Genomic DNA, 54,547 nt, shown 5'->3' on the forward strand with positions numbered 1-54,547 from the left:
TGAATTTCCTTTCTAATTTTGGTTTAGACGCTTAAATTTTAGCATAGGAAATATTCATATGTCTTTTTGTATTTTTATACAAAATAGGTTTGAATGATTTCTCATCCACACCAAAAGTCGGAGACCCACAATTGTCGATGACTTTTTTTGTGAACAAGATAATAAAATTGTTGCGTAGATGGTGTTAACATTGCAAATCGAACATACGTTTGATAAAATAAGAGGTGAAAATGAACGATTTAATGTGACTTTTTAGAAAATATGTCATAATAAATAGATGAAGTAACAAAGTTCCAATTACTAAGAAAATAGTGTAAGGAGTGGCATGAGTGAGAGATTTGATTAAAGTTAGAGGCGCACGTTCCCACAATTTAAAAAATATCGATATTGATATTCCCCGAGATCAAATGGTCGTTGTGACAGGTTTGTCTGGATCAGGAAAATCTACCTTGGCATTTGATACCTTATATGCTGAAGGCCAACGTCGTTATGTAGAAAGTCTTTCTGCGTTCGCACGTCAATTTTTAGGAAATACAGAAAAACCAGATGTAGATAGTATTGAGGGATTGAGTCCGGCTATTTCTATCGACCAAAAAACAACTAGTCGAAATCCACGTTCAACAGTAGGAACGATTACAGAAGTCAATGATTATTTGCGTCTACTGTATGCGCGCGTTGGACAACCCATTTGTCCAAATGATGGAACTGAAATTACGAGCGAATCTTTAGATCAGATGATTGATCGTATCTTGGCGCTACCAGAACGTACAAAGATTCAAATCTTATCACCAATTGTTTATGGAAAAAAAGGGCAACATAAAAAAATTATTGAGGGTGTTCAAAAACAAGGGTATGTCCGCGTGCGTATCGATGGTGAAATTTATGACATCGATGATACGCCTGAATTAGATAAAAATAAGAAACATCAAATTGATATCGTCATTGACCGTTTGGTGATTAAAGAGGGCATCCGTTCTCGTTTAGCCGATTCACTTGAAGCCGCTTTGCGTTTAGCTGATGGTTACGCGGTATGTGATTTAATCGATGGGGATGAAATTTTATTCTCAGAACATTATTCTTGTCCACATTGTGGCTTTACCGTAGGTGAATTAGAACCTCGACTATTTTCATTCAATGCACCTTATGGCGCGTGTGAAGAGTGTAGCGGATTAGGTGCAAAAATAGAAGCTGATCCTAACCTAATTGTCCCTGATAAAAGTAAGAGTCTTGAAGAAGGGGCTATCCAGCCTTGGAATTCAAAAGGTTCTGCTTACTACCCAACAATTTTAAAACAAGCTGCTGAGGCTTTTGATATCCCTATGGATGTACCCTTTAAAGAATTGACGCAAGCACAACAAGATCTTATTTTATATGGGTCTGGAGACAAAGAGTTCCATTTCCATTTTGAAAATGAATTTGGTTCAGTTCAAGATAAAATGCGCGTGTTTGAAGGCGTTATTCCAAACGTGCGTCGTCGTTTCCAATCTAGTCAATCGAAAGCCATGCGAGAAGCTATGGGGCAATATATGACAGAATTAGAATGTCAGGTATGTCATGGTAAACGACTAAATCGTCAAGCCCTATCTGTAAAAGTTGGCGGGCAAGATATTGCAGAAATCACACATAAAGCGATTGTAGATACCGTTGATTTCTTTAACGGTTTAGATATGACAGATCAAAATAATACAATTGCCAAACCAATTATGCGTGAAATCGGCTCACGATTGAATTTTCTACAAGAGGTTGGATTGGATTATCTAACTTTAGACCGTTCTGCTGGTACCCTATCCGGTGGTGAAGCACAACGTATACGGTTGGCAACCCAAATTGGGTCAAACCTATCAGGCATTATGTATGTCCTAGATGAACCATCAATCGGCTTACATCAACGTGATAATGATCGTTTAATTAAATCGTTGAAACGTATGCGTGATTTAGGCAACACCCTAATCGTAGTAGAACATGATGAAGAAACAATGCGAGAAGCAGATTATTTAATTGATATGGGCCCTGGTGCAGGTGAATTTGGTGGACAAGTTGTTGCAGCTGGTACACCAGAAGAAGTAGCAAATAACGAAGATTCTATCACAGGACAATATTTAAAAGGTATTCGAAAAATTCCTCTACCAGAAAAACGTCGAACTGAAGATAAGGGTGCTATCCATATCAAGGGCGCAAGTGAAAACAACTTGAAAAATGTAGATGTGGATATTCCAATTGGTCGTCTGAATGTGGTGAGTGGCGTTTCGGGTTCGGGTAAATCTTCATTAATTAATGAGGTCATGAAGAAATATCTGATTCATCAACTAAACCGTGCAAAAACACCACATGGCGCAGTTGAAGAGATTACAGGTTATGAATCATTGGATAAAGTCATCGATATTGATCAAAGTCCAATTGGGCGTACGCCTCGTTCAAATCCAGCCACCTATACCTCTGTGTTTGATGATATCCGTGATTTATTTGCGCAAACAAACGAAGCAAAGGTACGTGGATATAGTAAAGGACGCTTCTCATTTAACGTTAAAGGTGGCCGTTGTGAAGCTTGTAAGGGTGATGGTATTCTGAAAGTGGAAATGCATTTCCTTCCGGATGTATATGTGCCATGTGAAGTATGTCATGGTACTCGTTATAACGCAGAAACATTACAAGTGAAATACAAAGGCAAAAATATTGCCGAAGTATTAGATATGCGTGTAGAGGAAGCGGTTGAATTCTTCGCAGCTGTACCAAAAATCCGTCGTAAACTACAGGCAATTGTTGATGTAGGATTAGGCTACGTTACCTTAGGTCAACCAGCGCCATCTCTATCTGGTGGGGAAGCCCAACGTATGAAATTAGCTTCAGAATTGCAAAGAGTTGCAACAGGCAATACCTTGTATGTATTAGATGAACCAACAACAGGGTTACATTCTGAAGATATCAAACGTTTGATTTGTGTGATTCAACGACTTGTTGATGCAGGAAACACCGTAGTTGTTATTGAGCATAATCTAGATGTGATCAAAACAGCGGATTATGTCATTGATATTGGACCAGAAGGTGGCGCCAACGGTGGTACTGTTGTTGCTACTGGTACCCCTGAAGAAATTGCTAAAGTGAAAGCATCTTATACAGGTAAATATTTAAAACCATTACTAAAGAAATAAAATTGTCGGACAGATGAAAGCAGAGCACTATGAGATGTGAACATAACATTACACTCATAGTGTTTTTAGCTAGCAGTAAAAATAGAAAGTAGGGTGATTACGTGAAAATAATACATACAGCAGATTGGCATATTGGCAAAATCGTAAATGAACATCCCTTAATTGAAGATCAAGCAGCTATTTTAGATGACTGGTTGAATCAAACAGTCGCATTAGCGCCTGATTTGGTAATTATGGCTGGTGATTTATATGACAGAACTTTGCCAAGTCGTGATGCCGTTCAATTAGCCAACCGTATATTGACACGTATGACCCGTGAATTAGATTGTCCCATTTGCATCATCTCTGGTAATCATGATGCAGGCGAACGTGTTGCCTATGCGAATGATATTTTAGCTAGCCAGGGCTTATATATGGTTGGGTTACCGACGCATGAAATCGCTAAAGTTTCGACTACGGAAGCAGATATTTATCTCTTGCCTTTTAGTGATCATTTGAGCCTTAAACGTATTTATCCCGATGAAACTATCCATAGTATTGAAGATGCAACACGAGTGCAAGTGCAGGCTATCAAAAATCAATGGGATGAAAGCCGCTTAAACATCGTGCTCTATCATGGTTATGTCACTGCCAGTAGTATGGATACTCCTGGCGAAGATTTAGAAAAATCAAAATCTGAACGTCCGTTAAGTATTGGAACGAGTGAATATGTACCTACCAAGGTATTTGAAGGGTTTGATTATGTTGCCTTGGGGCATTTACATGGCAGTCAAAAAGTGGGATCTGAACGCATTCGCTATTCAGGTTCACCATTGAAGTTTTCTAAATCTGAAGTGAATCATCATAAAGGTTTCTTAGAAATCGATTTGGATAAGGCGACTGACAGCATAGAAGTGACGAAGCATGATTTGTTACCCAAAATTGATATGCGTGTCGTTCGTGGGCAATTTGATGATATCCTAGTTGGTCATTCTGATGATTATATTTTCTTTGAATTAACCGATGATTATACACAACATGAGGCCATGAATCGGTTGAAACAACGGTATCCAAATGCCATGAGCTTAGAATATACAGCATTGAAGAATGAGCAAACAATCAATCATACGACAAAACGGAAAGTGTTTCAGGAAAAACCGGTATGGGACCAGTTTGGTGATTTCTATGCGGCAAATACCTCACTTGATTTGTCAGAATACCAAACGACTATCGTCCAAGATGCTTTTAAAGCGATTTTAGAGGAGGATTAATATGAGACCCTTAGAACTTGAAATCCAGGCATTCGGCCCATACAAAGAAAAGGTAACACTGAATTTTACTAATTTAAACAATCGACATTTATTCTTAATTACAGGGCCAACAGGTGCAGGGAAAACAACGATTTTTGATGCAATTGTATATGCTTTGTACGGTAAAACCTCTGGCTCTTCGCGAAATGTGAATGAATTAAAATCTCAATTAGCCGATGATGAAACAGTTGCCTATGTATCTTTAGTTTTTGAAATTCACGGGAAAGTTTATACGATTAAACGCATTCCTAAACAACGTCGACCACAAAAGAGAGGCAAGAAAATTTCAGAACAAGGGGCAGAAGTTTCTCTTGAAGGTGAGGATTTTGTCTATACGAAAACAACAGAGGTAGATGGTAAAATCCAGGAAATTTTAGGCTTAACCGTTGATCAATTCCGACAAATCGTCATGCTTCCACAGGGTGAGTTTAAAAAATTACTTGAATCAAATTCAGGAGACAAGGAAACCATTTTACGTAGTATCTTCCATACGGGGTATATTGAGAAGTTCCAAACGACTATTGCAGAAAAATATAAAGAAGCGGTTCAAGAAGTGGGCGTCTTGAAAAAACAAGTAGATGCAGGTAGTCAAAGTTTCTTACAATTTACAGATCAAGATGTATCAATTGAAGTAGCAGATACATTATCAGCAGATATGGATGAAAATAAGGATGAAAATCAGGACGTAACCCAGCTTGTAAGTGAAAAGGAATGGGTTGAACAAGCCATTACGCTAGGAAACCATACCGCATTAGCTGACTGGGCACAAAATAAATTAGCCTTTTTCAATCAAAAAATTGACCAGCTAGATGATAAAATGACGCACACAGACAATAAATTGCGGGCCACGAATGAAAAAATCGCACTACTAGATGCTGCTGAGAACTTAGCCGTTCGTAAGCAAGCGTTGACGGCGCGTGAACCTGAGATTCAAGCCTTACGAAGCACCTATGAAAAATATCGGGAGAGCACCGACAGCTATCAAGTGCATAAACAAGTGGTCAACTTAAGTGCGAGCAAAAATATGATCGAGCAACAGCTAAAAGAGAATGAAAAAGAATATAGCAAGGTATCAGTTCAGAAAGCGGAAATTGAACAGGAATATAGGTCCTTAAAACCATTCATTGACCAGGTTCCTCAATTGCGTAAAGATCTTCAAAATTTGGCGGTTGCTAAGACGAAATGGCAAAGATATCTCGATGATGTAAATAGCTTGCAAACCAAACAAACAGCTAACCAAGTTTTACTTGCACAAGAGGTAACTTTAACAAATCAAATTGAAAGCTACCAAAAGAATGACCTAGCCAATATACAAACTGACCTAGCAGAGAAACAAACAAAATTGGCGCAAGTTACTGATTTAAGCGATCTTGAAAAAGACTTAGCAGTCACGCAGCGATATGTAGATACGATGACAAACGATAGCAAGCAATTAGAAAAACTACATGCTATGATTGTGGCGGATTGGCAAAAGCGTCAAGAAGAATATGGGCAATATGTACAGGCTACTGAAGAAAGTAGGGTGCTATCAAATCAATATAACCATAATATTGCCGGTGAGTTGGCACAAAAACTAACAGAAGGTCAAGCTTGTATGGTATGTGGTAGTCTAAATCATCCATCCCCTGCAGTTGTAAAGTATGCTGAAGTTACTAAGGATATGGTTAATGCCAAATTAACTGAAGCGCAAGCGTATTACCAAAAAAGTACGGTTACTGAGGAACATATGAAATTGCAACAAGTCCAATTTGACGAATTGTTTTTTAAGTATATACAAGAAGCCAAACATTTAGACAATATGAAGCAATTCAACAAACAATACACTGACAATGCAACAAAATTAAATGTTTTCGCAAAAATGCAAGCGGTGTATGAGCAGATGTTAGCAAGTGAACAAAGTCATTATGCTGCGAAGAAAGCAGAAAAAACCAAGTTGGAAGAAGCATTAAGTGCCTGTCAAAAAGCGTTAACGGATGCCACGACCTACCTTCAAAATATGCAAATATCACTTTCAGGTGTGAAAGGCCAAATTGCTAGCAACCAAGAAAGTATTCAAACGACAGAGGTAGAAATTCAGCAAACTAGGGGTCAATTAATTGGGGCATCATTAGACGAAGTTACGGCCCAATATGACGAGAAAAGTGTTGTTTTAGAGCGTACAACGAAATCAGAGAAAAATCTGACGGATAATCTGAACGCTGTAAAGAATGAATTAACCAAATTAGAAACGCAAAAAGTGAATTTCCAGGCGCAAATGAAACAAACGTTGCAACAAATCACGCAAGAGGAAACAACATTAAATGAGTTGCTTAGCCAAGCCAAATTTACCCTTGAAGAAGTAATTGAAATTCATGAATCGAACAGAGATTGGCCAGCAATAGAAGGTCAAATTAAGAAATTTGATCAAGATGCCTATCTTTATCAAAATGATTTTGCCAATAATCAAACAGCCATGTCTGCCGCCTCTATTGATGATACAAAAGCCAATTATCAAGCACAGGTGGTCGAAATCGAAGCATACTTAACTCAAGTGAAGGCAGAAAAAGATGCGGTAATAGGTATTCGGGCACAGCTGAGCCAAAGTCTTACGCAATTCAAGCAAAATTTACAGGCATATCAGGAAAAAGGGCAACACTTTGGTGAATTAGAACGCCTAAATCAAGTCGCTAACGGTAAGGTGAATGAGTACGGCAATATCTCTTTTGAGCGGTATATCCTTGGCTTGTACTTCGATGAAATTTTGTCTTTTGCTAATGAACGCCTATTAGAAATGACACAAAAACGTTATGTCTTCAAACGAAATGTTGAAGGTAAAGGTGGTAACGGTGCTAAGGGCCTTGATTTAAATGTATTCGATTTTCAAGCAGGAGCAGAACGAAGCGTTCAATCATTGTCCGGCGGCGAAAGTTTTAAAGCAGCCTTAGCTTTAGCAGTAGGCCTTTCAGATGTGATTCAAAATGAGGCGGGTGGTATTGAGATTGGGACCTTATTCGTTGATGAAGGATTTGGTACGCTTGATCAAGAATCCTTGCAACAAGCAATTGAAACCTTAACCGACTTGCAACAAGCGAGTGGTCGTATTATTGGCATTATTTCCCATGTGGAAGAATTGAAACAACAAATTCCAGTCCATCTTCAGGTAGATAAAGGTGACCAAGGCGCTATGGCTAGATTCACTGGTCTAATATAAATGTCTAAAAACAAGTAAATGCGAAATTAGGGCTATAGACCTATGACAAGTACTCTGCAAAATAGCACAATATAGCTATCAAGGGAAGTACAAAACAACTAGGAGGTTGTCATTATGTCAAACGATAAAGAACGCATTTTAAAACTTGTAAAAGACGGCATGTTAACCAATGAAGAAGCGATTATCTTATTAGAAAATAGAGCAAAACAAAGTACCGAAAAAACGGTGGCAGATCAAGAAGCTGAGAAAGATGTCTTAGATGATTTCTACGCTGAATGGTCAGCTGAAAAAGAAGCGAGTCAACCTGACTATAGCGGTCGTGACCAAAAAGTAGCCATTCAAAAAGACTTGGAAGCGAGTCTTGCAGCTAAATTAACTAAACGTAATCAGCTTGAAAATAGTGTTGAAAAAACACAGGCGAGCAATATCCAAATTGACCGTTTAACTGAAGAAATTAATCAATTATCTGAACAAATTGAACAAGTAAAATCGGAGATAGCTACAATCGATTTAGAAAATCCTACAGTCGAAAACAACACAGCTGATGGGGATACTACTAATCAAAGCGAAGAAACTGACTCATCTCGTCAAACGAATGATTATGATTACAAAGATATCATGAGTGACTTATTCAATAAAACCCGTACAGTTATTGACCAAGTGCAAGAAAAATTCAATAAAACAGTGAAATTTGAAAAAGGTAGCGGTCCTATTCCAGTACCCAAATTAATCACACATCAGTTTGAAGCTAGCTATGATTTTGAAACGCCACTATCAATGGTGGATATTCAAATTGCAAATGGTAAAGTAACCTTGATTGGTTGGGATCAACCAACAAGTAAAATGACGGTTACCGGTAAATTATATGGTGATTTTGAAGAGGAAGATGCCAAAGCGGCTTTTGAAAAACGTGTGGATTTGAATTTTGTTGAAGGAGCTTTAACCTTAAACATGATTTCCCGTTTCATCCAATCAGACATTGTGTTGCAAGTGCCAAATGAACGTCTAGACTATCTAAAACTGAGAACCATTTCGGGTCCGGTTAATGTCACAAAGGTGGATACCAACGACGTCTATATTCAAACTGTGGACGGTGAAATTCGATTGACCGATTTTACTGCTTCGATGATTGAAGTAGACACGAAAAACGGCCAAGTGGTATTAGATAATGTCACCGCCTTAGATTTAGTGGCAAAATCATTGAATGGACACCAACGCCTTAAGGGGCATGTTGAAAATATCTTAATGAACACACTAAAGGGGGATATTGTTGTAACCATGTTTGAAACACCGCTAGTCCGCGCTCAAGTGGATACGAAAAACGGTAATATTAAATTGAATATGCCGACTGCCACAGCTGTTGATGGGGTTGCGCAAACAATGCAGGGCGAGATTATGTTCCGCAGTGAGCATTTGAAGAGCCAAACACAAGCAAATGACCAATGGAATAAAGAAAAAGTCTTCTATCATGAAGTTGTTGGTGAAAAACCATATCGAGTGAATTTAAAGACAATGCATGGTAATATTCAGGTGAAAGATGATGCAAACCGTCGCAAAGGAGATGCATAATCGTGACAGGTAAATTAAAAAAATCAGTAAATGATAAATGGCTATTCGGTGTTTGTGGTGGTATTGGTGAATATTTTAATGTGTCAGGCAACTTAGTCCGTATCATAGCGGTACTGATTAGTTTAACCCAGTTTCCAGTGTTCATTCTGTATATAATTTTGGCATTCCTGATGCCGTCAAAATAGGAGGACGTAAACATGGCAAAAACATTGACTAAATCTAACAGTAACATCATGGTTGACGGTGTATGTGCAGGGATTGCAGAATATTTTGACATTGATCCGACCATTATCCGAGTACTTTTTGTGGTCATCAGTATTTCCGGTGGTGCAGGTATTTTGGCTTATGTTATTTTAGCCTTGATTATGCCACGGGCTAGTGCCAATCATCATGTGACTGGTGAGGGTGATCCACAGGTGCGTCAAACGAAACCGGTTGATGATTCAGAAGATATCCACTATAATAAAAAAACTAAAACAAATGATACTCCAGACGAGGAAGAAAGTTGGCGTGATTTCTAATTATGAGACGATTTATATTAGCAACACTTATTGATGCTTTAGGGTTGATGGCGATTTCTTGGTTATTGGCACCGAATGTGTACGTAGCTGATTTTTGGTCAGCAATCTTGGTGGCAATCGTATTGAGTATTGTTAATTCAATCATTCGTCCTATTGTGAACCTACTAGCATTACCATTGAATATTTTAACGTTCGGATTATTCCGTTTAGTCGTGAATGGGTTGATGTTTGCAATTGTAGGTTTATTCTTCCCATCATCCTTTGTATTCAGCAGTTTCATTTATGCCATCATCGCGGCATTTCTGTTTGGGATGTACCACTGGTTCTTTGAACAATTCATCAATGAATCACGTTAAGCGAGTCAATTTTTAAAAGAGGCTGGGACAAAAGGCCTCTAAAAAGGCGTACACAATTCTTTATAAGAGTTGTGTACGCCTTTTACTTTGAAAAAATTCTTATAAATTAAATATATCATGGGCACAGGTTAAAGGATTGAAAGTGTAGTTCTTTAGCCGTGAAAGATGATGAAATCGAGACCTTGGCTCGATTTCAAATTGAAAGACCTTGGTTTTCAATAGTCCCATGGCTCACAAGGAATGTACACTGTAAGGACGAAAAATCTATGATTTTAATTTTGTCTCAGCCTCTTTTTTGTTTTTCAGCGCTATATTGGGGGGTGGATTGTTTTTCGCAATATTTTAGACAATCCAACTGTCCATATGTATTGAATATGGTAAAATGATTACAAAGTGACGTCAAGAAAGGAACTCGAGTATGACAAAGGTAACCGTAAAAGACCTTGTAGACCAATTTGATTTTAAAATCGTATCTGGTGGTGAGTATTTAGATAGAGAAATTGTTACCAGTGACATTTCCAGACCTGGTTTGGAGATTACTGGGTATTTTAACTACTACCCATCCGAACGTGTCCAATTATTTGGCCGAGCGGAATTCACTTATCTTAGTAAGATGACAAGTGATGAACGTTTATTAATTACGCGTCGTTTAGCACGCGATGATACACCATTATTTATTTTTTCAAGAGGGCAAGAGCCTGAATATGAGGTCTTACAAGCGGCAGCTGAAAACCATATTCCTGTCCTAAGTTCAACAACTACTACGACACGTCTATCTAGTAATTTAACAGAATATCTACACTCATTGTTAGCGGAACGTATTTCTAAACATGGTGTTTTCATTGATGTCTACGGTTTAGGGATCTTAATTACAGGACATTCTGGCGTAGGTAAATCTGAAACAGCCTTGGAATTAGTAAAGGGCGGTCACCGTTTGGTAGCAGATGACCGAGTTGATTTCTATCAACGAGATGATACAACAATCATGGGTGAAGCGCCGGAAATTTTACGGAATGTGATGGAAGTCCGCGGTTTAGGTATCATTGATGTAATGACTTTATACGGGGCGGGTGCAGTACGTAAAGAACAACAGCTTAACCTAATTATCGATTTACGTGAATTGAAGAAAGATTCTACTTTTGACCGTTTAGGTACGGCTGAAGAGCGAGAGCGAATTTTGGATGTAGATATTCCAAAAATTGCGATTCCAGTTCAAACTGGGCGAAATATTTCCAGCATTATTGAAGTAGCAGCAATCAATTTTAGAGCCAAATCTATGGCTTTGATGCCGCTAAGATGTTTAATGAGCGCTTAACAAGATTGATTAATAACAACACAAATTAGAGGAGAAATAAATTGATGATGAATATTGCTGCAATTGATCCAGTGGCCTTTAGCATATTTGGATGGCCCATTCGCTGGTATGGTATTTTTATTGGCGCTGCTATTCTAATTGCTTTAACACTAGCATCTAGAGATTTCCGGCGTAAGGGTTGGGATGAAGAATTTATCTTAGATGCGGGCATGTGGTCCATCTTGATTGGTTTTATTGGTGCACGTATTTATTACGTACTCTTTGAACTAGATTATTATCTACAAAACCCAGGTGAAATTTTACAAATTTGGAACGGTGGTATTGCCATTTATGGTGGGGTTATCGCTGGTGGTTTGACACTTTACCTTTACTCTAAATCCAAGAAAATGGATCCACTTTTTGTAACCGATACCGTAGCCCCGTATCTATTACTTGCTCAAGGCATCGGCCGTTGGGGAAATTTTGTCAACCAAGAGGCCCACGGTGGTGAAGTCGCGGAATCATTTTTACGTGATACCTTACATCTGCCTAACTTTATTGTTGAGGGGATGAATATTGATGGCGTGTATTACCAACCGACTTTCCTATATGAATCTGTATGGAATTTCATTGGTGTAGCCGTTATCCTCTTCCTACGTTCGCGTAAAGAAACCTTGCGTATTGGAGAAACGACCCTGCTATATCTTATCTGGTATTCATTCGGTCGTTTCTTTATCGAAGGATTGCGTACCGACTCATTAATGTTTGGACCTTTCCGTGTCAGCCAAGTATTAGCCGGCTTATTATTCATTGCAGGTATTTTCATTTTTATGTCACGTCGTTTAAATGACAAACATTACGATTACTATAGTGAACACAATGGACCAGCTTATCAAGCAAGTGCTGGTCAATCAGACAAAGCATAAAGGAGCGGTTGCATGACAGCCAGAAAAATTGCCGTACTCGGTGCAGGTTCATGGGGTACAGCTTTGGCAATGGTCTTAGCGGAAAATGGTCACGATGTAAGTTTGTGGACCCACCATTTAGACCAAGCAAATGAAATGATAGCAACAGGTAAGAACGCACGCTATCTACCAGAATTACAACTACCCAAAAATATTCGCATTACCAGTGATTTAAACCTTGCGCTTGAGGGTGCTGAATTAATCAATTTTGTAGTGCCTACTAAGGCAATCAGACAAGTCGCATCTCAGGTTGCTACGATTTTACAAAGTAAACAAGGATTACCGATTTTGATGCATGCTTCAAAAGGACTTGAACAGGGTAGTCACCTACGCATTTCTCAAATTTTAGAGGAGGTATTTACACCTCTAGGACAAGCAAAAGTGGTAGTGTTATCCGGTCCAAGTCACGCAGAAGAGGTAGCACAACATGATATTACAGCCATCACAGCTGCGAGTACCGACCAAGGGGCGCGTGATTTTGTGCAAGAAGTATTTATGAATGACTACTTCCGAGTGTATACAAATCCTGATATTATTGGCGTAGAACTTGGCGGTTCCCTGAAAAATATTATTGCCCTAGGAGCGGGTGCACTGGTTGGTGCAGGTTTTGGTGACAATGCTAAGGCCGCGTTACTAACAAGAGGTTTAGCAGAAATCACACGCTTAGGTGTAACGATGGGGGCAAACCCTTTGACCTTTATGGGCTTATCTGGTTTGGGTGACCTAGTTGTCACAGCAACAAGTGTCCATTCTAGAAATTGGCGGGCAGGTCAACAAATTGGCCAAGGTCAGTCAGTAGCTGAAGTCGAAGCACACATGGGGATGGTTGTAGAGGGATTAGCCACAGCTATTTCTGCTTATGAACTAGCGCAAGAAAAGGGCGTTGATATGCCGATTACCCAAGGCGTTTACATGGTCATCAAAGAAGGTTTAAGTATTCAAGAGGTCGTGACCGCATTGATGACACGTGAACGTAAGGGTGAATTACAATTCGAAGATAATTTAGCAGATTTATTTTAAAACACGATATACATAAAACTGGAGGATGTAAACATGACAAAAGTACGTAAAGCAATTATCCCTGCAGCGGGTCTTGGTACACGATTCTTACCTGCAACAAAAGCGATGGCCAAAGAAATGCTACCAATTGTGGACAAACCAACTATTCAATTTATCGTGGAAGAAGCGATTGCATCTGGGATTGAAGATATTTTAATCATTACTGGTAAGAGCAAACGACCAATTGAAGACCACTTTGACTCAAATGTGGAATTAGAATCTAACTTAGCAGACAAGGGACGCGACGATTTACTTGAAATTATTGGCGAAACGGTTGGTTTGAACTTATTCTTCAAACGCCAATCTTATCCAAAAGGACTAGGAGACGCGGTATTACAAGCGAAAGCCTTTGTTGGTGATGAACCATTTGTTGTAATGCTTGGTGATGACTTGATGGTGGATGAAGTGCCGCTAACGAAACAATTAATTGATGCATACGAATTAACACATGCATCTAATATTGCGGTAATGCCTGTGCCACACGAAGATACAGATAAATATGGTGTGATCGATCCAGAAGCACAATTCAATGAAAGTATTTATAATGTGCGTCAATTTGTGGAAAAACCAAAACCAGAAGATGCACCATCAAACTTAGCGATTATCGGTCGTTACTTATTAACACCTGAAATCTTCGAATTGTTGGAAACACAAGAAGAAGGTGCGGGTAATGAAATTCAATTAACGGATGCTATTGACCGTTTGAACAAAACGCAACGTGTATTTGCTTATGAATTTAAAGGTCGCCGTTACGATGTTGGAAACAAATTAGGTTACATGCAAACAAGTATTGAATACGGCTTACAACACCCTGGTGTGAAAAATGGCTTGAAAGAATATTTGTTATCAATTGAGGATCAACTGTAAGCTTTTTTGAAAAAATAAATTAGCCATCAAAGATTGTAACTTGCTTGAGCGAGTTACAATCTTTTTCACTTGAAACATGGTAAAATGATAGTTGATGATAATAAAATTGAACGATATATAAAAGGAAAGGATGTGTACATTTTGGCAGAAGAAGCAAAACAATTTGATGTCGTAGTCCTAGGTGCTGGACCAGCGGGGATGACCGCTGCCTTATACGCATCACGGGCCAATTTGTCCGTAGCATTAATTGAACGAGGTGTTCCTGGTGGGGAACTAATGAATACCGCAGAGGTAGAAAACTACCCTGGATTTAAGAGTATTTTAGGACCAGATTTAGCAACTGATATGTTTGAAAGTGCCATGCAATTTGGTGTTTCACATGAATTTGGTACTGTAAAAACAATTACGCCTGGTGAAGGTATCCATACCATTCAAACAGATATGGGGAAAACATACGAAGCAAAAGCTGTAGTTGTTGCAACAGGATCAGTTCACCGTAAATTAGGGGTACCTGGTGAAGAACAATATGCTGGCCGTGGTGTATCTTACTGTGCCGTTTGTGATGGGGCATTCTTCCGCGATAAAGACGTAAAAGTTATCGGTGGTGGAGACTCTGCAGTTGAAGAAGGTACTTATTTAACACAATTTGGGAAGAACGTAAATATCGTTCACCGTCGTGATGAATTACGTGCTCAAAAAATCTTGCAAGACCGTGCAATGTCTAACGACAAAGTGGACTTTACTTGGGATACAGTCGTGAAATCAATCAAAGGTGACGAACAAAAAGTAACCACCCTTGAAATGGAAAATGTGAAGACTGGTGTCGTTACAGAAGTGCCAGCTGATGGCGTCTTTATTTATGTAGGTTTACTACCAAATACTGAAGCCTTCAGAGACTTGAACATTACTGACGAAGAAGGTTGGATTATTACGGATGAAGATATGCATACAAGTATTCCTGGTATCTTTGCCGTAGGTGATGTACGTCAAAAGAAATTACGTCAAATTTCAACTGCTGTTGGTGATGGTGCCATTGGTGGACAAGAAGCATATAATTATATCGAAAGTTTAAATGACTAAGTGTCATTAGCTAGAGTGAAAAGAGGGTGAACCAATGTGGGTTTACCCTCTTTTTGTCTAAAGACAATGCCATAAATTTTCAGATACGCCTATGCTTTGGTCTATCTTTTTTCATAATATTTGATACAATAAGAGCAAAGATGTTATCGCTTTATTTTAAGGGAGGCCACATGATGGATTGGAAAGAAACTTATTTACAATGGAGAAACTTTGATGCGCTAGATGCTGATTTAAAAGCAGATTTAGCAGCTATTGAAGGCGACGAAAAATTGGTGGAAGATGCATTTTATCAACCATTAAGTTTCGGTACTGCTGGTATGCGTGGCGTGTTAGGTGCAGGTATCAACCGTATGAATATTTATACCATTCGTCAAGCCACTGAAGGGCTAGCTAAATTGGTAGAAGACTACGGTCAAGAAGCCAAAGACCGCGGTGTAGCGATTGCTTATGACTCTCGCCACATGTCTCCTGAATTCGCTATGGAAGCAGCTAAAACTTTGGGTGCACACCAAATTAAGTCGTACGTATTTGAATCACTACGTCCAACACCAGAATTATCATACGCTGTTCGTGAATTAAATGCCTTTGCCGGTATCATGATTACGGCAAGTCATAATCCAGCTGACTACAATGGATACAAAGTCTATGGCGAAGATGGTGGACAAATGCCACCAGTTGATGCAGATGCAGTAACAGCCAACGTTCGTGCTGTAGAAAATCCGTTAACTGTTGCAGTTGGAGATGAAGCAAGTCTAAAAGCTGAAGGCCTAATCAATATGATTGGTGCAGATATCGATAAAAAATACTTAGACTTATTGCAAACAGTCATCGTTGACCAAGATTTAATCGATGAAATGGCAGACCAAGTATCTATCGTTTATACACCGCTACATGGTACAGGCCAAATGCTTGTTGAAAACGCCTTAGCAAATGCAGGTTTCACTAACGTGACTTACGTTGCAGAACAAAAAGAAGCAGATGCGAATTTCTCTACGGTTAAATCACCAAACCCAGAAGAAGCAGGGGCTTTTGAATATGCAGAACGTTACGGTAAAGAAAATGATGCGGATATTTTAATTGCAACTGACCCGGATGCAGACCGTATGGGGGCAGCTGTAAAATTACCAAATGGTGACTACCAAGTAATTACAGGGAACCAAATCGCAGCCTTGATGACACATTACTTATTAACAGCGAAACAAAGTGCTGGTGATTTACCTGAAAATGGCGTAATTTTGAAATCAATCGTTTCAAGTGAAATGCCAACAACCATTGCTAAATCATTTGGCGTTGAAACGGTGAATGTGTTGACTGGATTTAAATTTATCGCAGAACAAATCAAAAATTATGAAGAAGACAATTCAAAATCATTCTTATTTGGTTTTGAAGAGAGCTACGGTTATTTGGTGAAAGCTTTCGTTCGTGATAAAGATGCTGTGCAAGCAACATTACTATTAGCTGAAGTAGCTGCTTTCTATAAGAAACAAGGTAAAACAGCTTATGACGGTTTACAAGACTTATTCAAAGAATTTGGTACTTTCCAAGAGAAAACGATTTCTGTGACCCTACCAGGACAAGAGGGTACAACGAAGATTGAAGCGATTTTGGCCAAACTTCGTGGTGAAGGTTTAAGCGAAATTGCTGGTCAAAAAGTTGAGGTAACAGAAGATTACCTTGAAGATAGCCGTGTATTCGCTGATGGCCGTTCTGAAGCAATGGGTATGGAAAAATCAAACGTATTGAAATATTATTTAGCAGATGAAACATGGATTGCCGTTAGACCATCAGGTACTGAACCAAAAATCAAATTCTATATTGGTGCAGTTGCAGATTCAAGTGAAGCAACACAAGCCAAAGTTGAGGCTTATCAAACAGCGTTAAATGAATTAACTGCCTAAACGTTCTAGGTAAGACAGTTTCCCCTATGAGGAGGAAAAAACAAATTGAATGATCAACTAAAATTAGTCATTATTACAGGGATGAGTGGAGCTGGTAAAACAGTAGCGCTACAAAGTTTTGAAGACATGGGTTATTTCTGTGTGGATAATATGCCCCCTTCATTACTACCGAAATTTTGGGAATTAATCAAAGAAACAGGGAAGATTAGTAAGATCTGTTTAGTGATTGACTTACGTTCACGTTCATTCTTTGATGAATTGATGGATGAAATTGCAGGTATGGATAATACCAATACTGTTGAAATGTCGATTATTTTCTTGGAAGCAGATGAACAAGCCTTGGTTTCACGTTATAAAGAAACACGTCGTTCTCATCCGTTACAAACAGATGGTGTTTCTGTACTTGAAGCCATTCATCGCGAAAAAGAATTGCTAAGCGACATTCGTACAAAATCTTTAGTGATCGATACCACCAATTTAACACCACGTCAGTTCCGCGATAAATTAAATGCGGAATTCAGAACGTCTGACACAGATACCTTTACGGTGAATGTGATGTCGTTTGGTTTTAAATACGGGTTACCAATCGATTCTGATATTGTTATGGATGTACGTTTCTTGCCAAATCCCCACTATATCGATGAGTTACGTCCTTTAACAGGACTTGATGCACCAGTGTATGACTATGTGATGTCGCAACCAGAATCTGAAGTATTCTATCGTAAATTTACTGATTTATTAGATTTTGAATTGCCATTATATGAAAAAGAGGGTAAATCAAGTTTGACGATTACGATTGGTTGTACGGGTGGACAACACCGTTCAGTTGCGTTAACAGAACGTGTGGCACACCATATTCAAGACCAAGGCTTCAAGGTCAATATTATCCATCGTGATCGCACGAAAAGAAAAGAGTCGATGAATAGGTCGTGATAAATCAAAAACCACCAATTACAAAAAGACGACCAAAAGTAACGGTCATCGGTGGTGGGACAGGCTTGCCCATTCTGTTGGAAGGGTTAAAAGCTGCAAATTGTGAAGTGACTGCTATTGTTACTGTCGCAGATGATGGTGGTTCGAGTGGATCGTTAAGAAACGCTGTGAATACCATCCCACCAGGAGATATTCGTAACTGTTTGATTGCCTTATCTGACATGAAGGATATCTATAAAGATATCTTCCAATACCGTTTTGGGGATGAAGACAAAGAATTTTCAGGGCATGCAATCGGCAATCTTATTATTGCGGCTATAGCTGAAATGAGAGGCGATGTTTTCTCAGCGCTTCGTTTATTGTCCTATATGATGGAAGTCGATGGAAAAGTATTGCCTGCATGTGAAGAGCCCTTGATTTTACAAGGGCACTTTGCGGATGGCACTATGATTGAGGCGAAACAGCTGTTGTAAGCCATCCAGATCAAATTCAACATGTAACAGTACGTTTAGCAAATGAAGACCCTACAAAACCAGCTCGTCAACCTCAGGCTGGTCGTGAAGTGGTATCGGCTATTATGCAAGCAGATACTGTCGTTCTAGGACCTGGATCCCTCTTCTCTTCTATTTTGCCTAACGTGGCAATTGAAGATATTCGAAAAGCAATTCTTGACACGCCCGCCAAAGTTGTCTATATTTGTAATATCATGACACAACTTGGTGAGACGGAACATTTTTCTGATGCAGACCATGTGCGCGTGATTAATGAACACTTAGGAGCAAAGGGAATTGATACCGTCTTGGTGAATAAAACCCCCGTGCCATATGAGTTTTTAGAGAATGCTAGTGAGAAAGATTACTTGGTGCAAATTACGCACGACCGTAAAGGGTTAGCGGAAGAAGAAGCACAGGTAATTGGGTGTGATTTTTTAAACATCGAGAAATCAGGTGTGTATCATAACCAAGACAAGCTAGTGGCTTCAATTATAGACGTTATGAATAATACAGCAAAATAAAAGAATAGCAGGAAGAGGTGAGCTGATGGGTTCGTTCGCAGGAGAAGTGAAGAAAGAACTCACCCAGCTAACAGTGGATTATGAGCACGCGCGTTCAGAATTAGCAGCAATTTTACGCATGAACGGTTCGATTACCATTATGAATGGCCAATTGACCCTAAATGTGCAGACAGAAAATGCCGCCATTGCACGACGAATTTACACACTGTTGAAGGAATTTTTTCATACCAATGGTGAGTTGGTTGTTCGGAAGAAAATGAAATTAAAGAAAAATAATATCTACATCGTGCGTGTGCAAAATCATGTGGAAGAAATTCTAAAAGATATGCATATTCTAGATCAATTGGTAATTAATCCCAATATTTCTGAGGAAATGATGCAAAATGATCAACGAAGTCGGTCTTATTTACGTGGGGCATTCTTAGCTGGAGGTTCGGTCAATAATCCTGAAAAATCTTCCTACCATTTGGAAATTTATTCAGTATATGAAGAACACTGTCAAGATTTAGTAACAATGATGAATAAATATAATCTAAATGCACGTTCAGTTGAACGTCGGTCGGGTTACATTGCCTACCTAAAAGGATCAGAACAAATTGCTGATTTCTTAGCCTTAATTGGGGCTACAGCCTCAATGTTAAAATTTGAAGACATTCGAATTGTGCGGGATATGAGAAATTCAGTAAACCGTATTGTCAATTGCGAGAATGCAAATTTGAATAAGACGGTTACAGCTGCCTCTAAACAAGTAGAAAATATTGAATTAATTCAATCTACGGTTGGTATAGGTGAATTACCAGAAAAGCTGCAAGAAATTGCACTCTTACGTCTGGAAAATCCGGAAGCAAGTATCAAAGAATTAGGGGAGCTCGTTGAGGGTGAACCAATTTCAAAATCAGGTGTAAATCATAGATTACGTAAAATTAACCAATACGCTGAACAACTTAGAGGTTCGGTCGTTAGTCGTTAGACAATTAAAAACGTTGGTATTTAGCTGATCAGGCTGAATGCCAACGTTTTTTGTATTTCTTCGCACATGTATCATGCGAATGGCTGGTTTAAAAATATGAATGAGATGGGCGACAAATAGCCATCTACCCGAAGATAGGCGATTGGATTGCCGCTCAAGCATTTTTGAGGTAAATGCATGAATAATCTAATGAAATAAGGATACTGTATTTGCTGGCATATGTTGTCCAAATTTTAATCAGTTTGAGGAAGTGAATTAAAATGTAAGACTATGTATGTAAGAATTTAAGTTTTGTAAATGGTGTTCAAAAATAATAGTTAGCAGAATGAAAAATGATTATGTCAGGCGTGATAGGGCAAATTTTATTCTACGATTAAGGATTCGATGTTATCCAAAATTTGTTGTTCTTGAGTACGGGCTTGATCTGTAGCAATTTTCTTGCGTAAAAACTGTACTTCAGAAACCAATACTTCAACTGTTGACACATGTTGTCCTTGTTTTGTTTCAAATTGTCGCATGCGCAATTGGCCAACGATCGCTAATTCATCACCCTTATGCATATAGGTATGGATGAGTTTAGCTGTACCGTTCCAAGCGGTAATAGGGATGAAGTCAACATAGTCGATGCCATCTTTACTTTTTCGGTTGATGGCAAGGGCATTGTTGATGACTTGACGGTTGTTAGATATTTCAGTCAATTCAACATCTCGTGCGATACGACCAATTAATTGGACTTGATTCATTATTTTAGCCTCCTTATTAGTATTTGAAACAAGAGGGTTACGCCCTCCACTTAATATATACGTTTTATTTTCCCAAAAACCGCGAAAAAAATTCAAATTCATGTGTTATTTTATAAATTATGACTAAATTGAATAGAAACTAGACGGCGATTAGCCCAATTTAGGGTACAATATAAAAGAGATAATAATGGTATTTCATCGGATTTCTTTGAACTCAAATGACTAATTTATGAAACTAACTAAAAGTTTAGGAGGATATTGAGCATGAATATCTTAATGATTGAAGACAATGAGAGTGTTGCTGAAATGATGAGCATGTTTTTCGAGCAACAAAAAGGTTGGGAAGCAACTTTTATCCAAGATGGAGAAGAAGGTTGGCAGTACTACTTGGCGAATGAAGCAGCGATTGAGATGATTATCTTAGATTTGAACTTACCGGGTAAGGACGGTATTCAAATCTGTCGGGATATTCGTAAACAAAATAAATTGGTACCTATCATCATGTTGACTGCCCGCGATGCAGAGAGTGAACAAGTGCTAGGCCTAGGTCTGGGCGCAGATGATTATGTAACCAAACCATTTGATCCGATTACTTTTATGGCACGAATGCGCGCTTTGTATCGTCGTAGCCAATTAACAGAAGAAATTGCTAAAGATGGTGAAGTTGAAAATGCGAGCCAATACGATATTGAAACGAAATTTATACGCATTAATAGCCAGAATCGTGAAGCGTTTTTTGAAGATCAATTGATTGAACATCTAACGCCAAAAGAATTTGAAATTTTACAATTGTTGGCAAGTCACCCGAAACAAGTATTTACCCGAGAACATTTATTGACAACACTGTGGGAAGATCCATTCTATGGAGACGAACGTACTGTTGATGCACATATCAAGAAACTACGTCAAAAAATGGAAGAATATGGTCCACAGCTGATTCAAACAGTGTGGGGAGTAGGATATAAATTCGACGAAACTGGTGTTTAAATATGAAGTTAAACTTTTTCTACCAACAAATTCTTAGTTTCCTCGTTGTGATCGCAGTGACCATTGCTGCGATGGGGGTGACCTTGTTTTCTTTTTCAAGAGATCAAGTATTACTACGTCAGGAACAGCAATTAAATGATATTGCCAAATTTGTTGGTGGTCAGACCATTACGACGGATTTCTTAGCTTCTATGGAGCCTTTGTTATCTTCATCAAATATGAAATTATTTTATTTCGATGCGAATAATAATTTGCTGTATCCAACGGAAGAAGCTGAAGAAATTCCGACAAATCAACTATCTGATGAAGCTTTGGCAGATTTGCAGAACGGTAAACCTCTAGGCTTACAAAGTTTTGAAATGGGTTTTGCTGAGAAAAATGGCGATGCGCTAGCTATTTTCATGCCACTGACAAGTGCTGAAGACCAGTCTTATGCGGGGTATTTGGTATTAGGTGTGCCATCCAGTCAATCGGATGCGATCATCGACAACTTAATGCAGAATGTGTTGAAAGGCATTGCGATTGCCTTAATTATTGCGGTACTATTCAGTGTATTTATCGCGGGTTATCAAAATAAACGTATCCGACGTTTGCGAGAGGCAACCCAACAAACTGCGCAAGGCGACTATTCGGTACGCTTAGAAGTGAGTAACATTGATGAGTTTGATGATTTAGCGGAGGATTTCAATCAGATGGCCCTATCCTTAGAGAAATCTGAAGTTGAAATCGACCGTCAGGAAAACATTCGACGTCAATTGATGATGGATGTGGCACATGAAATCCGGACACCGCTAACAACAATGATTGGTCTCTTAGAAGGATTGCGCCAAAAGGTACTACCTGAGGATAAGATTGATCGCAGTGTTGACTTGATGTACAAGGAAGCGAATCGCTTGAACCGTCTAGTAAATGAAAACTTAGATATTGAAAAAATTCGTTCTAATGAAATTGTTTTATCGAAGAGCAATTTCAATGCTGGAGATGTTTTACGAGATATTGCCTTGCAACTAACGGAAAGCGCCAAAGCGAAACATACTGTATTTGATGTCGATGTGCCGGATAATGTACCAGTCTATGCCGATTACGATAGATTCCATCAAATTATCTTTAATATTGTGCAAAATGCGGTACAATTTACCAATGATGGAGAAATATATTTGAGTACACTCTTCCAAGACGGGAAGACTTATATTAAAATAAAAGATTCAGGTATGGGCATGACGAAAGACCAAGTAGAAAATATTTGGGAAAGATTTTATAAGGCCGATATTTCACGAAAAAACAATGAATTTGGTGAATCAGGTTTAGGCCTTTCCATTGTGAAACAATTGGTTGAGCTACATAAGGCTACGATTCATGTTGAAAGTGAAGCGGGCGTTGGTACGATCTTTACGCTTGTTTTCTTAAGTCGCGAATTATTAGCACAACAAGCAGATGCAAAATAAGGAAAAGAAGAAGTTGAGTAAAAGGCTTTTATGATAGGGGCAAGGACCCTATATTTGTTTCGACAAGTAGCATGTGAAGTATAGATACTTGGCTCAACTTCAACAAAAGGATTGAATAGGTATGTATTTTTTAGGACCACTCCTTGAGTGGCTAAGAGACCTATCGAATGGACGCATCCTGAACTTTCATTTGGTGGAACTCTCGATTTTTAGTTTAGACAAAACAATTATATATATGATTGCTTTGTTGGTGATTCAAGCAAGCTATCTCATTTACAAAAAGAGAAAGCAAGACAATTTTACAATCAATTGGTTTCGCGAATTGGTGAAATTTGTCTTCGTCACATATATGATTTTATTAGTCCATTTAACGGTCTTGCGTTATGATTGGATGTGGTGGCAAGACAGTTTCAATTGGCACCGATCTTTTGATGAATTAAATTGGGTACCATTAGTTGATACAATCAAGTTAACCAAAGGTTCTACCTTTTCATATTGGTATAATTTCTTTGGTAATGTCCTTTGGTTTATGCCATTTGGGCTTGTGGTGCCCTATATATTTAGAATGAAGCATGCTTTTTTCAAAACTTTATTTTGGGGATTAATGTTTAGCTTATCAATTGAAACGATGCAATTTTACTTAGAAACCGGCGTAAGCCATATAGATGACGTCATTTTTAATGGCGCTGGGGTAATTTTGGGTTATCTCATGTATGATGTATTACAAATAGGACACATGTATTTTAAGAGGAGAAGAAATAATAATGGCTAGAAAAAGCGCACAATTACCAAAGAAGGAACTTCGTAAATGGGCAACAGTCCAGGTTAAGAAGGGCCAAATTTTATTAACAGAAAAAGACTTCGTAAATCCACCACAATTTACTGAAGGTGAATTGGTGGAAATTATTGGGATTGACCACGAATTCTTAGGTTATGGTTATATGGCCAAACAACAAAAAGGTGTTGGTTGGATTTTAACAAGAGACCAAAACGCGGATACAGGTTTGTTGGATAATTTAGCATTTGTGCAAGAAAAATTGCAAGAAGCTAAGAACCAACGTCAAAGCTTATTAATCGATGATACAACAACAGCTTTCCGTATTTTCAACGGTGAAGGTGATGGTATTGGCGGTTTCACAATTGATTGGTATGCTGGATATGCCTTAATTCAATGGTATTCAGAAGGTATCTACCGTTACCGTAAAATTATTTTAGAAGCCTTGAATAATGTATTCCCTGAATTAAAGGGCATTGTTGGTAAAAATCGCTTTAACTTAGATGGTAAAGCAGATTTCCCACAATCAGAAATTCTAGCTGGGGATATTCCAGAAACATTAACTGTTCAAGAAAATGGTGTGAATTATGTTGTACGTCTTGATGATGGCTGGATGACAGGTATCTTCCTGGACCAACGTAATGTTCGTAACTTTATTCAATCTGAACTTGCACCAGGCAAAACAGTCTTAAACATGTTCTCATACACGGGTGCCTTTTCAGTGGCTGCTGCCTTAGGTGGTGCAACTGAAACCATGAGTGTTGACGTAGCCAAACGTAGCCAACAATTGACTGAAGAACAATTCCAAGCGAATGGTCTTGAAATTGGTGAACAACATAAAGTTCGTGTGATGGATGTATTCAATTACCTAGACTTTGCTAAATCACATGATTTACGCTTTGATATTGTGATTCTTGATCCGCCTTCATTCTCACGTACCAAAAAACATACCTTCCAAGCAACGAAAGACTATCGTAGCTTAGTGGCTGATGCGTTATCAATCTTAAACCGTGGTGGTTACTTGGTAAGTTCTACTAATGCAGCAAACATGTCAAGAGAAGACTTTATCAAGCAAATTGGTGAAGGTTCGGACGATGCACATGTGGATCTTGTGCCTGTAGAATCATTCAGTTTACCAGCAGATTTCCCTGCACCTAAAGGTAACCCAGAAAGTGACTACCTAAAAGTAGAAATTTTCCAAAAAGCATAACATAAGGGCTATCCTTTGAAACGAAATATGCAGCATGTAAAAAAGCTAGGACTTCATAGGTCCTAGCTTTTTTGAATGGATATATTATGATTAATGTTCGTTTGGATCGTTACGTGCGTCGTCATGGGTAGGGTGGATTGTTCCTGGTACGTGGTCGGGACCTGCGTAAATTGTGTACAATTTCAATGGTTCATCACCTTTGTTTGTGATGTTGTGCCATTTGTTAGCAGGAACAAATACTGCGTCATCAGCACTTACTTCTTTTTCGAAGTCTAAGTTGTCTTCAGTTTCCCCAATTTGGCATAATCCTGTACCTTGTTCGATACGGATAAATTGATCGATACCATGGTGAACTTCTAAGCCAATGTCATCGCCAGGAAGGATATTCATTACTGTTACTTGTAATTTTTCGCCTGTCCAAATTGTCGTACGATAATTATCGTTATTGATTGTTGTTTCTTCAATGTTAGTTACATGTGGTTGTTTACCATAATCTTTTTCGTCAATTGCCATTGTAAAAACCTCCTAATTTTAGTGCATATAGTAATGGATACTATATAATTAATTATACACCTTGCATATCGAAACACAAATGAAATGGGGTTCAAAAATGTTGTTATTAAATCATTTTTTGACACAAAGGCGTCTTCATGCAAGTCTTGAGAATATTGACGGATGGGGCTTTTTGGCTTTCCTTTTTAAAATAGTATATGATAGTTATAGTAGATAAATATATATTAAGATGAGTGAAAAGAGGAAAAAATGTATGTCATATATCAAATTAAAGGATGTCGTGAAACAATATGGTTCAGGTGACACAGCCATCTTAGCCAATGATCATGTGAACCTAGAAATTGAAGAAGGAGAGTTTGTTGTGATTCTCGGACCATCAGGCGCGGGGAAATCAACACTACTGAATATTCTAGGTGGAATGGATGCTGTTACGTCAGGCGATGTGATTGTTGCTGATAAAAATATTGCCGGCTATGATGAAAAAGGTCTGACGAATTATCGTCGTGATGAGGTTGGCTTTATTTTCCAAAATTATAATCTCATTCCCAATTTAACAGCACTAGAAAATGTAGAAGTCTCAGAAGAAATTTCTAAAGATTCCCTATCAGCAGCGGAAGCGTTGGAAGGTGTGGGGCTTACCAAACGTAAAAATAATTTCCCAGCACAATTATCTGGTGGGGAACAGCAGCGTGTGTCGATTGCACGTGCAATCGCGAAGAACCCTAAACTCTTACTGTGTGATGAACCAACAGGGGCATTGGATTATGAAACAGGGAAAAAAGTACTCGGTTTCTTACAAGATTTAACCACTGATCATGGAACGACTGTCGTCGTAATTACCCATAACCAAGCGATTGCACCAATGGCTGACAGAGTGATAAAAATTAATGATGGTACTGTGTCCTCCCAAGAATTAAACGAGCACCCAACACCAATTCAAGAGATTGAATGGTAAGGGGGCGAATGTAATGAAATATAAGAAAATTTGGTTGGATGGTTTTCGTGAAATTAAGAATACCATCGGACGTTTTTTAGCGCTATTACTGATTATTGCCATGGGTACGGGTTTCTTCGTAGGTATTCGAGCAGCGGCGCCAGACATGATGGCTATTGCTGATAAGTATTATCAACAAGTGAATTTAGAAGACATGTCGATTCAATCAACCATGGGTCTGACTAGTGAAGATACGGCCATTTTGGATGATATAGATGGTATCCAATATGAAGCTTACGCCTTTGCCGATAGACAGGTTGCGGATAGTGAGGATTTAGTCCGTTTTTATCCCAACTTTAATGCATCCGGTGAGCTCAATCAATTTGCAGTGACAGAGGGTCGTTTGCCAGAAAGTAAGACAGAAATCGCTTTGGATAGCCAACTAGCGCAAACCAATGAATCTATTTATGGCATTGGTAAGGAGATTAGCTTATCCGATTTAGGTGTCACAGAAAGTGAAGATATAGAAGCGCCAGCCCTTTCTGAAGAAACCTTTACGATTGTTGGTTACGTGAATTCACCACTACAAATTTCAAATATCTCACGGGGTGCGACCAGTATTGGGGACGGGAAACTAAATGGTTTTGCTGTTGTTTCACCAGAGGTCATTACGGGTGATATCTTTACTAGTATCGCAATTGACATCACCGCAGCAGATAATTTAACAGCTTATTCAGATGAATACAACGAAGTGATTGCAGATAAGAAAGCGGAAATTGAAACTGCGTTTGAAGGTCGACCACAAACAGTCTATGATGAAACAGTCACCGAGGCTACTGAAGCAATTTCAAGCGGTCAGGCAGAGATTGATAGTGCACAAAAAGCATTGGCCGATGGAGCTAGCAAAATCAGCCGTAGCCAATCACAAATTGATGAGGGGCGGGATGCCTTAAATCGTCAACAAAGTGAAGTTGAAGCGCAATTACCTGAGGGGGTTACGCTAGCACAAGCCGGGTTATCTAGTGTAGTGGCACAATTAGAAGCTGGCTCAGCATCTCTGGATGATGCTCAAAGCCAAGTGGATTCAGCCCGCAAAACCTATGAAAGTGAAAGTATCAAAGCTAGCGAATCGCTCTCGTCTGCTGAATCTGAACTTGCTGAAGCACAATCGACTGTAGATGACTTGGAAGTACCTGTGTATCACATAAATGACCGCTCGAGTGTGAATGGGTATACCGCTTGGGAAAATAATGCCGCCAATATGTCAACAATTGGTCAAGCCTTTCCGGTTATTTTCTTCCTGATTGCAGCCCTCGTTTCCTTTACCAACATGCAACGAATGGTAACGGAACAACGGACACAAATTGGTACCTATAAGGCACTAGGTTATTCACCACGCGTCATTCAGATTAAGTATTTGATGTACGCCAGCATTGCCGCCATTTTGGGTATGGTCATTGGGATTCCAATTGGCAATTATCTATTCCCTAACATTATTGTGACGGCATTTGCGGATACGGTAGCTTTACCTGGCATGATATACACATGGCAAATCACGGACATTAGCTTAGCAGTATTGATTTCATTACTGACGACTGTTTTACCAGCTTACATCACTACACGCAAGACCTTGCGTGAACGTACAGCACCATTGTTACAAGCTGTAGCCGGTAAAAATGGTAAACACATTTTCTTAGAACGATTCAAAGGTTTTTGGCATAAGTTGAGCTTCCAATCTAAAATTACTTGGCGAAACATCTTCCTCTATAAGGGCCGTAATCTGATGACGATCATTGGGGTTGCTGGGTGTACGATGTTGATTGTAACGGGATTTGGTCTAAGTGATTCAATCTCAGACTTACCACAAGATCAATTCCAACAAATCAAAACCTATGATGGTTACGTCACTTTAAATATGGATGCAAGTCAGGAAGAACGTGAAGCAGTTATTCAAACACTGAATAACCAGGAACAAGTAAATCAAACGCTAAGTTTACACCAAGAAGTAATGACAACAAATGATCCGGCAATCACCCAACAAATTGTGACTGTGATGGCTTTTAATCCTGAAAGTGATTTTGAAGATTTCTTCTTATTAGAAGATTTATCTAGCGAACAACGACTAGATCTACCAGATGATGGAATTTTGATTACGGCCAAGTTGGCATCCTTGTTAGATGTAACGACAGGAGACAAGATTGTACTAACAGACACCGAAAATGTGGAACAGTCTTTTGTGGTGAAAGGCATCGTGACGAATTATTTGGGCCACGATATCTACATGTCTGAACAATACTATGCAGATACATTGGGCACAGATGCTGAGGTGAATTCAGCCTTTGTTCAATTCGAAGCTGGCACATCAAACGATGATCAAACAGGTATCATGGAGAAGGTAAAAGATATGCCAGGAACGATTGGCAGTCAACTCAATGCAGGTTTGATATCAGACTTTGAAGAAACCCTTGCAGCCTTAGATTTAGTGACAGTTGTCTTAATTATTTCTGCTGGTGGATTAGCTTTTATCGTCCTTTATTCGTTGACCAATATCAATGTATCTGAACGGATGCATGAGTTGGCAACGGTGAAAGTACTCGGTTTCCGTTCACTTGAAGTGAGTATGTATGTGTATCGTGAAACCTTATTCCTTACATTGATTGGTATTATTGTTGGAAACTTTATGGGGTATGGCTTACTATCCTATATACTTGAAACAATATCTATTGATCAAATTTACTTCCCTATCGTGATTAATTGGGATTCCTATTTATTTGCTAGTTTCATTACCTTGGTCTTCTCACTCATTGTTATGGTATTCATGCATATCAAGTTGAAGAACATTGAAATGGTATCCGCATTGAAAGAGGAAGATTAATACAATCGAAGTACCATTATTTCTAATGAAAGTTTTAGGTTTGCAAAAATTGACAATACCCCTGAATGTATATAGAATAGGGTTGAACTGAATGTCAAGAAGGATTTACATTGTAGGAGATAATCATGTTGATGAATAGGGTAGCAATTGTGGTACAACCGGTCACTAAAGATCACTCAGGAGAGATTCGTGTCTTAGTGGATCAAACAGTATATAAAGCAAAGAGCGCCATTCCTGACGGAGAATTCATGCAGAACGAATTAGTTAAAATTTGTCGCATTGAGGACAATGTCGCTTATTGCCAACGTGGTATGCTAGACAAACAATATGATCAAGATATTGCCATGTCTACAAGCATGTAAGCATACTAAATAAATAATTATGAAAGACAGATTAGGGTAGACCTAGTCTGTCTTTTTTAATTATAATAAATGCAAGAAGCGGATGTGAAAACTGCGGAAATATTTGAATACACAAAAGGTTTACAAAACTTTTACACGATTCAAAGACAGATATTTACATTTTCACAGTAAGATAGTTGTGGGACACTTATTGGGATTTTTTCGGAGGAGGAAAACATGTCTAAGAATCATTTTATTACGACTAGTCGTTTTGTATTATCACTAACCGCAGCGGGTATCGTTGGTTTAACAACTACTCATGCAGTTCAAGCAGATGAAGTTGCCACTTCAACAAGTTCGCTAGCAGCTGAAGCTGTTTCAAGTGAAGTGACTACTGACGTTACTACCGAGACACCAACTGAAACAACCGAGGCAACAACACAAGCATCTGTTGTTGAGACGACTGCGGTTGAATCTGCAACACCAACTGAAGCAACTACTGAAACTGTTTTAGAAGCACCTGTTGTCGAAGAGATTGTGGCGGCTGAAGCTGTTGTGGCAGAGGATGTAGCAAGTGAACCAGTAGCAACTGAGGAAAAGGTTGTAAATCCTGAAGCATCAAGTGAAACAGATACTGATGGTGACGGTCGTGTTGATACCATTACGATTGCACATACAAATGATATGCATGGTCGTATTGAGCAAAGTGGTTCAAGTGTGATTGGGATTGCTAATGCCTCTCAATATTACGAAGAAGTAGGCGCAGATGTGGTCGTTGACGCTGGTGATGCATTCCAAGGTTTACCAGTATCTAACCATGATCAAGGTGCAACTATGGCGGAAGCGATGAACCAAGCTGGCTACGATGCAATGGCAGTGGGTAACCATGAATTTGACTTTGGTCAAGATGTGGCAACTGCCTATGAAGACAAAACAGGTTTTCCTGTACTATCCGTAAATACTGTATATGCTGACACACAAGAATATGTATTCACACCAAGTACTAACGTTAGTACACAAGGTTACAACTTGGGTGTTGTCGGTGTAACTACACCCGAAACAGCAACTAAAACACATCCTAATAATGTAGAAAATATCGAATTCTTATCACCAATTGAAACAACTATTTCTGAAATTTCACGCTTAATCGCAGACGATACAACAGTTGAAGATGCTTTTATCGTTTTAGCACATTTAGGTATTGATGCAACAACAAACGAAGAATGGCGTGCAACAGCTTTAGCAACAGCACTTGATGATGTTGAAGCTTTCAATGCATTCCAAATTGTCATCTTAGATGGTCACTCTCATAGTGCATATGCAGATGAACATTATGGTAACGTGTTATTACAACAAACAGGTACTGCATTAAATAATATTGGTTTGGTTTCACTTAATTTTGTAGATCCAAGCCAAACGAGTGGTCAATTAGTAGCTGCTAGTGATGTATTAACTTCATTAGGTTACGAGTTTGATGCACGTGGTAATGTGACAGTTGAAGGTCGTACTGATGAAGCGATTCAAGCAATTTTGGATGAAGCTAGTCTAGCTTATGAAGAAGAGACAGGTCGCATTATCGTTGAAGAAAATCCAGTTTGGTTTAACGGTGTACGTGAATATGTACGTTCACATGAAACAAATGCAGGTACCTATATCACTGATGCAATGGTTGAATATGGTCGCAATGGCGGTTTCGTAAACGCAACTGATTTTGCCATGATTAATGGTGGTGGTATCCGTGAACAAATCGCTGAAGGGGAAGCAATTACTGAAGGTGACGTGATCGCTGTTTTACCATTTGGTAACATCATTTCGCAAATTGAAGTGACTGGTGAAACGATTTACGAAATGTTCGAGTTAGCATACTCAGCAGCAACAATCACTGAACCATATACTTCTTCAGATGGTAATTACACTGTAGAGACAATTGATGAAGATTCTAGCTTACCTAGCCTTGCAGCTTTAGGTGGATTCTTACAAATTTCTTCTGATATCAAAGTATACTTTGATCCTACTTTAGCAGCGGGTCAACGTGTATTAGGTGTTTATGTGTTAAACCGTGAGACAGGAGAATTTGAGCTAGTAGCAAATGATACAACGGCTACATACTTCATGGCTACTAATGACTTCCTGGCACAGGGCGGGGATGGTTATACCATGCTTTCTGGTGAACGTGAAGAAGGTCCTTCTCTTGATCAAGTAGTGATGGATGCAATGGAATTTGGCTATGTAGATTTAGCTTCATACGCTGATCCATTACCACAAAATCAAATTATCCCAATCTTGACTGCGGATTATAAAGCCTTACTTGCAGCTGGTGAAGAAACGCCAGTTGAAGAGGAACCAACAACTGAAACACCTGGTGAAGAAACACCGGTTGAAGAGGAACCAACAACTGAAACACCTGGTGAAGAAACACCGGTTGAAGAGGAACCGACAACTGAAACACCGGTCGTTGAATCAGGTGCTGCAACTACAGAAGATACAGAAACTGAATCTAATAAGGAAGAAGCGACTGATGTAACTTCAACTGAAGATGATGCAGAGAAAGTTGCTGTAGCAGCTGCAGCGACTGCAAGCTTACCAGAAACTGGTTATGCTGGTAACTTTGGTTTAGCAATCTCAGCAATCTTAGGTGGTTTAGGCCTAAGCTTATTCCCAAGCCGTAAACGTAAATAATGCAAAAAGACTGATGGACGTCTTATATAAAGATCCGTCACAATAAATAAAATAGGCTGGGACAAAAGGCCTCTAAAAAGGCGTACACAATTCTTAATAAGCGTTGTGTACGCCTTTTACTTTGAAAAAATTCTTATACATTTTGATTGAAATATATCATGGGAACAGGTGTTAAAGTACTGAAAGTGTAGTTCCTTAGCCGTGAGAGAGGATGAAGTCGAGACCTTGGCTCGATTTCAAATTGAAAGACCTTGGCTTTCAATGGCCCCACGGCTTACAAGGAACGTACACTGTAAGGACAAAAAAGCTATGATTTTAATTCTTTGTCCTAATCTCTTTTTGCATGTACATTTACTGTAAACCAAGTAGGTTGATTAATAGTGGAATCGTGACGACTGAAACAAGGGTGGATAAGAACACATAGTTAGTTGAAAATTGTACATCTCCACCATAGAGTAAGGCATAGGGTGTAGCTACGGCTGGTCCAGGTGTTGCGATAATGACAATTAGGGTAGATAGAATAATCGCATTATCAATAAAGTTACGGAATAAGAGGAAAATAATAATTGGCAAAGCAATCATTTTGATAAACATCAGGGCGTATAACTTCGCGTTGGAAAAAGCTTGGCGAATGTTTGAATGGGCAATAGCCATTCCGATAACCATCATGGCAAGTGGTGTGGTTGCCCCACCAATCACGGTGGTTGTTTCTGCAATTAAACTAGGCAAGCGCCAATCCATCAGGAAGCAGATGAGTGAAGCTAGACCAGCTAAGAAGCCAGGTGACAAAAATAGGCGCTTAGTTAATTGTACAAAGTCTATGTTATGTTCACTATGTCTGCCCATGACCCAGACGCCAAATGTGTACACAAATAAATTACTGGGGATATTAATGAGAGAAGCATAGAACATAGCGCCCGTGCCATATAAGGCAAGAATCAATGGCAAACCCATAAAACCATTATTTTGGAAAACAGTCAGGAATTGTACAGTCCCCTCAGTGGCTCTTTGTACAACTATTATTCTGGGTACGAAGAAGGAAGCAATAATGAAGATAATCCAGGTGAGTGAAGCTATCACGAGAAATTCTAAGGCGTCAGACTTGGTGCCTAGTTCCCCCGAGGCATTAATTGTGGACAGGATGAGGGCTGGCGAGGTGACAACCGTAATCATTTGGGAAAGGTCGTTTTGAATATGGTCACTGAATATATGTTTTCGTTCAGTAAGGTGGCCTAAAAACATGATGATAACGAGAATCATCATTTGCGTAACGGACGTCATAACTCCACTCCTTATGTTGAATTTATTTCATTATATCAAACAATTTGCATGTAAAATGAGAAAAAAATCAGCTTCATAAAGATAGCTTCAATAGCTAAAAAAACCGGCAAATAAAGCAATTAAGGTCAATGTTTAGCAAATAGGATGGACGGGGTTTTGATCTTAAATGATAAAATGGTTAAAAATAACATTGAAAATGGCCAGAAATTTTGTTATATTGGATGTAACGCATAGATTAGGAAAGGGGCGAGGTTACGTATGTTTGCGGAAAATGAAATGAAGTTTGATGCGATAGCCTCAAACCAAGTACCAATTTCAAGTACATCTTTATTATTATTATTAGCTTAGTTAGGATTCTACACGATTTGGTAGGGTCCTATTTCTCATGAAATATGGGCCAAGCTAATCAGCCGGTTGCTCGTATTTCACGAGTAACCGGCTTTTTTGTTTCGTCTAACCAACGAAATCAATGATGGTACTTGCATCTATGAGGTTGATTACATCCGATAGGCAAATTTTATAAAGCGTAAGACACTTTAGCTGACTGATAGAAAAAATGTAGCGGTGATAGGTTCAAGCAAATAGGAGAAAATTATGAATAATGCAATCGTAAAGAAATTCGGGATGGTTATGGCATCAGCAATGATGATTGTGGGTTGTGGTAGTGTAACGCAAACTTCAAGTACCGCAACCAACGCGGATGACAGTGACACGATCGTAGTTGGGGGTAACTTTGAATTAACAGGTGCTGTTGCTGCCTACGGGAATGATATTTCCAATGGTGCTAAATTAGCGGTTGAGGAAATTAATGCCAATGGTGGCGTCAATGGTAAACAATTAACTTATGTCGAGGCAGATAATAAATCAGATTCTAATGAATCGGCAGCTACAGCGACACGTTTAATTGATGAAGAAGGAGCTTCTGTCATCATCGGCCCATCTACAACGGCTAACTTTGAGGCCCAAGTTAATCCAGCTGAGACAGCTAAGGTACCTTTCATTGGACCAGCTGTAACAAGTGATGGGGCGACTACGGACGAAAATGGCGACGCTTATGATTATGGTTTTTCCGTTGCCTTCTTAAATTCTTTCCAAGGTGGCGCAATTGCCCGCTTTGCTAATGACAAAGGTTTCCAAAAAGCGGCAGTCCTACAAGATAATTCAGCTGATTATGGTCAAACGTTAGCAAGTGAATTTACGGATGCCTTTGAAGGCCAAGTGGTTTCCACAGAATCTTATGTATCAGGGGATAGTGATTTTAGCGCGATTCTTACCAATATTAAGGGTCAAAATCCCGATGTTATCTTTATTGCGGGCTACTACACAGAGGCAGGAACAATTATTAAACAAGCGCGTGAAATGGGCATTGAAGCCGCGATTGTTGGACCGGATGGTTTCGGTTCAGAAGAATTGTCTGCACTTGCCGGTGAAGACAATATGAATGACATCTACTACGTGTCACATTTTGCAACTGGTGAAGATGCACCACAAGCAGCACAAGATTTTTCAGCCGATTTTGAAGAAACATATGGTAAAGCACCGGATGCCTACGCAGCACTAGGTTATGATGCGGTAAATATCTATGCTGCAGCAGTTGAAGCGGCGGGTACTACTGAAACAACCGCAGTTGCTGAAGCCATCGCAGCAACCACAGATTTTGAAGGGATTACAGGCACCATCACCATGAAAGATGATCATACACCAAACAAAACTGCTTCCATTCAAGAAATTCAACAAAATGAAGTGGTAGGGTCAACTGCCGTAGCACCGGAATAAGGGGTTATGTGAGATTATTTCCGTATTATTAAATATTTCTGTGAAAATTTGAAATTTTAACTTGAAAAGATGACATAGGTTTGTTATATTATGGACAACTCATTAAGAACAAATTAGAAAAGGGTGGTGAAATCAGATGGGTTTATTGGTAGAAAATAATACGCTATGTAAAGCATATCTTGTTTCAGCATCTCAGGCGAAAATTATTATTTTGATTAACTAAGTGGATTCTACATTAGAGTAGGGTCCTATTTCCCCATCAGTGAGGGCCTTAGTTAAACGGCGGCCCCCATGATTAGGGTCGCCGTTTTTATTTATCCTTAAACGGCGGATAGTAATTTTTGAACCACTATTTGTCGACTGACATGAGCCAAAAATATTGAAAATAAATAGTTCTGGGGAGGACTTTATGATGAATTTTAAAAAGATGGCTTTAACTTTAGTCTCAGCGTTAACTTTAGCAGCCTGTGGTGCGGCAACGTCTACTACTAGTGGTGCGGGTACAACTGCAGACAACGAAACTTTCAATGTTGGTGGTAACTTCGGTCTATCTGGTGCTTTCTCTGCTTACGGTACTGCAATCAATGATGGTGCTACCTTAGCATTCAAAGAAATCAATGAAAATGGCGGTGTATTAGGTAAACAAGTAAATTACGTTAGCGTCGACAACAAATCTGATGCAACTGAATCTACGACACAAACTGCTCGTTTAATCGATGAAGAAAACATTTCTGTATTAATCGGTGCGGATACAACAGGTTCAACTGAAGCACAAATCCAAACTGCTACTGACGCAGGTGTACCTATCGTTGCACCAGCAGCAACAGGTGATACCTTAACTTTAGATGGCGACGGTAATGTATTAGAATACGTATTCCGTGTGCCATTCCAAGATGCTTTCCAAGGGGCAGTTCTAGCTGAATTTGCCAACCAAGAAGGCTACGGTAAGGCAGCAATTATTCAAGATAACTCTTCTGACTACGGTCAAAACTTAGCAGCAGAATTCGAAAAAACTTTTGAAGGTGAAATTGTTGCGACTGAATCTTACGTTTCAGGTGATACAGATTTCAACTCAATCATCAGCAATATTTCAGCAACTGATCCAGATGTAGTATTCATCGCTGGTTACTACACTGAAGGTGGTCCATTAGTGAAACAAGCACGTGAAGCTGGTTTAGACAGCGTTGTCTTAGCTCCTGATGGATTCGGTGCGCAAGAATTTATCGATTTAGCTGGTGCTGACAACGTAGATAACGTTTACTACGCAGCTCACTATACAACTGGTGAAGGTGCAACAGATAAAACTGCTGACTTTATTGAAGCATTCAACGCTGAATACGGCGAAGATCCTAACATGTTCGATGCTTTAGGTTACGATGCAGCGTACTTAGTTGCAGATGCAGCTGAACGTGCCGGTTCTGATGATCGTCAATTAATTACAGACGAATTAGCAGCAACAACAGACTTCGAAGGTGTAACTGGTACATTCTCAATGGATGAAAACCACAACCCTGTGAAAACTGCATACATCATTGGTTTAGAAGATGGTAAAGAAGTATCAACTTCTGCAGTATCTCCAGAAGACTTACAAAACTAGTGAAACATACACTTGATTAAATGAAGAAGGGTGGGCTGAGGCCTACCCTTCTTTTTGTGTATTTTGGTAAAATAGCAACCGTCAACAAAACGGAAGCGTCAATTGACGTATTTCATTGTCTATTTACATTAGAATTAAATTAAAATTCACCTTGATTTTTTCAAATAAAGTCAATATAATAACTGTAGTCTTATTTTTATTGTTCCAATTAAAAATTTGGAGGAATAGATGATGAAAATGAATAAATTAATGTTAACGTTGGGTTCTTTACTATTGTTAGCGGGCTGTGGTTCAGTGACGCAAACATCAAGTACAGATAATACGAATACTGGTGATGCCAGTGAAACAATTAAGATTGGTGGTAACTGGGATCTTTCTGGTGCCGGTGCAGCCTACGGTGGGCCAGCTAATGATGGGGTGAAATTAGCCTTTAAATTAGCCAACGAAGCCGGTGGTGTGAATGGCCAACAAATCGAATACGTTGAAGCTGATAACCGGACTGATGCCAATGAATCGGCAAATACGGCAGCACGTCTATTAGATGAAGAGAACGTACAGATGATTATTGGACCTGCAACTACGGGTGCTTTTGAAGCACAAATTCCAATTGGTACGAGTGCTGAAATTCCTATGATTGCGCCTGCAGCAACGGGAGATTCACTAACTGTTGATGATGAAGGCAATACGTTGGATTATGTGTTCCGTGTGGCTTTCCAAGATGCCTTCCAAGGGTTAGCATTAGCTACTTTTGCCAATGGTGAAGGTTATGAAACGGCAGCGATCATCCAAGATAATTCAACTGACTACGGTCAAAATCTTTCAGTAACCTTTAAAGACGCCTTTGAAGGGGAGATTGTTGCAGAAGAATCTTATATTGCTGGAGACACTGATTTCAATGCGATTTTAAATAACGTTGCGGCTAACGATCCAGACGTAATCTTTATAGCTGGTTACTATTCAGAGGGTGGTCCGATTGTTGGGCAAGCGCGTGGAATGGGCATTGATAGTGTGATTTTGGCACCAGATGGGTTTGGTAGCCAAGAATTCGTTGATTTAGCCGGTGCTGAGAACGTAACAGACTTCTACTACACATCACACTATACAACTGGTGAAGGTGCGAGTGAAGAGAGTGCAGCCTTTATTGAAGCGTATGAAGCTGAGTATGGCGTAGAGCCTGATATGTTTGCAGCCTTAGGTTATGATGCTGCGAATCTTGCGATTGATGCAATGACGCGTGCAGAATCATCTGATCCAGCAGCTGTTACGGCAGCGATAGCTGAAACAAAGGATTTTGCTGGAGTAACAGGTACATTCTCATTTGATGACCAACATAACCCAATCAAGACAGCATATATTCAAGAAATGCAAGATGGCGAAGTTGTGGGTACAACTGCAATTTCACCAGAAGATATTGCAGCACAATAGTTTTTATTGAATCAACTAGTGGTTTAATAGCTAGAGGGGTGTTCTTAGTGAAATGCAAACATTGTACATGTTTGGCATTTACCTTGAAGAACAACCCCTCTTTTTTGCAAAAAGGGGAAAGTTAAGCGTTATCATCCATAAAAATCAAGCGTTTCAAAAATAAGATTAGAAATGTATTAAAAAGCATTGCATTAATTTTGGCGTATTCTTATAATGAAAACAGTCTTATTCTTTATAAAATTTGCGGAAATGAAACATTTTTATCGGTAGTGAATGATTATCACCATCATAGCTTGATAATGTTAAGGATATACTTTTAGCCTGTGGTGGGTGGTTCCCCTGGGGTCTAAGGCATATATGTGTGAGATGGGAGAAAAACTCATTTTCTCATAAAAATCTGACATGGCTAATAACAAGCTTGTTTTATAAGAAAGAAATGTGTGATCCAACTAGTTCACTGCAAGTTAAAGAGGACTAGATGCAGATTGCTTGGGTGTAAACCCTTATAAGTATTAAAGGAAAAGGAAGTGAATTATTATGGAGATGTTTATGCAACAGCTCGTAAACGGACTCTCTTTGGGTAGTATTTATGCCCTAATGGCGCTTGGTTATACAATGGTTTATGGAATCATTGGTTTGATTAACTTTGCCCACGGTGATGTATATATGGTTGGGGCCTTCTTTGGCTTTTGGTTGATTACAGGGTTAGGTGTGCCTGTTATTCCAGCACTAATTATTACAATGATTTTTACAGCAATTTTAGGGGTTATCATCGAACGTGTGGCTTATAAACCACTACGTAAATCAACTCGTATTGCAGCCTTAATTACAGCCATCGGTGTTTCTTATTTATTACAAAATGCAATGATTTATTGGGTTGGACCGGAAGTTCGTGCTTTCCCTACAACTTTACCAAATCTAGCAATTGACTTGGGTATCTTTACGATTTCGACACAACAGGTTGTGATCTTTATCGTAACAATCATTTTAATGGCAGCTTTACAATATATTGTAAAATCTACCAAAATGGGTCAAGGTATGCGTGCCGTTTCTGTTGATGCAGATGCAGCGCGATTGATGGGGATTTCAGTAGATACAATTATTTCCTTTACCTTCGCAATTGGTTCAGCTTTAGCTGGTGCTGGTGGGGTATTGGTAGGGATCTACTATAACTCAATCTCTCCAACAATGGGTCTTACTCCTGGTATTAAAGCTTTCGTAGCGGCAGTACTTGGTGGTATTGGTTCAATTCCAGGTGCGATGTTGGGTGGCTTATTAATCGGTGTTATTGAATCTATGGTATCTATGATCGGCCTTTCTACTTGGCGTGATGCTGCAGTTTACTTCATCTTGATTATTATCCTTGTCTTCAGACCTAGCGGATTGTTAGGTAAGAGCACGCAAGAGAAAGTATAGGAGGGTTATGATGAAAAAAGAATCATGGGCAAAGAGCTTCTTTACGAAACCAACATTAACTTGGATTGCTGTGATTTTAGGAGTTTTCTTCTTAATCATGGCAGCCTATCTTCTAGGTTTAGTAACGTCGTTCTATCAAAACATTTTAATTACAATTGGGATCAATATGATCCTTGCAGTAGGGCTTAACCTGGTAGTAGGTTACGCAGGTCAGTTCTCTTTAGGACATGCCGGATTTATGGCGATTGGTGCCTATGTGGGTGCTATCGTTTCAATGCAAATCCCTGGTGAAGGTGGTTTCCTTTTAGGTATGGTTGCGGGTGCAGTACTAGCAGCAATCGTGGCTTTAATCGTTGGTGTACCAACTTTACGTTTAAAAGGTGACTATTTAGCAATTGCTACGTTAGGTGCATCTGAAATTATCCGTATCGTTATTCAAAACTTGGAAATTACCAATGGTGCCGCTGGTATCTCTGGAATTCCAATGAACGTTACTTGGATTACGCTATACATCTTCATCGTATTAACAACCTTATTAGTTGTTAACTACATCCACTCTAGTCCTGGTCGTGCAACGATTGCCGTTCGTGAGAATGAAATCGCAGCTGAATCAGTTGGGGTCAAAACAACAAAATATAAAATTATTGCTTTCGTAATTGGTGCGATTACTGCATCTATTGCGGGTAGTTTATATGCTGGTTACTTCTCTGTTATTAACCCATCTCAATTTACCTTCCAACGTTCAATCGATGTATTAATCATTGTTGTGTTCGGGGGTATTGGTTCTATTACTGGTTCATTCGTAGCAGCAATCGTGCTAGGTTTGTTAAACTCAGTGTTAGCACCTTTAGGTCAATTACGTATGGTATTCTACGGTATCGCTATTATTGCCATCATGGTATTCAAACCATCAGGCTTAATGGGTGAATATGAATTACAATTCAGCAAATTCTTTAACCGTAAAAAGAAAAAATCTGATAAAGAGGAGGCATAACCATGTCATTATTAAGCATCCAAGATTTAAGTAAAAATTTTGGCGGGTTAGCCGCCGTTTCTAATGTAAACATCGAACTAGAAAATAATGAGCTTGTTGGTCTTATCGGTCCCAATGGTGCTGGTAAAACAACACTTTTCAACTTGTTGACTGGTGTATATGTACCAAGTTCTGGTGAAGTTAAAATGACCACTGAAAAAGGTGAAGTTTTATTAAACGGTAAAGAACCAAGCGTTATTAACGAACTTGGTCTTGCACGTACTTTCCAAAATATCCGTTTATTCGGGAACTTGACTGTTTTAGACAATGTGCTAGTTGCATTGCATACAAAACATGGGGCAAACTTCTGGGCGTCTGTATTACGTACACCTAGCTTCTACCGTAATCGTCAAGAGTTAGAAGAACGTGCAATTGAGTTGCTACGTATTTTTAACCTTCAAGATTTAGTAAAAGAAAAAGCGAAAAACTTACCTTATGGGCAACAACGTCGTTTGGAAATTGTCCGTGCCTTAGCTACTGAACCTAAGATTTTATTCTTAGATGAGCCAGCTGCAGGGATGAACCCAAATGAAACAGCCGAATTAACTGAATTGATTCGTCAAATTCAAAAAGATTTTGATATTACTGTAGTCTTGATCGAACATGATATGTCATTAGTTATGAACGTTTGTGAACGTATCTATGTACTTGAATATGGTAAATTAATTGCCCACGGTACTCCAAGCGAAATTCAACAGAATCCAGCAGTTATCAAAGCGTACTTAGGAGGCGAGTAAATATGGCAATGTTAGAAATTAATGATTTGAAAGTCTCTTACGGGATGATTGAGGCCATTAAAGGGATTAGCCTTGAAGTAAATCAAGGTGAAATCGTATCTTTAATCGGTTCCAATGGTGCAGGTAAATCTACGACACTTCGTACAATTTCAGGTATTAAGCCTGCTAAGAGCGGATCAATTGTATACGAAGGCAAAGATATCACGAAAGCATCTGCAATGAGTATTGTGAAAGATGGTATTTCTCAAGTACCAGAAGGACGTCACGTATTTAAAGGGATGACCGTTAAGGAAAACCTTATGATGGGTGCCTTCACTCGTAAAGATCGTGATGCCTTGAAAGCCGATATGGAAAAAGCATTTGAATACTTCCCAATCATCAAGGAACGTCTAAACCAAGATGCCGCTACTTTATCTGGTGGGGAACAACAAATGGTTGCCATGGCGAGAGCTTTAATGTCTCAACCTAAATTGTTACTATTGGATGAACCTTCAATGGGGCTTGCGCCTTTATTCATTAAACAAATCTTCAATATTATTCAAGAAATTAATGAAGCGGGTACCACAGTACTATTGATTGAACAAAATGCTAAACAAGCACTAACCATTTCTCATCGTGCATACGTAATGGAAACTGGTCGTATCACTTTAACCGGTACAGGTGCTGAGTTGTTAACATCTGAAAAAGTCCAAGAAGCGTATCTTGGTGGTGCGAAAGCATAATATAATTATCATATAAACGTAATAAAGAGTTGGGTAATCGTAATGGATTATGCAACTCTTTTTTTGTATAATGCATGTGCACATTATGGACAAGTGGGCCATGAGCTAGCCGTGTGATTTTTGATTGTAAGACTAGACTCAAGACCTAAGCTAGGGACTTATATAAATGATATGATTTGAGGGAGGGGGTGACATATGTTGAAACAGAAACGACGGAAGGGTTTATTGGCGAAGACAGGCATGCAGTTACAGCAGAAGCTGCAGCGTGCATTTCGTAATGGTTTGAAACATAAGAAAAGATATATGCCTAAGAAAAAACGTGACGCGCGAAGAAAGTGGCTGTGGCTTTTGCTAGTCTTCTTTGTGGGTCTATTTTGTGGCAATCACAGGACACCACAGTTGAAGACGGCAGTACAGGTACAGTAACCGAAACGCCAACTGAGGACTACACAGACCAAGAATTTATTCAGTTAATTGGAGAATATGCGGTGGCAGAATATCCAAAATCGCAAGTACTACCAAGTATTGTTGTTGCGCAAGCAGTGCTAGAATCTGATTTTGGTCGTAGTGACTATCCAGTAAGTATTTCAATTTATTCGGACGTAAAGCCTATTCAGAATCGGAACCAAGTGTGGATTTACCAACCCAAGAATTCGTGAACGGCGCATATGTCACTGTGGATGAACCTTTCCGTGTATACGCCTCTTGGCAAGAATCTGTTGCAGACCACGGGGAATTGTTGGCCAATGGTACTTCTTGGAATAATGCGCATTACGATCAGGTGATAAATGCCGCCGATTATCAACATGCGGCATACGCTTTACAAGAAGCGGGTTACGCGACAGATCCAAATTATGCCGAGACTTTGATCGACGTAATTGAGGCATATGATCTAACAAAATTCGATGACTTAGTAAAATAAACAAATTATGTTTGCAATGTATTATATTCCGGTGTATTATTAAAGATGAACAATATCTCGGTATATTGTACTTTTTACAGGGGGTAGAACCGTGGCAAAGTCTAAAAGCTATAAGGATATTGCATACCAATATCTGAAAGAACAAATTGATAGCAATCTGCTATTACCTGACACACACTTAAAAGAAGTAGAAATTGCAGAGACATTAGGTATGAGCCGAACGCCGGTTCGAAAAGCCATGGCTCAACTTGCTGAAGAGGATTATATCCGAATTGAACAGTATAAAGGGGCAGTTGTTGCAAAGAATACCTTGAATGCGCGTGCGATTGTGGAACGTTTGCAATTTATTGAATTGTTGACGATGAACTTATTCCAACAGATGCAAAATAAAGATGTACAAGTGGATGTTCAAAAGGTCGAAACCTTGAAAGACGAGATTAATGCATCTTTGACAAATTTCCAATTGGAGGCCTATTTTGATACGGAATTTAGAATGTTTACCTATTTAGTATCATTCTATCCAAACTCTTACTTCAGACAGGTGACCTTAAATACAATTCAACCTTTGCATGAATTGTATATCAAAGAATCTAAGGAAGATCCAACTTTCTTCAGACGTGAAGCGAAGGACTTGAATGAGAACTACGCGACCATGCTAGAAGCCTTAATAGAAAAGGATTATGCCATGGCGCGTAAACAAGCCCGTATCTGGATTAACCAACTGATTTTATATCAAATTAATAAATAGCAATTTTTAAGAGAATTGGCCATTGTGGTCAATTCTTTTTTGTGAAAAAGGGTGTGGATGATATTTGGTGTTTTTTCTGTCGGGTGGTGAACGTCTAGGGCAATTGGATATTCAGACGAAAGATTTTTAAAAGATGGGCTATCAATCATAAATTTTCAGGCGCTTTTCAAATATGGGATTTCATATTTGAATATTTCGCTATTTTTTCAAGTATAGGCTGTCGTTCTTGAATATTTCCCTGTTTTTTCAAATATGGGATTTCATTCTTTAAACCAAGCTGGTTAGGAGCTGAACATTTTTCCAATTATCCTATCCAGTCGAGTTCGGATCTCCAGAAAGCCTCTCGCTTCAGATTAGCTCGCCGATGACTTACATCATCGTCATCACTAATCTTCCACCGACGGCTTTCTAAACGCCCTCCCTCTCATCCTATCCAGTCGAGTTCGTTCGGGCAGACAGGTCTCCACTTCGAACATATTTGCAGCAAGTTGCACTCGCTACTGCATATGTCCTTCAGTGTTACCTGTCTAAACGCCCTCCCTCTCATCCTATAATTATTGAACGGGTGTTCTATTAATGGTAGACTTATCATTGAAACTATAGGGAAGGTGGCCTAAGAAATGGCACTGAATCAATTTACCAAAGGCTTGAATGATAAGCAAAGAGAGGCTGTTGAGCATACTGAAGGTCCGCTCTTAATTATGGCCGGTGCGGGTAGTGGGAAGACACGTGTTTTGACCCACCGTATGGCTTATATTTTAAGCGAGAAGGATGTGAATCCATGGAATATCTTAGCAATCACCTTTACCAATAAGGCTGCTAAGGAGATGAAGGAGCGTGTGTCTGCGCTTGTCGGTCCGGATGCCAATGATATGTGGGTCTCGACTTTTCACTCCATGTGCGTACGTATTTTGCGTCGTGAGGCGGAGGCAATTGGCTTTACTCGTTCGTTCACCATTGCTGATCCATCTGAACAACAAACTTTAGTGAAACGTATTATCAAAGAATTAAATCTAGATAAAGACAAATTTTCCCACAAAATGATTTTGGGGAAAATTTCTGATGCGAAGAATAATCTGATGTTACCAGATGACTATCGTGAAAATTACTCAGGCTACATCGAAGATATTATTGCGGATGTGTATGAACGCTACCAAAAAGGCTTACAAGCGGCGCAATCATTCGACTTCGATGATTTAATTATGTATACAGTGAAATTATTCGATCAACAACCTGAGATTTTGAAATATTACCAACAAAAATTTCACTATATTCATGTCGATGAATATCAAGATACCAACGAGGCCCAATATAAATTGGTGAAACACCTAGGGGCTTACTTCAAAAATGTTTGTGTGGTTGGGGATGCTGACCAATCAATCTATGGTTGGCGTGGTGCCAATATGGAAAACATCTTGAATTTTGAACATGACTATCCAAATTCTACGACGATTTTGCTAGAGCAAAATTACCGTTCTACCAAGAATATTTTGCAAGCGGCCAATAATGTCATCAATCAAAATAACAATCGTAAAGACAAAACCCTGTGGACTGATAATGACAAAGGGGATTTGATTTCTTATTACCGCGCGCAAAATGAACGCGATGAGTCCAACTATGTCATCTCTAAAATTAAGGATCACCTAAAAATGATGGTTATCATTATGGTGATTTTGCGATTCTATACCGTACCAACGCTCAATCGCGTGTAATGGAAGAAAATTTGGTGAAAGCCAATATGCCATACCGCATTGTCGGTGGTTTGAAATTCTACGACCGTAAAGAAATTAAAGACGTCTTAGCTTACTTGAAATTACTAGCTAATCCGGCTGATAATTTATCTTTTACCCGTATTATCAATGTACCAAAACGTGGGATTGGTCCGGGGACGTTAGAAAAATTAACCCGTTTTGCAAGCCAACAAGGCATTTCTTTACTTCAAGCAGCATCGTTAGTGGACTATTCGCCTATTACAGGTAAGGGTGCAACGAGTTTGAAGGAATTTGCCCAAACCATGACTGATCTCCAAGCTGAGCGTGCCTTCCTACCAATTCAAGAATTGGTGGAAGAAGTCTTGAAAAAAACCAACTATCTCAAAGACTTGGAAAGTCAAAAAACACTTGAAGCGGATGCCCGTATTGATAATATTCACGAATTCATTTCCGTAACCCAAGAGTTCGACAAACGTTGGGAAGCGGACCGTAATTTGCGTGAACAAGAAGCGACAATCGCTGCACAAGAAGAGGAAAATCGTGATTTCGACTTAACACCAACCAATCTAGCAACAGGTGACCAAACGGCAACACCATTAAACGCAGATGGTACCTTCAACTTATTTGACACCAATGAAATTCTAGCAGAACTCGACAATGTGATGGATCAACCAATCGAGGAAGATGCCTTAATGGGCTTCATTACTGACCTGGCCTTGGTATCTGACTTAGACAATCAAGACGTTAACCAACAAGGCGAACTAACCCTGATGACCCTTCATGCGGCCAAAGGACTTGAATTCCCGGTTGTATTCATTATTGGGATGGAAGAAGGCATGTTCCCATTGGCGCGTGCAGCCAAGGACGAAGACGAATTAGAAGAAGAACGCCGTCTAGCCTATGTGGGTATCACACGAGCAGAACAAAAACTCTATATTACCAACTCTCTATCACGCTTGCTGTACGGGCAATACCAATCAAATCCAGCCTCAAGATTCATCGCTGAAATTGACCCAGAAGTCTTAGATGATAGCGAAAATGAGCGCTCTGTGTTCCAACCTACCAGTTCCTATGATTCGCCATTTGGCGCTAGTAGTGGGTCATCCTCATATGCATCAACGACTAACTTCGGTGGTGCGAGTGCGAATCGTCGCTCAGCGAACACCTATGAGCGCGCAAACGTGCGTTCATTCTATGACCGCAAGCAAGAGGAGAAACGTTCTGTCTTTAATCCGGTAAACAAGAAGCCGGATGTTGAGGTGGTCGAGGTCCTGTAACTTGGGCAATCGGCGATAAGGCCGTCCACAAGAAATGGGGCGTGGGCACGGTGGTGAAAGTATCTGGTTCCGGAAATGACCAGGAGTTAGACATTGCCTTTCCAAACCAAGGTATCAAGCGCTTGCTGTCAGCCTTTGCACCTATTCAAAAACAAGCGTAATACTTTTTGTAAAAAGAGATTTTTAAAGGAGATTGAAGATGACAAAGGATGCGCAACAACATATTGATGTCTTGCGAATGGAAGAGTTGACGGATCAGTTGAATGATTATGCCTACCAATATTATGCTTTGGATAATCCCACGATTTCGGATCAGGAGTATGACCAACTGTATCGTGAGTTGCAGGCGTTAGAGGCCAAGTATCCTGAGTTTGTGTTGGCAGAATCGCCAACGCAACGAGTGGGGGATGCGGTGAGTGAGGTCTTTTCTAAGGTGACGCATTCGCAACCCATGATGTCGCTAGGGAATGCCTTTAATTTTGCTGAAGTGAATAAATTCGTGGAGGATGCTAAACGTTTGGTGGATGGGCCAATTCGTTTCGTCTGTGAATTAAAAATTGACGGTCTGTCCGTAGCCATTCAATATGAGAACGGCCGTTATGTCCGTGCTGCAACGCGTGGAGACGGGGTGGTGGGTGAGGATATCACTAACAACGTTCGGACCATTAAGTCAGTACCGATGAAGCTACGTCAAGCGATTGATATCGAGGTGCGTGGTGAAATTTATATGCCGAAAGCATCATTCGTAGCCTTAAATGAGCAACGCGAAGAGGCTGGTCTGCCAACCTTTGCCAACCCTCGTAACGCAGCGGCAGGGTCTATTCGTCAGCTAGATGCTAATGTAACATCACGTCGTAACTTGAGTATTTTCCTGTATTCAGGTGTATTCTCTGACCAAGTGCCTATTCATAGCCAATCTGATCTGTTCGAGATTTTCCCAGATTATGGTTTGCGGGTAAATCCTATGTATCGTATTTGTGAAACAGCTGCTGAAATTCAAGCCTACATTGAAGAGATGACGGCTAAACGTCATGAATTACCGTACGGTATTGATGGTATCGTTATCAAGGTAGATGCGTTTGAAGACCAAGAAACGCTGGGCTATACAGTGAAAGCGCCGAAATGGGCTATTGCCTACAAATTCCAAGCCGAAGAAGTGGAAACAGTGGTGCATGATATTGAGTGGACCGTTGGCCGTACGGGTGTGGTTACACCAACTGCCATCATGGAGCCAGTCTTATTAGATGGTTCAACCGTACAACGCGCGAGCTTGCACAATATGGACCTCATTGAAGCTAAGGATATTCGTTTACATGATACCGTAGTGATCCATAAAGCGGGCGATATTATTCCGGAAGTGGTACATGTGGTTTTAGATAAGCGTCCGGAAGACTCAGTAGCTTATCCAAAACCGACAGTTTGTCCGGCTTGTCATAGTGACTTGGTGCATCTTGAAGATGAAGTCGCATTGCGATGTGTGAATCCAGCTTGTCCGGCGCAGGTCAAGGAAAAATTGAACCATTTCGTTTCACGTGACGCTATGAATATTACAGGTGTTGGCCCAAGTGTCTTAGATCAAATGTACGAGAAGGCGAACGTGAAAAGTCCGGCTGACTTATACCATGTGACAAAAGACCAATTGATGACGCTAGATAAGATTGGCGACAAGTCCTCTGATAAAATTATACAAGCCATTGACGACTCTAAGGATAATTCCTTAGAACGATTGCTGTTTGGTTTGGGTATCCGCCATGTTGGCGCGAAAGCGGCCCGTCAAATTGCGGAAGTCTATCCTTCGATGGCTGAAATCATGGTTCAAGATGTTGCAGCCTTTACTAATATTGAAGGAATTGGCGAAACGATTGCTGATTCGGTGGTTGCCTTTTTCGCAACAGATGGGGTACAAGATTTAGTAACATCCCTAAAAGATAGTGGGGTCAATATGACCTATAGGGGACCAGCTAAGGCCGAAATTGAAGCGGTGGATTCCTTCTGGGCGGGTAAGACGGTCGTCCTAACAGGTAAATTGAGTCAATACACACGTCCGGAAGCCAAGAAAGCGATTGAAGCACTTGGTGGGAATGTGACGGGATCAGTTTCTAAGAAAACGGATATTTTGGTGGCCGGTGAAGATGCTGGTTCGAAATTGACGAAAGCCCAAGATTTAGGGGTTACGATTTTCTCTGAACAAGACATGGTGGACAAGTTATAATATAATAAGACAATAGAAGAAATAGAATGTACTTGGGATTGGGTAAAAACTCAAGTGAAGAAAGGGAATGCTGTGTTGAAAATAAAAAAATACCATTCATTAGCAATCGTAATGCTAGCCAGTTTTGCCTTAGCGGCATGCCAAAATGGCGAATCTGATGTGAGCCAAGCATCGAGTACATCCTCAACAGAGACACAAAGTAGCCAAAATCAAACGGATCAATTATCGACGGAATACTATTCCTCATATATTCAAGATGGCACTTACCAAATTAATGGGGCTTCAGGATTGGTATCCGGTGATACTTCTCAAGCCAATTTAGAAAATTTGGAGCGTGGTCTATATGACTTAGCCCAAAATATCTTTGCAACAGAAGACTATTCACTAAAAGAAGGCCAAGTGCTCAGTGAAGATACCGTTAACGAGTGGTTGGGCGCTAAATCTGATGACAATCCAAATGGTTTGAACCCAGCTGGTGCCTTATCTGAAACGATTGATGGCTTTGAACCGCGTTATCTAAACTCCATTATGGAATACGATTTTGTGAATGCCAATGGTGACGTAGCTGGGATTTCAATCGGTTTGGCCATGAATTATGCTGATACCTTCACCAGTGATTCAGATTCACAAGAGGTGGAAATCACCGCTGATCAACGTATTGAACAGGGGAAAGCGATGGCTGAAACCATTGTCAGCCGTATCCGTGAGAACGAGGCCTACGCCAACATACCTATCCACATTGCCGTTTTTGAAAATGCGGCTTCAGGTGACTTGGGTGGCGGTACGTACACGACAGACGCCGTATCCTCAAGTGGTACGAGCTTTGGTGACTGGTCTAGCTATACCAAAGATTATGTAGTATATGGTGTCGATGATGCGCCAAATGAAGAAGACACTGTCTCTTTCACACGATTCCGTGATCAAGTTTCAAGCTTCTACCCACAACTTTCTGGTTTATCAGGCGTTGGTTACTATGAAGATAATGAATTGAAGAAGATCAACATCATCATCAATAGCCAATTTGATGGCTATTCTGAAGTCATTGCCGTAGCGCAACAAGCAATTGCGACTGCCAACAGTGTCTTCAAAACAAATGTCGAAATTCAAATCCAAGTCGTGACAGCAGATGGCGTTCGTGCCCTGTTATCACGTCCACAAGATGCGGATACATTTGACTATGTCTTGGTAAATTAGTTCTGGTGTTATATTTTTTAACATAAAAGAATTGATTAACAAGGTGATACCTGGTGTAATAGGCAAGACCTTGATGAAAAGGCTTGCCTATTGCTTTTTCAAAAAAATACTAATGTTAGTTTAATTAACATTGTTGATATAGTCGGTTTATGCTAAAATTAAGCAAGTAAAATAAGGCGAAAACTAAGCTGAAAAATGAAGGAGGAACCCGTTATGGCGATTTCTGAAGAAGAAGTTAAACGGATTGCTAATCTAGCAAAATTCCAAGTAGAAGATGAAGAAGTGTTACACTTTACCAATGAATTTGGCAACATCCTAAATATGATCAACGAATTACAAGCGGTAGATACGACGAATGTAAACCCAATGTTCTGGGCAGTTGATTTCAAAAACGTAATGCGCGAAGACAAAGTTGTGGAAACACAAACACGTGATGAATTATTCATCAACGCAAAGACAACATCAGATGGGTTCATCGAAGTACCATCAATTATTGATACAGACGGAGGCGAAGCTTAATGGATAAATTTACAGATACGATTCGCTCATTGAACGAAAAATTGGTTGCTGGCCAAGTAACGGCTGTAGAATTAGTTCAAGAAGCCATTAGCCGTGTAAAGGCAGACAATGATATCATCAATGCGGTAATCACATTAGATGAAGAAAATGCCTTAGCGAAAGCCAAAGCATCTGATGCAAAAGGTTACTCAATAGAACGTCCATTACAAGGTATTCCTATTGGGTTAAAAGATAATATTCTTACAAATGGCGTAATAACAACAGCCGGATCTAAAATGTTAGCTGATTTTGTCCCAATCTACGATGCAACTGTAACTGAACGTTTAGAAGCAGCTGGTGCAATCAATATTGGTAAATTGAACATGGACGAATTCGCAATGGGTGGTTCTAACGAAACATCTTACTTTGGCCCTGTGCGTAACCCATTCGATACAGACCGTGTACCTGGTGGTTCATCAGGTGGATCTGCAGCCGCTGTAGCAGCAGGTCAAGTCTTAGCAACTTTAGGTACTGATACTGGTGGTTCAATCCGTCAACCAGCAGCATACAACGGTATCGTAGGTATGAAACCTACATATGGCCGTGTATCTCGTTGGGGAGTGATTTCTTTCGCATCTTCATTAGACCAAGTTGGGCCAATGACACGTACTGTTGAAGATAATGCTATCATGTTACAAACCATCGCTGGTTATGATGAAAAAGACTCAACTTCAGCACCATTAGAAGTACCAAACTACGTGGCATCTATGAAAGATGGCGTTCAAGGTTTAACACTAGGTGTACCTGCAGAATTCTTCGATGATGCAGTTGATCCACAAGTGAAAGAACAAGTACAAGCAGCGATTAAACAATTAGAAAATGCTGGTGCAACTGTAAAAGAAATTAGCTTTGCTAACTTGAAATATGGTATTCCAGTCTACTATATCATCGCTTCTGCTGAAGCATCTTCAAACTTACAACGTTACGATGGTATTCGTTATGGTTACCGTGCGGAAAACTTCTCTAACTTAGAAGAACTTTACGTTAAAACACGTACAGAAGGCTTCGGGGACGAAGTAAAACGTCGTTTGATGACTGGTACATTCTCAATCGCTTCTGAAAATATTGATGACTACTTCATGCAAGCAGCCAAAGTGCGTATGTTAATTAAAGAAGCTTTTGATAAGATTTTTGAAGAAGTCGACTTAATTGTTAGCCCAGTAACCACTGGTACAGCCTTCAAAATTGGTGAAAAATCATCTGATCCAATCGAAATGTACATGGCTGACTTGTTAACAGTACCTGTCAACTTAGCTGGATTACCAGGTCTTTCAATGCCTGTAGGTTTTGATGATAAGGGGCTACCAATTGGTATGCAAATTATCGGTGACCGTTTTGCAGAAGAAAAAATCTACCGTGCAGCTTATGCCGTAGAACAAGTGAACGACGCTTATACAAAACATCCAGCAGAGTAAGAGGGGGAAAAAGAATGAACTATGAAACAGTCATTGGACTTGAAGTCCATGTTGAATTAAAAACAGAATCAAAAATGTTCTCTCCATCTGCCGCTCATTTTGGAGCTGAACCAAACACAAACACTAACGTAATTGACTTTGGTTACCCAGGGGTCTTACCAAAAATGAACCGTCGCGGGATTGAGTTTGCGATTAAAGCTGCATTAGCTTTAAACTGTACAATCAACCCAGTACAACATTTTGACCGAAAGAACTACTTCTACCCAGATAATCCCAAAGCCTTTCAAACAACACAACTATGGCAACCAATTGGTGAAAATGGTTGGATTGAAATTGAAGTCGGTGGCGAAACCAAAAAAATCCGCATCGAACGTCTTCATTTAGAAGAAGATGCGGGTAAAAACATTCACGGCAACGGTGCTTCATTAGTGGATTTAAACCGTCAAGGGACACCACTATTGGAAATCGTTTCTGAAGCAGATATGCGTTCTCCAGAAGAAGCATATGCTTACCTAGAAAAAATCCGTGAAATCATCCGTTTCACAGGTGTTTCTGATGTGAAAATGGAAGAAGGTTCTATGCGTTGTGACGCCAACATTTCTTTACGTCCATATGGTCAAAAAGAATTTGGTACAAAGAACGAATTGAAGAACTTGAACTCATTCAACTACGTACGTAAAGGTCTAGCTTACGAAGAAAAACGCCAAGCACAAGTACTTAACGCTGGTGGCGTTATCGAACAAGCCACTCGTCGTTACGATGAAAATACTGGTAAAACACAATTGATGCGTGTCAAAGAAGGGGCAGCGGACTACCGTTACTTCCCAGAACCTGACCTACCACCATTTACAGTATCTGACGCTTGGTTAGAAGAAATTCAAGCAAGCTTACCAGAAATGCCTGCAGACCGCCGTAAACGTTATGTAGAAACTTACGAATTACCAGAATACGATGCGCAAATCTTAACGCAAACCCTAGAAATGTCTAATTTCTTTGATGCATCTGTTAAAGCTGGGGCAGATCCAAAACAAGCCTCTAACTGGTTAATGGGTGAAGTATCTGCTTACCTAAATGACAATGAAAAAGAATTAGACCAAATCGGTTTAACACCAGAATCACTTGCAGAAATGATTCAATTAATTGAAGATGGTACAATTTCTAGCAAACAAGCGAAGAAAGTCTTCAAATCATTAGCTGATAAGGGTGGCTCTGCCAAAGAAGTTGTTGAAGCTGAAGGTTTAGTACAATTATCTGATCCTGCACAATTGTTACCATTGATTACTGAAATCCTTGATAACAACCAACAATCAATTGACGACTACAAAGCTGGTAAGAAGAAAGCGACTGGTTTCTTAGTTGGTCAAATTATGAAAGCAACGAAAGGGCAAGCAAACCCACAAGTTGTAAACCAATTATTAACCGAAGAATTGGATAAACGTTAATTTCATGAATTGATTTCTTGCTACATTTGAATATTCAGACAATATGAAGGCTCTCCTAGGTGTTACTGAATGGTAATACTGTAGGAGAGCTTTTTTCTTTGGCATGGGTGTTTCATGCGGAATTTAGTGGGTATTCAAATATGAAATCTCATAGTAGAAAAAAGGACCAGATATTCAAAAATGGGCAGGTCATATTTGATAAAATGATGCCAAAATTCAAATATGAAATTTCATAATCGAAAAAGAGGCCAAATATTCTCATATGAAATTGCGTACTTGATACACCAAATATATGCATTGTCAAGGACAGTATAAAATTGTAGGTTTATGACAGAATAAAAATGTAGGTTTTTGACAGTCTAATTTAGAAGTCCATTTATATTTTCCCTTTCATACGATATGATTTTCCAGTAATCTTGAAGA

40 protein-coding genes and 3 pseudogenes are annotated in these 54,547 nt (G+C 39.5%); 40 read left to right on the forward strand and 3 right to left on the reverse strand.

Annotated elements, in window-relative coordinates; translation table 11 throughout:
- The first annotated feature begins 329 nt into the window (after positions 1-329).
- The 16 genes and pseudogenes from uvrA to whiA all read left to right on the forward strand — a co-directional run bounded on the left by uvrA (position 330) and on the right by whiA (position 20,155).
- Complete coding sequence (gene uvrA / locus B9P78_RS03320) at positions 330-3,149, forward strand: excinuclease ABC subunit UvrA (RefSeq protein WP_094518126.1); 2,820 nt, start codon at positions 330-332, stop codon at positions 3,147-3,149.
- Positions 3,150-3,250: 101 nt separating this feature from the next.
- Entirely contained in the window at positions 3,251-4,399 is a 1,149-nt protein-coding gene (locus B9P78_RS03325) for an exonuclease SbcCD subunit D (protein WP_094518127.1), read from the forward strand.
- Position 4,400: 1 nt separating this feature from the next.
- The gene (locus B9P78_RS03330) at positions 4,401-7,628 is read left to right on the forward strand and encodes an AAA family ATPase (RefSeq protein ID WP_094518128.1); all 3,228 of its coding nucleotides are present in this window, start codon (positions 4,401-4,403) and stop codon (positions 7,626-7,628) included.
- A 114-nt stretch (positions 7,629-7,742) separates the two neighbouring features.
- A complete protein-coding gene (locus B9P78_RS03335; protein ID WP_094518129.1) occupies positions 7,743-9,197 on the forward strand; it encodes a DUF4097 family beta strand repeat-containing protein in 1,455 nt (484 codons plus the stop codon).
- Positions 9,198-9,199: 2 nt separating this feature from the next.
- On the forward strand, positions 9,200-9,382 hold the full coding sequence (locus B9P78_RS03340; RefSeq protein WP_094518130.1) for a PspC domain-containing protein: 183 nt from the start codon (positions 9,200-9,202) through the stop codon (positions 9,380-9,382).
- 12 nt (positions 9,383-9,394) lie between these two features.
- Positions 9,395-9,718: a PspC domain-containing protein gene (locus tag B9P78_RS03345; RefSeq protein ID WP_094518131.1), complete on the forward strand. Its 324-nt coding sequence runs from the start codon at positions 9,395-9,397 to the stop codon at positions 9,716-9,718.
- A 2-nt stretch (positions 9,719-9,720) separates the two neighbouring features.
- On the forward strand, positions 9,721-10,074 hold the full coding sequence (locus B9P78_RS03350; RefSeq protein WP_094518132.1) for a phage holin family protein: 354 nt from the start codon (positions 9,721-9,723) through the stop codon (positions 10,072-10,074).
- A 418-nt stretch (positions 10,075-10,492) separates the two neighbouring features.
- A pseudogene (gene hprK / locus B9P78_RS03355) lies at positions 10,493-11,418 on the forward strand (HPr(Ser) kinase/phosphatase).
- 15 nt (positions 11,419-11,433) lie between these two features.
- Positions 11,434-12,294, forward strand: a complete 861-nt coding sequence (gene lgt / locus B9P78_RS03360; protein ID WP_094518133.1) for a prolipoprotein diacylglyceryl transferase — start codon at positions 11,434-11,436, stop codon at positions 12,292-12,294.
- Between the two features lie 12 nt (positions 12,295-12,306).
- The gene (locus tag B9P78_RS03365) at positions 12,307-13,353 is read left to right on the forward strand and encodes an NAD(P)H-dependent glycerol-3-phosphate dehydrogenase (protein ID WP_094518134.1); all 1,047 of its coding nucleotides are present in this window, start codon (positions 12,307-12,309) and stop codon (positions 13,351-13,353) included.
- A gap of 33 nt (positions 13,354-13,386) precedes the next feature.
- A complete protein-coding gene (gene galU / locus B9P78_RS03370) occupies positions 13,387-14,259 on the forward strand; it encodes a UTP--glucose-1-phosphate uridylyltransferase GalU (protein WP_094518135.1) in 873 nt (290 codons plus the stop codon).
- Between the two features lie 141 nt (positions 14,260-14,400).
- Positions 14,401-15,339, forward strand: a complete 939-nt coding sequence (gene trxB / locus B9P78_RS03375; RefSeq protein ID WP_255377071.1) for a thioredoxin-disulfide reductase — start codon at positions 14,401-14,403, stop codon at positions 15,337-15,339.
- Between the two features lie 173 nt (positions 15,340-15,512).
- Entirely contained in the window at positions 15,513-17,237 is a 1,725-nt protein-coding gene (locus B9P78_RS03380) for a phospho-sugar mutase (protein WP_094518137.1), read from the forward strand.
- Positions 17,238-17,282: 45 nt separating this feature from the next.
- Entirely contained in the window at positions 17,283-18,170 is an 888-nt protein-coding gene (gene rapZ, locus B9P78_RS03385; protein ID WP_094518138.1) for an RNase adapter RapZ, read from the forward strand.
- A pseudogene (yvcK, locus tag B9P78_RS03390) lies at positions 18,170-19,185 on the forward strand (uridine diphosphate-N-acetylglucosamine-binding protein YvcK). The gene rapZ and the pseudogene yvcK overlap by 1 nt, the downstream one beginning before the upstream one ends.
- 25 nt (positions 19,186-19,210) lie before the next feature.
- The gene (gene whiA, locus B9P78_RS03395) at positions 19,211-20,155 is read left to right on the forward strand and encodes a DNA-binding protein WhiA (RefSeq protein ID WP_094518139.1); all 945 of its coding nucleotides are present in this window, start codon (positions 19,211-19,213) and stop codon (positions 20,153-20,155) included.
- A 362-nt stretch (positions 20,156-20,517) separates the two neighbouring features.
- Here whiA and B9P78_RS03400 read toward each other — a convergent pair whose 3' ends face one another.
- A complete protein-coding gene (locus B9P78_RS03400) occupies positions 20,518-20,898 on the reverse strand; it encodes a single-stranded DNA-binding protein (RefSeq protein ID WP_094518140.1) in 381 nt (126 codons plus the stop codon).
- 264 nt (positions 20,899-21,162) lie between these two features.
- On the opposite strand from B9P78_RS03400, the gene B9P78_RS03405 reads away from it, so the two are divergent.
- From B9P78_RS03405 to B9P78_RS03420, 4 genes are all read left to right on the forward strand, one after another.
- Complete coding sequence (locus B9P78_RS03405; RefSeq protein WP_094518141.1) at positions 21,163-21,885, forward strand: response regulator transcription factor; 723 nt, start codon at positions 21,163-21,165, stop codon at positions 21,883-21,885.
- 2 nt (positions 21,886-21,887) lie between these two features.
- Positions 21,888-23,330, forward strand: a complete 1,443-nt coding sequence (locus B9P78_RS03410; protein WP_094518142.1) for a HAMP domain-containing sensor histidine kinase — start codon at positions 21,888-21,890, stop codon at positions 23,328-23,330.
- 121 nt (positions 23,331-23,451) lie between these two features.
- Complete coding sequence (locus B9P78_RS03415; RefSeq protein WP_094518143.1) at positions 23,452-24,102, forward strand: VanZ family protein; 651 nt, start codon at positions 23,452-23,454, stop codon at positions 24,100-24,102.
- Positions 24,095-25,315: a class I SAM-dependent rRNA methyltransferase gene (locus B9P78_RS03420; protein ID WP_094518144.1), complete on the forward strand. Its 1,221-nt coding sequence runs from the start codon at positions 24,095-24,097 to the stop codon at positions 25,313-25,315. Before B9P78_RS03415 ends, B9P78_RS03420 begins: the two co-directional genes overlap by 8 nt.
- A gap of 90 nt (positions 25,316-25,405) precedes the next feature.
- Here the strand turns inward: B9P78_RS03420 and B9P78_RS03425 are convergent, their stop codons facing one another.
- Positions 25,406-25,828, reverse strand: coding sequence for a cupin domain-containing protein (locus tag B9P78_RS03425; RefSeq protein ID WP_094518145.1), 423 nt, complete (start codon positions 25,826-25,828; stop codon positions 25,406-25,408).
- 253 nt (positions 25,829-26,081) lie between these two features.
- Here B9P78_RS03425 and B9P78_RS03430 point away from each other — a divergent pair, with 253 nt between their 5' ends.
- The 4 genes from B9P78_RS03430 (at position 26,082) to B9P78_RS03445 (ending at position 32,657) form a co-directional block, all read left to right on the forward strand.
- Positions 26,082-26,783 (forward strand): ABC transporter ATP-binding protein, encoded by a 702-nt coding sequence (locus B9P78_RS03430; protein ID WP_094518146.1) that lies wholly within the window; start codon positions 26,082-26,084, stop codon positions 26,781-26,783.
- 13 nt (positions 26,784-26,796) lie between these two features.
- Complete coding sequence (locus tag B9P78_RS03435; protein ID WP_094518147.1) at positions 26,797-29,637, forward strand: ABC transporter permease; 2,841 nt, start codon at positions 26,797-26,799, stop codon at positions 29,635-29,637.
- A gap of 125 nt (positions 29,638-29,762) precedes the next feature.
- Positions 29,763-29,999, forward strand: a complete 237-nt coding sequence (locus B9P78_RS03440) for a hypothetical protein (protein WP_094518148.1) — start codon at positions 29,763-29,765, stop codon at positions 29,997-29,999.
- Positions 30,000-30,215: 216 nt separating this feature from the next.
- Positions 30,216-32,657: a 5'-nucleotidase C-terminal domain-containing protein gene (locus B9P78_RS03445; protein WP_094518149.1), complete on the forward strand. Its 2,442-nt coding sequence runs from the start codon at positions 30,216-30,218 to the stop codon at positions 32,655-32,657.
- A 351-nt stretch (positions 32,658-33,008) separates the two neighbouring features.
- Here B9P78_RS03445 and B9P78_RS03450 read toward each other — a convergent pair whose 3' ends face one another.
- The gene (locus B9P78_RS03450; RefSeq protein WP_094518150.1) at positions 33,009-33,938 is read right to left on the reverse strand and encodes an AEC family transporter; all 930 of its coding nucleotides are present in this window, start codon (positions 33,936-33,938) and stop codon (positions 33,009-33,011) included.
- Between the two features lie 594 nt (positions 33,939-34,532).
- Here B9P78_RS03450 and B9P78_RS03455 point away from each other — a divergent pair.
- From B9P78_RS03455 to gatB, 16 genes and pseudogenes are all read left to right on the forward strand, one after another.
- Positions 34,533-35,714, forward strand: a complete 1,182-nt coding sequence (locus B9P78_RS03455; RefSeq protein ID WP_094518151.1) for an ABC transporter substrate-binding protein — start codon at positions 34,533-34,535, stop codon at positions 35,712-35,714.
- A 412-nt stretch (positions 35,715-36,126) separates the two neighbouring features.
- Positions 36,127-37,311 (forward strand): ABC transporter substrate-binding protein, encoded by a 1,185-nt coding sequence (locus B9P78_RS03460; RefSeq protein ID WP_094518152.1) that lies wholly within the window; start codon positions 36,127-36,129, stop codon positions 37,309-37,311.
- A 231-nt stretch (positions 37,312-37,542) separates the two neighbouring features.
- Entirely contained in the window at positions 37,543-38,736 is a 1,194-nt protein-coding gene (locus tag B9P78_RS03465; protein WP_094518153.1) for an ABC transporter substrate-binding protein, read from the forward strand.
- 537 nt (positions 38,737-39,273) lie between these two features.
- Positions 39,274-40,152, forward strand: coding sequence for a branched-chain amino acid ABC transporter permease (locus tag B9P78_RS03470; protein ID WP_094518154.1), 879 nt, complete (start codon positions 39,274-39,276; stop codon positions 40,150-40,152).
- Between the two features lie 7 nt (positions 40,153-40,159).
- Positions 40,160-41,146, forward strand: coding sequence for a branched-chain amino acid ABC transporter permease (locus B9P78_RS03475; protein WP_094518155.1), 987 nt, complete (start codon positions 40,160-40,162; stop codon positions 41,144-41,146).
- Between the two features lie 2 nt (positions 41,147-41,148).
- On the forward strand, positions 41,149-41,922 hold the full coding sequence (locus B9P78_RS03480) for an ABC transporter ATP-binding protein (protein ID WP_094518156.1): 774 nt from the start codon (positions 41,149-41,151) through the stop codon (positions 41,920-41,922).
- Between the two features lie 8 nt (positions 41,923-41,930).
- The gene (locus B9P78_RS03485) at positions 41,931-42,644 is read left to right on the forward strand and encodes an ABC transporter ATP-binding protein (RefSeq protein WP_199445725.1); all 714 of its coding nucleotides are present in this window, start codon (positions 41,931-41,933) and stop codon (positions 42,642-42,644) included.
- Positions 42,645-43,018: 374 nt separating this feature from the next.
- On the forward strand, positions 43,019-43,303 hold the full coding sequence (locus B9P78_RS10045; RefSeq protein ID WP_233487686.1) for a glucosaminidase domain-containing protein: 285 nt from the start codon (positions 43,019-43,021) through the stop codon (positions 43,301-43,303).
- Complete coding sequence (locus B9P78_RS10050; protein WP_233487687.1) at positions 43,276-43,566, forward strand: glycoside hydrolase family 73 protein; 291 nt, start codon at positions 43,276-43,278, stop codon at positions 43,564-43,566. The genes B9P78_RS10045 and B9P78_RS10050 overlap by 28 nt, the downstream gene beginning before the upstream one ends.
- Before the next feature lie 91 nt (positions 43,567-43,657).
- Positions 43,658-44,314: a GntR family transcriptional regulator gene (locus B9P78_RS03495; RefSeq protein WP_094518158.1), complete on the forward strand. Its 657-nt coding sequence runs from the start codon at positions 43,658-43,660 to the stop codon at positions 44,312-44,314.
- Positions 44,315-44,934: 620 nt separating this feature from the next.
- Positions 44,935-47,464 (forward strand): annotated as a pseudogene (locus B9P78_RS03500) (UvrD-helicase domain-containing protein).
- A gap of 38 nt (positions 47,465-47,502) precedes the next feature.
- A complete protein-coding gene (gene ligA / locus B9P78_RS03505) occupies positions 47,503-49,515 on the forward strand; it encodes an NAD-dependent DNA ligase LigA (RefSeq protein ID WP_094518159.1) in 2,013 nt (670 codons plus the stop codon).
- A gap of 72 nt (positions 49,516-49,587) precedes the next feature.
- A complete protein-coding gene (locus B9P78_RS03510) occupies positions 49,588-50,709 on the forward strand; it encodes a CamS family sex pheromone protein (RefSeq protein WP_094518160.1) in 1,122 nt (373 codons plus the stop codon).
- Positions 50,710-50,922: 213 nt separating this feature from the next.
- On the forward strand, positions 50,923-51,228 hold the full coding sequence (gene gatC, locus B9P78_RS03515; protein WP_233487688.1) for an Asp-tRNA(Asn)/Glu-tRNA(Gln) amidotransferase subunit GatC: 306 nt from the start codon (positions 50,923-50,925) through the stop codon (positions 51,226-51,228).
- Positions 51,228-52,682 (forward strand): Asp-tRNA(Asn)/Glu-tRNA(Gln) amidotransferase subunit GatA, encoded by a 1,455-nt coding sequence (gatA, locus tag B9P78_RS03520; RefSeq protein ID WP_094518162.1) that lies wholly within the window; start codon positions 51,228-51,230, stop codon positions 52,680-52,682. The genes gatC and gatA overlap by 1 nt, the downstream gene beginning before the upstream one ends.
- 14 nt (positions 52,683-52,696) lie before the next feature.
- A complete protein-coding gene (gene gatB, locus B9P78_RS03525) occupies positions 52,697-54,124 on the forward strand; it encodes an Asp-tRNA(Asn)/Glu-tRNA(Gln) amidotransferase subunit GatB (RefSeq protein WP_094518163.1) in 1,428 nt (475 codons plus the stop codon).
- Positions 54,125-54,547: the final 423 nt, after the last annotated feature.

The organism is Aerococcus sp. 1KP-2016, from assembly GCF_002252085.1.
Classification (GTDB): Bacteria; Bacillota; Bacilli; order Lactobacillales; family Aerococcaceae; genus Aerococcus.

What these genes read in the sequence shown, in the direction of transcription:
- B9P78_RS03330 (WP_094518128.1), top strand. Translation starts at nt 4,401, where the DNA reads ATGAGACCCTTAGAACTTGAAATCCAGGCATTCGGCCCATACAAAGAA.
- B9P78_RS03335 (WP_094518129.1), top strand. Translation starts at nt 7,743, where the DNA reads ATGTCAAACGATAAAGAACGCATTTTAAAACTTGTAAAAGACGGCATG.
- B9P78_RS03345 (WP_094518131.1), top strand. Translation starts at nt 9,395, where the DNA reads ATGGCAAAAACATTGACTAAATCTAACAGTAACATCATGGTTGACGGT.
- B9P78_RS03350 (WP_094518132.1), top strand. Translation starts at nt 9,721, where the DNA reads ATGAGACGATTTATATTAGCAACACTTATTGATGCTTTAGGGTTGATG.
- lgt (WP_094518133.1), top strand. Translation starts at nt 11,434, where the DNA reads ATGATGAATATTGCTGCAATTGATCCAGTGGCCTTTAGCATATTTGGA.
- B9P78_RS03365 (WP_094518134.1), top strand. Translation starts at nt 12,307, where the DNA reads ATGACAGCCAGAAAAATTGCCGTACTCGGTGCAGGTTCATGGGGTACA.
- galU (WP_094518135.1), top strand. Translation starts at nt 13,387, where the DNA reads ATGACAAAAGTACGTAAAGCAATTATCCCTGCAGCGGGTCTTGGTACA.
- B9P78_RS03380 (WP_094518137.1), top strand. Translation starts at nt 15,513, where the DNA reads ATGGATTGGAAAGAAACTTATTTACAATGGAGAAACTTTGATGCGCTA.
- whiA (WP_094518139.1), top strand. Translation starts at nt 19,211, where the DNA reads ATGGGTTCGTTCGCAGGAGAAGTGAAGAAAGAACTCACCCAGCTAACA.
- B9P78_RS03400 (WP_094518140.1), bottom strand. Translation starts at nt 20,898, where the DNA reads ATGAATCAAGTCCAATTAATTGGTCGTATCGCACGAGATGTTGAATTG.
- B9P78_RS03405 (WP_094518141.1), top strand. Translation starts at nt 21,163, where the DNA reads ATGAATATCTTAATGATTGAAGACAATGAGAGTGTTGCTGAAATGATG.
- B9P78_RS03410 (WP_094518142.1), top strand. Translation starts at nt 21,888, where the DNA reads ATGAAGTTAAACTTTTTCTACCAACAAATTCTTAGTTTCCTCGTTGTG.
- B9P78_RS03415 (WP_094518143.1), top strand. Translation starts at nt 23,452, where the DNA reads ATGTATTTTTTAGGACCACTCCTTGAGTGGCTAAGAGACCTATCGAAT.
- B9P78_RS03420 (WP_094518144.1), top strand. Translation starts at nt 24,095, where the DNA reads ATGGCTAGAAAAAGCGCACAATTACCAAAGAAGGAACTTCGTAAATGG.
- B9P78_RS03425 (WP_094518145.1), bottom strand. Translation starts at nt 25,828, where the DNA reads ATGGCAATTGACGAAAAAGATTATGGTAAACAACCACATGTAACTAAC.
- B9P78_RS03430 (WP_094518146.1), top strand. Translation starts at nt 26,082, where the DNA reads ATGTCATATATCAAATTAAAGGATGTCGTGAAACAATATGGTTCAGGT.
- B9P78_RS03435 (WP_094518147.1), top strand. Translation starts at nt 26,797, where the DNA reads ATGAAATATAAGAAAATTTGGTTGGATGGTTTTCGTGAAATTAAGAAT.
- B9P78_RS03440 (WP_094518148.1), top strand. Translation starts at nt 29,763, where the DNA reads ATGTTGATGAATAGGGTAGCAATTGTGGTACAACCGGTCACTAAAGAT.
- B9P78_RS03445 (WP_094518149.1), top strand. Translation starts at nt 30,216, where the DNA reads ATGTCTAAGAATCATTTTATTACGACTAGTCGTTTTGTATTATCACTA.
- B9P78_RS03450 (WP_094518150.1), bottom strand. Translation starts at nt 33,938, where the DNA reads ATGACGTCCGTTACGCAAATGATGATTCTCGTTATCATCATGTTTTTA.
- B9P78_RS03455 (WP_094518151.1), top strand. Translation starts at nt 34,533, where the DNA reads ATGAATAATGCAATCGTAAAGAAATTCGGGATGGTTATGGCATCAGCA.
- B9P78_RS03460 (WP_094518152.1), top strand. Translation starts at nt 36,127, where the DNA reads ATGAATTTTAAAAAGATGGCTTTAACTTTAGTCTCAGCGTTAACTTTA.
- B9P78_RS03465 (WP_094518153.1), top strand. Translation starts at nt 37,543, where the DNA reads ATGAAAATGAATAAATTAATGTTAACGTTGGGTTCTTTACTATTGTTA.
- B9P78_RS03470 (WP_094518154.1), top strand. Translation starts at nt 39,274, where the DNA reads ATGGAGATGTTTATGCAACAGCTCGTAAACGGACTCTCTTTGGGTAGT.
- B9P78_RS03475 (WP_094518155.1), top strand. Translation starts at nt 40,160, where the DNA reads ATGATGAAAAAAGAATCATGGGCAAAGAGCTTCTTTACGAAACCAACA.
- B9P78_RS03480 (WP_094518156.1), top strand. Translation starts at nt 41,149, where the DNA reads ATGTCATTATTAAGCATCCAAGATTTAAGTAAAAATTTTGGCGGGTTA.
- B9P78_RS03485 (WP_199445725.1), top strand. Translation starts at nt 41,931, where the DNA reads ATGTTAGAAATTAATGATTTGAAAGTCTCTTACGGGATGATTGAGGCC.
- ligA (WP_094518159.1), top strand. Translation starts at nt 47,503, where the DNA reads ATGACAAAGGATGCGCAACAACATATTGATGTCTTGCGAATGGAAGAG.
- gatC (WP_233487688.1), top strand. Translation starts at nt 50,923, where the DNA reads ATGGCGATTTCTGAAGAAGAAGTTAAACGGATTGCTAATCTAGCAAAA.
- gatA (WP_094518162.1), top strand. Translation starts at nt 51,228, where the DNA reads ATGGATAAATTTACAGATACGATTCGCTCATTGAACGAAAAATTGGTT.
- gatB (WP_094518163.1), top strand. Translation starts at nt 52,697, where the DNA reads ATGAACTATGAAACAGTCATTGGACTTGAAGTCCATGTTGAATTAAAA.